Source organism: Streptococcus australis, from assembly GCF_040226615.1.
Taxonomy (GTDB): domain Bacteria; phylum Bacillota; class Bacilli; order Lactobacillales; family Streptococcaceae; genus Streptococcus; species Streptococcus australis_E.
The window spans coordinates 1-57,671 of the sequence record NZ_JBCOAT010000002.1 but is presented as its reverse complement, the minus strand read 5'-3'; the positions used below and the strand labels follow the sequence as shown (position 1 = coordinate 57,671).

At 42.2% G+C, this 57,671-nt stretch carries 56 protein-coding genes and 3 tRNA genes (1 of these 59 running past the window's edge); 46 read left to right on the top strand and 13 right to left on the bottom strand.

Translation table 11 applies throughout. The features are described 5' to 3' along the window. Nucleotides 1-573 carry the 3' portion of a hypothetical protein gene (locus tag ABT997_RS02670; protein ID WP_350018652.1) on the top strand. It extends 84 nt beyond the left edge of the window, so the window shows 573 of its 657 coding nt (coding positions 85-657); its start codon lies off the left edge, out of view; it ends in the stop codon at nucleotides 571-573. Next, a complete protein-coding gene (locus tag ABT997_RS02665) occupies nucleotides 533-1,816 on the top strand; it encodes a nucleotide disphospho-sugar-binding domain-containing protein (RefSeq protein WP_154852776.1) in 1,284 nt (427 codons plus the stop codon). Before ABT997_RS02670 ends, ABT997_RS02665 begins: the two co-directional genes overlap by 41 nt. A gap of 80 nt (nucleotides 1,817-1,896) precedes the next feature. Here the strand turns inward: ABT997_RS02665 and plsY are convergent, their stop codons facing one another. Further along, the gene (gene plsY / locus ABT997_RS02660; RefSeq protein WP_350018651.1) at nucleotides 1,897-2,538 is read right to left on the bottom strand and encodes a glycerol-3-phosphate 1-O-acyltransferase PlsY; all 642 of its coding nucleotides are present in this window, start codon (nucleotides 2,536-2,538) and stop codon (nucleotides 1,897-1,899) included. 188 nt (nucleotides 2,539-2,726) lie between these two features. Between plsY and parE the strand changes: the two genes are divergently transcribed. From parE to ABT997_RS02600, 12 genes are all read left to right on the top strand, one after another. Then, nucleotides 2,727-4,676, top strand: a complete 1,950-nt coding sequence (gene parE, locus ABT997_RS02655; RefSeq protein WP_154852783.1) for a DNA topoisomerase IV subunit B — start codon at nucleotides 2,727-2,729, stop codon at nucleotides 4,674-4,676. Nucleotides 4,677-4,688: 12 nt separating this feature from the next. Then, nucleotides 4,689-5,150 (top strand): hypothetical protein, encoded by a 462-nt coding sequence (locus ABT997_RS02650; protein ID WP_350018650.1) that lies wholly within the window; start codon nucleotides 4,689-4,691, stop codon nucleotides 5,148-5,150. A gap of 24 nt (nucleotides 5,151-5,174) precedes the next feature. Then, complete coding sequence (locus ABT997_RS02645) at nucleotides 5,175-5,675, top strand: hypothetical protein (protein ID WP_154852786.1); 501 nt, start codon at nucleotides 5,175-5,177, stop codon at nucleotides 5,673-5,675. A gap of 1 nt (nucleotide 5,676) precedes the next feature. Beyond that, on the top strand, nucleotides 5,677-6,198 hold the full coding sequence (locus ABT997_RS02640; protein WP_154852789.1) for a hypothetical protein: 522 nt from the start codon (nucleotides 5,677-5,679) through the stop codon (nucleotides 6,196-6,198). Further along, a complete protein-coding gene (locus tag ABT997_RS02635; RefSeq protein WP_154852792.1) occupies nucleotides 6,188-7,006 on the top strand; it encodes an aminoglycoside 6-adenylyltransferase in 819 nt (272 codons plus the stop codon). Before ABT997_RS02640 ends, ABT997_RS02635 begins: the two co-directional genes overlap by 11 nt. A 217-nt stretch (nucleotides 7,007-7,223) precedes the next feature. Next, complete coding sequence (parC, locus tag ABT997_RS02630) at nucleotides 7,224-9,677, top strand: DNA topoisomerase IV subunit A (protein ID WP_154852796.1); 2,454 nt, start codon at nucleotides 7,224-7,226, stop codon at nucleotides 9,675-9,677. Nucleotides 9,678-9,850: 173 nt separating this feature from the next. Then, complete coding sequence (locus ABT997_RS02625; RefSeq protein WP_350018649.1) at nucleotides 9,851-10,876, top strand: branched-chain amino acid aminotransferase; 1,026 nt, start codon at nucleotides 9,851-9,853, stop codon at nucleotides 10,874-10,876. A 305-nt stretch (nucleotides 10,877-11,181) separates the two neighbouring features. Further along, nucleotides 11,182-11,412 carry a DUF2969 domain-containing protein gene (locus tag ABT997_RS02620; RefSeq protein WP_023023146.1) on the top strand — a complete coding sequence of 77 codons (231 nt, stop codon included), beginning with the start codon at nucleotides 11,182-11,184 and terminating at the stop codon, nucleotides 11,410-11,412. 52 nt (nucleotides 11,413-11,464) lie between these two features. Next, a tRNA-Tyr gene (locus ABT997_RS02615) sits at nucleotides 11,465-11,545 on the top strand. Between the two features lie 9 nt (nucleotides 11,546-11,554). Then, a tRNA-Gln gene (locus ABT997_RS02610) sits at nucleotides 11,555-11,626 on the top strand. Nucleotides 11,627-11,793: 167 nt separating this feature from the next. Then, nucleotides 11,794-12,993 carry a 30S ribosomal protein S1 gene (gene rpsA / locus ABT997_RS02605; protein ID WP_006596419.1) on the top strand — a complete coding sequence of 400 codons (1,200 nt, stop codon included), beginning with the start codon at nucleotides 11,794-11,796 and terminating at the stop codon, nucleotides 12,991-12,993. Between the two features lie 76 nt (nucleotides 12,994-13,069). Then, nucleotides 13,070-13,141, top strand: a tRNA-Arg gene (locus ABT997_RS02600). Nucleotides 13,142-13,296: 155 nt separating this feature from the next. Here ABT997_RS02600 and ABT997_RS02595 read toward each other — a convergent pair. Further along, a complete protein-coding gene (locus tag ABT997_RS02595; RefSeq protein WP_061563935.1) occupies nucleotides 13,297-14,283 on the bottom strand; it encodes an L-lactate dehydrogenase in 987 nt (328 codons plus the stop codon). 195 nt (nucleotides 14,284-14,478) lie between these two features. Between ABT997_RS02595 and gyrA the strand changes: the two genes are divergently transcribed. From gyrA to radC, 4 genes are all read left to right on the top strand, one after another. Continuing rightward, complete coding sequence (gene gyrA / locus ABT997_RS02590; RefSeq protein ID WP_154852800.1) at nucleotides 14,479-16,941, top strand: DNA gyrase subunit A; 2,463 nt, start codon at nucleotides 14,479-14,481, stop codon at nucleotides 16,939-16,941. 8 nt (nucleotides 16,942-16,949) lie between these two features. Then, entirely contained in the window at nucleotides 16,950-17,696 is a 747-nt protein-coding gene (locus ABT997_RS02585) for a class A sortase (protein ID WP_154852803.1), read from the top strand. Between the two features lie 477 nt (nucleotides 17,697-18,173). Beyond that, nucleotides 18,174-18,452 (top strand): hypothetical protein, encoded by a 279-nt coding sequence (locus ABT997_RS02580; protein WP_048715928.1) that lies wholly within the window; start codon nucleotides 18,174-18,176, stop codon nucleotides 18,450-18,452. Between the two features lie 60 nt (nucleotides 18,453-18,512). Continuing rightward, complete coding sequence (gene radC / locus ABT997_RS02575; RefSeq protein ID WP_154852806.1) at nucleotides 18,513-19,196, top strand: RadC family protein; 684 nt, start codon at nucleotides 18,513-18,515, stop codon at nucleotides 19,194-19,196. Between the two features lie 188 nt (nucleotides 19,197-19,384). On the opposite strand, the gene ABT997_RS02570 is transcribed toward radC, so the two are convergent. The 6 genes from ABT997_RS02570 to ABT997_RS02545 all read right to left on the bottom strand — a co-directional run bounded on the left by ABT997_RS02570 (nucleotide 19,385) and on the right by ABT997_RS02545 (nucleotide 23,418). After that, entirely contained in the window at nucleotides 19,385-20,029 is a 645-nt protein-coding gene (locus tag ABT997_RS02570) for a redox-sensing transcriptional repressor Rex (RefSeq protein ID WP_350018648.1), read from the bottom strand. 93 nt (nucleotides 20,030-20,122) lie between these two features. Beyond that, entirely contained in the window at nucleotides 20,123-20,359 is a 237-nt protein-coding gene (locus ABT997_RS02565) for a DUF4649 family protein (protein ID WP_129822081.1), read from the bottom strand. Further along, entirely contained in the window at nucleotides 20,359-20,706 is a 348-nt protein-coding gene (locus tag ABT997_RS02560) for a DUF1831 domain-containing protein (RefSeq protein WP_129822080.1), read from the bottom strand. The genes ABT997_RS02565 and ABT997_RS02560 overlap by 1 nt, the downstream gene beginning before the upstream one ends. After that, a complete protein-coding gene (locus ABT997_RS02555) occupies nucleotides 20,696-21,823 on the bottom strand; it encodes a cysteine desulfurase family protein (RefSeq protein ID WP_154852813.1) in 1,128 nt (375 codons plus the stop codon). The genes ABT997_RS02560 and ABT997_RS02555 overlap by 11 nt, the downstream gene beginning before the upstream one ends. A 9-nt stretch (nucleotides 21,824-21,832) precedes the next feature. Continuing rightward, on the bottom strand, nucleotides 21,833-22,789 hold the full coding sequence (locus ABT997_RS02550; protein WP_048715937.1) for a ribose-phosphate diphosphokinase: 957 nt from the start codon (nucleotides 22,787-22,789) through the stop codon (nucleotides 21,833-21,835). A 62-nt stretch (nucleotides 22,790-22,851) separates the two neighbouring features. After that, nucleotides 22,852-23,418, bottom strand: a complete 567-nt coding sequence (locus tag ABT997_RS02545) for a CYTH domain-containing protein (RefSeq protein ID WP_048716258.1) — start codon at nucleotides 23,416-23,418, stop codon at nucleotides 22,852-22,854. Between the two features lie 95 nt (nucleotides 23,419-23,513). Here ABT997_RS02545 and yjbM point away from each other — a divergent pair, with 95 nt between their 5' ends. From yjbM to mutY, 5 genes are all read left to right on the top strand, one after another. Continuing rightward, nucleotides 23,514-24,185: a GTP diphosphokinase gene (gene yjbM, locus ABT997_RS02540; protein ID WP_048690012.1), complete on the top strand. Its 672-nt coding sequence runs from the start codon at nucleotides 23,514-23,516 to the stop codon at nucleotides 24,183-24,185. Continuing rightward, nucleotides 24,169-24,987: an NAD kinase gene (locus tag ABT997_RS02535; protein ID WP_281281320.1), complete on the top strand. Its 819-nt coding sequence runs from the start codon at nucleotides 24,169-24,171 to the stop codon at nucleotides 24,985-24,987. The genes yjbM and ABT997_RS02535 overlap by 17 nt, the downstream gene beginning before the upstream one ends. Beyond that, complete coding sequence (locus ABT997_RS02530) at nucleotides 24,984-25,874, top strand: RluA family pseudouridine synthase (protein ID WP_154852815.1); 891 nt, start codon at nucleotides 24,984-24,986, stop codon at nucleotides 25,872-25,874. The genes ABT997_RS02535 and ABT997_RS02530 overlap by 4 nt, the downstream gene beginning before the upstream one ends. Before the next feature lie 21 nt (nucleotides 25,875-25,895). Further along, nucleotides 25,896-26,870 carry a phosphate acetyltransferase gene (gene pta / locus ABT997_RS02525; protein ID WP_023023173.1) on the top strand — a complete coding sequence of 325 codons (975 nt, stop codon included), beginning with the start codon at nucleotides 25,896-25,898 and terminating at the stop codon, nucleotides 26,868-26,870. A gap of 91 nt (nucleotides 26,871-26,961) precedes the next feature. Next, nucleotides 26,962-28,116, top strand: coding sequence for an A/G-specific adenine glycosylase (gene mutY / locus ABT997_RS02520; protein ID WP_048715943.1), 1,155 nt, complete (start codon nucleotides 26,962-26,964; stop codon nucleotides 28,114-28,116). Nucleotides 28,117-28,143: 27 nt separating this feature from the next. On the opposite strand, the gene ABT997_RS02515 is transcribed toward mutY, so the two are convergent. The 5 genes from ABT997_RS02515 to ABT997_RS02495 form a co-directional block, all read right to left on the bottom strand. Beyond that, nucleotides 28,144-28,491: a DUF6568 family protein gene (locus tag ABT997_RS02515; RefSeq protein ID WP_048715945.1), complete on the bottom strand. Its 348-nt coding sequence runs from the start codon at nucleotides 28,489-28,491 to the stop codon at nucleotides 28,144-28,146. Between the two features lie 109 nt (nucleotides 28,492-28,600). After that, entirely contained in the window at nucleotides 28,601-30,319 is a 1,719-nt protein-coding gene (locus tag ABT997_RS02510; protein WP_048715947.1) for a phospho-sugar mutase, read from the bottom strand. A 236-nt stretch (nucleotides 30,320-30,555) separates the two neighbouring features. After that, nucleotides 30,556-31,116, bottom strand: a complete 561-nt coding sequence (locus ABT997_RS02505) for an ECF transporter S component (RefSeq protein ID WP_129269106.1) — start codon at nucleotides 31,114-31,116, stop codon at nucleotides 30,556-30,558. Further along, nucleotides 31,113-31,652, bottom strand: coding sequence for a phosphopantothenoylcysteine decarboxylase (gene coaC / locus ABT997_RS02500; RefSeq protein ID WP_048715950.1), 540 nt, complete (start codon nucleotides 31,650-31,652; stop codon nucleotides 31,113-31,115). Before coaC ends, ABT997_RS02505 begins: the two co-directional genes overlap by 4 nt. A gap of 5 nt (nucleotides 31,653-31,657) precedes the next feature. Next, complete coding sequence (locus ABT997_RS02495) at nucleotides 31,658-32,344, bottom strand: phosphopantothenate--cysteine ligase (protein ID WP_154852818.1); 687 nt, start codon at nucleotides 32,342-32,344, stop codon at nucleotides 31,658-31,660. 266 nt (nucleotides 32,345-32,610) lie between these two features. Here ABT997_RS02495 and ABT997_RS02490 point away from each other — a divergent pair, with 266 nt between their 5' ends. The 23 genes from ABT997_RS02490 to lplA all read left to right on the top strand — a co-directional run bounded on the left by ABT997_RS02490 (nucleotide 32,611) and on the right by lplA (nucleotide 57,564). Continuing rightward, nucleotides 32,611-34,281 (top strand): formate--tetrahydrofolate ligase, encoded by a 1,671-nt coding sequence (locus ABT997_RS02490; RefSeq protein WP_154852822.1) that lies wholly within the window; start codon nucleotides 32,611-32,613, stop codon nucleotides 34,279-34,281. Nucleotides 34,282-34,360: 79 nt separating this feature from the next. Then, entirely contained in the window at nucleotides 34,361-34,873 is a 513-nt protein-coding gene (locus tag ABT997_RS02485) for a GNAT family N-acetyltransferase (RefSeq protein ID WP_048715955.1), read from the top strand. A gap of 483 nt (nucleotides 34,874-35,356) precedes the next feature. Beyond that, nucleotides 35,357-36,244, top strand: a complete 888-nt coding sequence (locus ABT997_RS02480) for a DUF3137 domain-containing protein (protein WP_229102040.1) — start codon at nucleotides 35,357-35,359, stop codon at nucleotides 36,242-36,244. Nucleotides 36,245-36,246: 2 nt separating this feature from the next. Then, the gene (locus ABT997_RS02475) at nucleotides 36,247-36,801 is read left to right on the top strand and encodes a LemA family protein (RefSeq protein WP_048715957.1); all 555 of its coding nucleotides are present in this window, start codon (nucleotides 36,247-36,249) and stop codon (nucleotides 36,799-36,801) included. A 158-nt stretch (nucleotides 36,802-36,959) separates the two neighbouring features. Next, nucleotides 36,960-38,036: an aspartate-semialdehyde dehydrogenase gene (locus ABT997_RS02470; protein ID WP_154852825.1), complete on the top strand. Its 1,077-nt coding sequence runs from the start codon at nucleotides 36,960-36,962 to the stop codon at nucleotides 38,034-38,036. Between the two features lie 88 nt (nucleotides 38,037-38,124). Then, nucleotides 38,125-39,060, top strand: a complete 936-nt coding sequence (dapA, locus tag ABT997_RS02465) for a 4-hydroxy-tetrahydrodipicolinate synthase (RefSeq protein WP_129269112.1) — start codon at nucleotides 38,125-38,127, stop codon at nucleotides 39,058-39,060. Nucleotides 39,061-39,131: 71 nt separating this feature from the next. Further along, nucleotides 39,132-39,470, top strand: coding sequence for an ATP cone domain-containing protein (locus tag ABT997_RS02460; RefSeq protein WP_006597242.1), 339 nt, complete (start codon nucleotides 39,132-39,134; stop codon nucleotides 39,468-39,470). 124 nt (nucleotides 39,471-39,594) lie between these two features. Then, on the top strand, nucleotides 39,595-40,446 hold the full coding sequence (gene ylqF / locus ABT997_RS02455; protein WP_048715962.1) for a ribosome biogenesis GTPase YlqF: 852 nt from the start codon (nucleotides 39,595-39,597) through the stop codon (nucleotides 40,444-40,446). Further along, entirely contained in the window at nucleotides 40,433-41,203 is a 771-nt protein-coding gene (gene rnhB, locus ABT997_RS02450; protein WP_154852828.1) for a ribonuclease HII, read from the top strand. Before ylqF ends, rnhB begins: the two co-directional genes overlap by 14 nt. A gap of 11 nt (nucleotides 41,204-41,214) precedes the next feature. Further along, nucleotides 41,215-42,141 carry an ROK family protein gene (locus tag ABT997_RS02445; RefSeq protein WP_048715966.1) on the top strand — a complete coding sequence of 309 codons (927 nt, stop codon included), beginning with the start codon at nucleotides 41,215-41,217 and terminating at the stop codon, nucleotides 42,139-42,141. Between the two features lie 76 nt (nucleotides 42,142-42,217). Beyond that, nucleotides 42,218-43,060, top strand: coding sequence for a DNA-processing protein DprA (gene dprA, locus ABT997_RS02440; RefSeq protein ID WP_048715968.1), 843 nt, complete (start codon nucleotides 42,218-42,220; stop codon nucleotides 43,058-43,060). Nucleotides 43,061-43,152: 92 nt separating this feature from the next. Continuing rightward, nucleotides 43,153-45,240 carry a type I DNA topoisomerase gene (gene topA / locus ABT997_RS02435; RefSeq protein WP_154852831.1) on the top strand — a complete coding sequence of 696 codons (2,088 nt, stop codon included), beginning with the start codon at nucleotides 43,153-43,155 and terminating at the stop codon, nucleotides 45,238-45,240. Nucleotides 45,241-45,347: 107 nt separating this feature from the next. Next, a complete protein-coding gene (locus tag ABT997_RS02430; protein ID WP_048715972.1) occupies nucleotides 45,348-46,025 on the top strand; it encodes a SatD family protein in 678 nt (225 codons plus the stop codon). Then, nucleotides 46,009-46,713, top strand: coding sequence for a DUF3307 domain-containing protein (locus ABT997_RS02425; RefSeq protein ID WP_048715974.1), 705 nt, complete (start codon nucleotides 46,009-46,011; stop codon nucleotides 46,711-46,713). The genes ABT997_RS02430 and ABT997_RS02425 overlap by 17 nt, the downstream gene beginning before the upstream one ends. A 160-nt stretch (nucleotides 46,714-46,873) precedes the next feature. Beyond that, nucleotides 46,874-48,208 (top strand): methylenetetrahydrofolate--tRNA-(uracil(54)-C(5))-methyltransferase (FADH(2)-oxidizing) TrmFO, encoded by a 1,335-nt coding sequence (trmFO, locus tag ABT997_RS02420; protein ID WP_048715976.1) that lies wholly within the window; start codon nucleotides 46,874-46,876, stop codon nucleotides 48,206-48,208. Between the two features lie 93 nt (nucleotides 48,209-48,301). Continuing rightward, nucleotides 48,302-49,129, top strand: coding sequence for an alpha/beta hydrolase (locus tag ABT997_RS02415; protein WP_070465931.1), 828 nt, complete (start codon nucleotides 48,302-48,304; stop codon nucleotides 49,127-49,129). Nucleotides 49,130-49,167: 38 nt separating this feature from the next. Further along, the gene (locus tag ABT997_RS02410) at nucleotides 49,168-49,908 is read left to right on the top strand and encodes an esterase family protein (protein ID WP_126404226.1); all 741 of its coding nucleotides are present in this window, start codon (nucleotides 49,168-49,170) and stop codon (nucleotides 49,906-49,908) included. 22 nt (nucleotides 49,909-49,930) lie between these two features. Next, nucleotides 49,931-51,097, top strand: coding sequence for an ATP-grasp domain-containing protein (locus ABT997_RS02405; RefSeq protein WP_350018647.1), 1,167 nt, complete (start codon nucleotides 49,931-49,933; stop codon nucleotides 51,095-51,097). Nucleotides 51,098-51,311: 214 nt separating this feature from the next. After that, entirely contained in the window at nucleotides 51,312-52,280 is a 969-nt protein-coding gene (locus ABT997_RS02400) for a thiamine pyrophosphate-dependent dehydrogenase E1 component subunit alpha (RefSeq protein WP_048789008.1), read from the top strand. A gap of 16 nt (nucleotides 52,281-52,296) precedes the next feature. Further along, nucleotides 52,297-53,289, top strand: a complete 993-nt coding sequence (locus ABT997_RS02395) for an alpha-ketoacid dehydrogenase subunit beta (RefSeq protein ID WP_023026810.1) — start codon at nucleotides 52,297-52,299, stop codon at nucleotides 53,287-53,289. A gap of 438 nt (nucleotides 53,290-53,727) precedes the next feature. Beyond that, nucleotides 53,728-54,771 (top strand): dihydrolipoamide acetyltransferase, encoded by a 1,044-nt coding sequence (locus tag ABT997_RS02390; RefSeq protein ID WP_238656376.1) that lies wholly within the window; start codon nucleotides 53,728-53,730, stop codon nucleotides 54,769-54,771. A gap of 41 nt (nucleotides 54,772-54,812) precedes the next feature. Continuing rightward, nucleotides 54,813-56,516: a dihydrolipoyl dehydrogenase gene (gene lpdA, locus ABT997_RS02385; protein ID WP_350018646.1), complete on the top strand. Its 1,704-nt coding sequence runs from the start codon at nucleotides 54,813-54,815 to the stop codon at nucleotides 56,514-56,516. A gap of 58 nt (nucleotides 56,517-56,574) precedes the next feature. After that, nucleotides 56,575-57,564: a lipoate--protein ligase gene (gene lplA, locus ABT997_RS02380; RefSeq protein ID WP_350018645.1), complete on the top strand. Its 990-nt coding sequence runs from the start codon at nucleotides 56,575-56,577 to the stop codon at nucleotides 57,562-57,564. Nucleotides 57,565-57,671: the final 107 nt, after the last annotated feature.

Sequence of the window (57,671 nt, the reverse complement as noted above, 5' to 3'; positions counted from 1 at the left end):
TTTCTTAGTGGGAGCAGTGATATTACTTGTGCCGGGCTGACAGCTGGACAACTAGACCTCCTCCATGCGATTTGTCCATCCGGCTATACAGTGGTAGCCAGTAATTTTCCCTTCAATCAAGATTTTGAACATATAAAGTCTCCACAAGTATCCCTCTTGTCAGCTTCTGCATCCAATATCATCTACTATTGGCATACGATTTTGAACCTTCGTTTCCAAAAGTTGTTACAGGAGCACTTGTCTCCCTTGTTGGAAGCGCAGGAAGTGGTTCTTGTTTGTAAGAGTTCAGGGGTCAATATGCTGACCCAGTGGCTCAGAAGTTTAGGGAATCAGGTCACCCTTCCAAGATTGCGCGTGATAGCGCTTGGCCCGGTTTCCCATCTTCTCTTAAATCAAAAAGAACTAGAGCTACTGGTCATCAAAGGAAAGAAAGATCCTTATTCACGTATTCTGGATCGCCACTCAGCGGATATTCAAGTGGATACGGATCATTATAGCTATGAGTACAGAGAAGATGTGAAAGGAATCATCTATGACTGGATTAGAAAAAGTGATAAAAATCGATGTGATTAGCGTCCCCTTTAGTGGCCATTTGTTTCCAACCTTGACCCTGGTGAAACCCTTGCTGGAGGATCCGCGTTTTCAGATCCGTGTTATTACAGGTTTTCAGAAAAAGGCATTGGTTGAGCAGATTGGTTTTGACTGCCTTGCCTTGTTTCCTGATCGTCCGACAGTGATGGAAGATATAGCCAATACATCAAAGCAAGCAAATCTATTGATCATGTACCAACAATTAATGGCCAATAGCAGACTGGTCCCTGAAGTTTTCGACGAAATAAATCGAATTTGGGACTCTGAGGGAAGCCCTGACTTGGTTATTGCAGATTTTGTAGCAGCTCCTGCTGGAGTTTTAGCAGATCGTTTGGGCATTCCCTGGATTACGACCATTCCAAGTCCAGTAGCGATTGAAAGTCGCACGACAACACCTGCTTATCTAGGTGGCTGGAAACCGCACCAGGGAACCTTCTACAAGTGGAGAGATGCTCTGGGTAGGCGAGTCATCCGTCTGGCAAAGAAAGTTGGACTTGCGCTGGTTAAGAAGAATCTCGATACCCTAGAGGATTTCAAATTGTACCGTGAAGATGGGACAGAAGCCATCTATTCTCCCTATTCAATCTTAGCTCTGGGCATGAGAGAGTTGGAGTTTCGAGACGATTTTCCATCCCAGCTCAAATGGATTGGTTATCGCTGTTTATCTTTTGATCGGCTTCCTCAAGAGCAGAAGCAGTATTTCACTAGCTCTAAAAAGCGGGTCCTCGTTACCTGTGGGACCCATTTAAAGTGGGAAAAAGAGCGGATGATAGAGTTTGCAAAGCTTTTGAGCCAAGAACATCCTGACTATGTCTTTTACGTAACCTTAGGCGACCCTAATGGTTTGGAGAATCCACCCAAGATGTTGTCGGAGAATCTTTTGATCTTTGATTATCTTCCATATTCAGATGTTTTGGAACAGATGGATTTTGCCATTCATCATGCAGGTGCGGGGATCTTGATGGGTTGTATTGATCATGGGATTCCAAGTCTGATATTGCCCCAGGACTATGACCAGTTTGACAATGCGGTTCGGGCTGAGTTATTCCAAATTGGTTTGGTCTCTCGTAAAAAGACAGAATCCGAAGTCTTGCGCTTATTTAATGAATTGGTTTCTCGAGAAGATTGGTCGCACCTAAAAGCTCTCGCTCAGAAAAGCAAAGCCTACCAGCCGACAAAGATTCTTTATCAAGAAATAGAGAGACTCTTGAAAGTGAAGTTATAGAAGAAGTGGAGGGGAGACTCCTGTTTGCTTTCTTCCAAAGACCTTCTATTATTGAATATAAAAAAACTAGAGATTTGACTCTAGTCTTTTTGTTTTTGATGGGTGATATTTTTTCCCCAAGAGATAATATTTTCATTCTTGTTGAGGATGCGTTTGATATTGTCCTTGTGGCGGACGATAATCAAGGTGGCTAAAGCGAGGACAATAAGGGTGAAAATCAGGTCATAGCTTGGAAAGATCCAGCCAGTCAATGGGAGGATGAGTACTCCTAAACTAGCCAAAATCGCAACCGTTACACTTGAAAAAGAAATCATGCTGGTTAAATAGAGACTAGCAAAGAAATAGATGGCTAAGAGGATGAGGAAAACGGGAGAGAATCCAATGAGAACCCCAGCACTGGTTGCGACTGCCTTGCCTCCTTTAAAGTTGGCAAAAATAGGGAAGGTGTGGCCAAGGACGGCGAGAAGTCCAAAGACCATTGGAGAAATCCCTGTAACCCCAAAAATAGTCGGCAATAAAACAGCCAAGGTTCCTTTGAGGAAATCAACCGCAAAGACAACCAGACCAGCCTTCGTCCCTAGGATTCGGAAGGTATTGGTAGTCCCTGTATTTCCAGAACCGTGTTCACGTAGATTAATGTTAAAGAAGGCTTTTCCTATCCACAAACCAGAAGGGATAGAACCTAATAAGTATGCTAATACGAGTAAAAGAATTGTTTTCATCATAGTTTCATTATATCAAAAATGCTTTGAATGAAAAAGAAAATATCTAGCTGATTTGTCACATCGGATAGTTGGTTTGAATCAATCGCACTTAAATAGCCAAGTTAAAGGGGGAGAAGAAAGAAAAATTTTGCAAAATTTCCTAAAAAACTGTAATATAGAAAAGATGAACAAACAGGAGGTTCCTTGTGTCTAAAAAGGAAATCAACATTAATAATTACAATGACGATGCCATTCAGGTACTAGAAGGGTTGGATGCGGTCCGTAAACGTCCAGGGATGTATATCGGATCGACAGATGGAAATGGACTTCACCATTTGGTCTGGGAAATTGTCGACAATGCGGTCGATGAAGCCTTATCTGGTTTTGGTTCTCAAATTGACGTTACCATCAACAAAGACGGGTCCCTATCTGTAGCAGACCAAGGTCGGGGAATGCCGACCGGGATGCATGCTATGGGCAAACCAACCGTTGAAGTCATCTTTACCGTCCTCCATGCTGGAGGAAAGTTTGGTCAAGGTGGTTATAAGACTTCTGGTGGTCTCCACGGGGTGGGATCTTCGGTCGTGAACGCCCTTTCTAGCTGGTTAGAGGTAGAAATTACTCGTGATGGAGCTGTCTACAAGCAACGTTTTGAAAATGGTGGGAAGCCTGTTACTACTCTTGAGAAGATTGGGTCGGCTTCCAAGTCTAAGACAGGAACCAAGGTCACCTTCATGCCGGATCCAACCATCTTCTCAACAACTGATTTCAAGTTTAATACCATTGCTGAGCGGATCAAAGAATCAGCCTTCTTGCTTAAGGACGTGACACTGACGCTGACAGACCTTCGTAAGGAAGAAGACAACTACGTCGCCTTCCATTACGAGAATGGTGTTCAGGATTTCGTTGAGTACTTGAACGAAGATAAGGAAACCTTGACGCCCGTTCTCTACTTTAATGGGGAATCAGAAGGCTTCCAAGTAGAAGTTGCTCTCCAATACAATGATGGCTACTCTGACAACATCTTGTCCTTCGTTAATAATGTCCGCACCAAGGATGGGGGAACCCACGAGACAGGACTGAAGACAGCCATTACCAAGGCTATGAACGACTATGCAAGAAAGACGGGTCTTCTCAAAGAAAAAGACAAGAACCTAGAGGGATCCGACTATCGCGAAGGTCTTTCCGCCGTTCTTTCGATCTTGGTGCCAGAAGCTCATTTGCAGTTTGAAGGGCAGACTAAGGACAAACTAGGAAGTCCACTTGCTCGACCAGTTGTTGACGGGATTGTCGCGGATAAGTTGACCTTCTTTCTCATGGAGAATGGGGAGTTGGCTTCCAATCTGATCCGCAAGGCTATCAAGGCCCGGGATGCGCGTGAAGCAGCTCGGAAGGCGCGGGATGAGAGTCGAAATGGCAAGAAGAACAAGAAGGACAAGGGGCTCTTATCTGGTAAATTGACGCCAGCTCAGTCCAAGAATCCTGCCAAGAATGAACTCTATCTAGTCGAAGGAGACTCAGCCGGTGGTTCTGCCAAACAAGGACGGGACCGCAAGTTCCAGGCCATTCTTCCACTTCGTGGGAAGGTTCTTAATACTGAGAAGGCCAATATGAGTGATATCCTCAAGAACGAGGAAATCAACACCATGATCTACACCATTGGTGCAGGAGTTGGTGCTGACTTTACGATTGAAGATGCCAATTATGACAAGATTATTATCATGACCGATGCGGATACGGATGGGGCCCACATTCAGACCCTTCTCCTAACTTTCTTCTATCGCTATATGCGTCCCTTGGTCGAAGCAGGACGTGTCTATATCGCCATGCCTCCTCTTTATAAGATGTCGAAAGGTAAAGGGAAGAAAGAAGAAGTGGCTTATGCCTGGACAGACAGTGAATTGGAAGACCTACGGCGAACTTTTGGCCGTGGGGCAACCCTCCAACGTTACAAAGGATTGGGGGAGATGAATGCAGACCAGCTTTGGGAAACCACCATGAACCCTGAAACCCGCACCTTGATCCGTGTCACCATTGATGACTTGGCGCGTGCAGAACGCCGTGTCTCCGTCCTCATGGGCGATAAGGCTGCACCACGCCGTCAATGGATCGAAGATAACGTTAAGTTTACCCTGGAAGAAACGACTGCGTTTTAAGGAGTGTGAGTGGTGATTAAGAATGATTTGGCTTATTTTGGTTATATTGGTTATATTTTCTTAGTCTCTTTACCATCTGTCTTTCTTGCATTTTACATGAATCGCCGAAGAATTAGACTGTTAGGCTTGTATGCGCCGGTAGTCTTTACGCTATGCATGCTAAAGGTACTAGAATCTAATTTTAGTGACCCAGAATATGGTTCTTTAGAGGCGTTTATTCTCATGATTTTATATGGCTTTCCCTTGATAATAGGAGCCTTAGTCTACACACTGATTCGTCTGTGCTTTGTTTATAAGAAAAATCTGCGGAAGGGACTTTTGATTTTCCTAACCTATCTTATAGGTCCTCTTCTGGGCTTGTATGTGGTGATGCTATTTCAGCTCCATCAGTTTATATTCGTAGTCATTATTTTGATGATTCTGGTTTCCTATCTGCCACCTCTTTATCTCTATCATTTTGAGCAAGATCAGTAGGACGCAACTAGAAGGTGAAAAAATATGGATTATTTAATTTCTACATTCAATCATTTTTACCAATTGTATATTGTCTTATTTCTATCCATCTTCATCGCCTTCTGGCTAAATTGGAAAAAGAAAAAATTTTATGGCTTGTATTATCCAATCTGTTTGACAGTCATGACTTATTGTGTGGTTCAGTTTGATTCTTTCGACATTGTTGAGAGAGCGCTTCCCTTCATGCTGGTAGCTTTTGCTGTTCAACTGATGGTCATAGCTCTTGGTGTTCCCTTGGTTGTGATTGCCTTGCTTTATCATGTCATCCGATTTTTTTCCGTTTTTCCTAAATATGGATGGAAAATCATCCTGATCATCCTCTCTTATCTAGCGAGTGCTGTCCTTTTTTATCAGGTTATGGCTAGTATGTCGGAAGAATTCTTGCGGCATAGAAGCGTGATGATCGGGTTAATGTTCCTATCTCTTGCTCTCTCTTATCTGCCGGCTATATATTTGATCATTAGCCAGAATCGTAGGAAGGTATGAAATGAATGATATCTTATTACCTATAGCTTTCTCTACTTTCCCATTCTTACCGGTTCTATTAGTCGCTACCTTTATTTATATTGCTATTAAAAAAAATAGGTCAAAGGTCCGTTTTTTAGGGTATTTTTTCCCTCTTGCAGAGATTTTTACCATGAATGCAATCAGTGATTATCCCTCTAAGAAATTTGAAGGGCATATGTCAATTATCATAGTATTGGTGACGTTTTACTTGCCTTTGTTATATGCATCCCTAGTTTATAGTGGCATACGTCTCTATTCTGTTTATAACCACCAATTATTGAAAGCCTCTCTGATTTTAGGAATCTATCTCCTTGCTAGCATCTTTATGCATTTGATGATTTTTAAAGTTCAAGGTCAATTTATTAAGGTGGTCATCAACATCCATTTTGCGAAACTTATGATTGCGATTCTATCGTTTCTTCCATCTGTTTATCTATATTTTGATAAAAACCAACAATTCCAAGGATCTATAAGTGATGAAGGAGTAGAAGATGAGAACTGAGACAATAATGATGGATCTGATCTTGCAAATAGCTGATACTCTAGAAGTAGAAGCAATTGCTTTATCCGGATCCCGAACGAATCCTTTGGCACCCAAAGATGAGTTTCAAGATTACGATGTGGTCTATATAGTTGAGAATCTGGAGGACTTGATATCTGATTTATCTTGGCTAGACCAGTTCGGCAAACGCATCATTGAGCAAAATGTTATTCTAGGACACCGTCATCTTTATCTTATGCTCTTTGAAGATGGCAATCGCATTGATTTAACCCTCTGCCCCAAGGAGTATATCCAAAAGTGGGTGGACAGCGAAGCAAATTTTGAAGTTATAAAAGACGACAAAGGTTTGTTTGAAGCCTATCAGCCTAATTCCAAGCGCTATTGGACCGCTCCGCCTACTGAAGAGGAATTTGCAGCATCCTGCAATGAATTTTGGTGGGTATCGGCTTATGTCGTAAAGGCCATTCGAAGAAATCAGCTCATCTATGCGACGGATCACCTCTATGGCATTTGCCAGCAAGAACTCCTCAAGGTCTTTGCTTGGCAGGTGACAAGTGATAGGGGAGCAGTTGATATCGGAAAGAACTACAAATACCTCTTTCACTATCTCCCAGCTGAGAAAGAGAAGGAGTTCTCAGCTCTGCTAAATCTATCTAGTATAGAGAAGGTCAGCCAGTCCTTGTTTGCTACCATGAATGTTTTTGATCGAGAAGCTCAAAGCCTGGCCAAAAAGATGGGATTTGCCTACGATCAGGAAGAGGCTGAGAAGATGATAGCTTATGCTGAAGAGAAACTGTCAAATCATTGATTCAATAATCTATTTTAAACACTTTAAAATACAGAAAGGATAGTTTAGTTACTTGTAGTAACTGAATTCCTTTTTCTAAAAAAATCTACTCTACATTCTTTGAAAGGAGTTGAACACGCCCTAAATACTGTGTGAAAAAGATAAATTCTCTTGTGAGCATGGCTCACTGCAAGAATTTCCTATTTTCACTTTGTATTTTACGGGCTTTGTATCCTATATGAGTAATATCCAAAATATGTCCTTGGAGGACATCATGGGAGAGCGCTTTGGTCGCTACTCCAAATACATTATTCAAGAACGGGCTCTTCCTGATATTCGGGATGGCTTGAAACCTGTTCAACGGCGGATTCTTTATTCTATGAATAAGGATGGCAATACCCATGACAAGGGCTACCGCAAGTCTGCCAAGTCTGTCGGAAATATCATGGGGAATTTTCACCCTCACGGGGATTCTTCTATCTATGATGCCATGGTCCGTATGTCTCAAGACTGGAAGAACCGCGAGATCCTAGTCGAAATGCACGGAAACAATGGCTCCATGGACGGTGATCCACCAGCGGCCATGCGTTATACGGAAGCGCGTTTGTCCGAAATCGCTGGTTATCTTTTGCAAGATATCGAAAAGAACACAGTGCCCTTTGCCTGGAACTTTGACGATACAGAAAAAGAGCCAACTGTTTTGCCGGCGGCCTTTCCAAACCTTTTGGTCAATGGAGCTACAGGAATTTCAGCTGGTTACGCGACAGATATTCCGCCACATAATCTCGCTGAAGTCATCGATGCCGTGGTCTACATGATCGACCATCCATCTGCCAAGGTAGACAAGCTCATGGAGTTTCTACCTGGGCCTGACTTCCCGACTGGTGCCATTATCCAAGGGCGTGATGAGATTAAGAAAGCCTATGAAACTGGTAAGGGCCGGGTGGTTGTCCGCTCTAAGACAGAAATCGAGCAACTCAAAGGTGGTAAGCAGCAAATCGTCGTTACCGAAATCCCTTATGAGATCAACAAGGCTGTTTTGGTCAAGAAGATCGACGATGTCCGTGTTAACAACAAGGTGGCCGGTATTGCGGAAGTCCGGGATGAGTCTGACCGAGATGGTCTTCGCATTGCCATTGAGTTGAAGAAAGATGCCAATGCTGATCTAATCTTGAACTACTTGTTCAAGTACACAGACTTGCAGGTCAACTACAACTTCAATATGGTGGCGATTGATAACTACACACCACGTCAGGTTGGGATCGTACCGATTCTCTCTAGCTACATTGCTCACCGTCGGGATATCATTGTCGCTCGCTCACGCTTTGATAAGGAAAAGGCAGAACGACGCCTCCACATCGTAGAGGGCTTGATCCGCGTCATTTCTATCCTCGATGAAGTGATTGCCTTGATCCGAGCTTCCGATAACAAGGCAGATGCTAAGGAAAACCTCAAGGTCAGCTACGATTTCACGGAAGAACAAGCAGAAGCTATTGTCACCTTGCAATTGTACCGCTTGACCAATACGGATATCGTGACCTTGGAAGAAGAGCATGCCAGTCTCAAGGAGCAAATCGCGACTTTAGCAGCTATCATTGGGGATGAACGGACTATGTTTAACCTCATGAAGAAGGAATTGCGTGAAGTCAAGAAGCTCTTTGGTAACCCGCGTCGTAGTGAGTTGCAAGACACTGCTAAAACGATTGAGATCGATACAGCTAGTCTGATCGTTGAAGAGGAAACCTTCGTCAGCGTGACCCGTGCGGGTTACATTAAACGGACCTCTCCTCGTTCCTTCAATGCGTCGACAGTGGAAGAAGTCGGTAAGCGGGACGACGATGAATTGATTTTCGTAGAGCCTGCTAAGACCACCCAGCATCTTTTGCTCTTTACCAACTTGGGAAATGCCATCTATCGACCTGTTCATGAATTGGCAGATACCAAGTGGAAGGACATCGGGGAGCACCTTAGTCAGACCTTGACCAATTTCGAGCAGGAAGAAGAAATTCTTTTTGCGGAGATTGTGGATCAGTTTGAAGGAGTGACCTACTTTGCAGCTACCCAACAAGGCCAAATCAAGCGTTTTGAACGCAAGGAATTGAGCCCATGGCGGACCTATCGTTCTAAATCAACTAAGTACGCTAAACTGAAGGACCAAGAGGACCGTATCGTAGCGGTTGCACCAGTGGTCCTCGAGGACATCATGATCATTACTAAGAATGGTTATGGCCTCCGATTCAATATTGAAGAGGTTCCAGTGGTAGGGGCCAAAGCAGCAGGTGTTAAAGCCATTAACCTCAAAGACGGGGATCAAGTTATGGCCGTCTTTAAGTCAACGACACCAAGCATGTATATCCTGACCCAGCGAGGCAGCCTCAAACGAATGTCACAAGATGATATTCCTGTGACCAGCCGTGCCAAACGTGGCCTACAGGTCCTGCGTGAACTGAAGTCTAAACCACACCGCGTCTTTAAGGCAGGTCCAGTCTTCACTGACCAGGGCGATTTTGATCTCTTTACTAGCCAAGAAGAAGTGGGAGAGCAAGATCAAATTCTTCAGATTACCTCGACAACAGGTCAGGTGACAGAAGTGGATGTTACTCAACTCAGCTTGTCAGAACGAACTAGCAATGGTTCTTTTGTCAATGATCAAATTTCTGATCAAGAAGTCTTTACTGCTAGAATTAAATAAAAACAAAATTAGCCAGTTTATGGCTAATTTTTTTGCTCGATAAATTTTCTGAAAATTGCAAATTTCACTTGAAATTCTCATGAAATGGTGTAAAATAGAGTACATGAATAAAGTCATCCTTTGTGGTGGCTCTTGCTATTTAGCAAGTCTTGAATGGAAGAAGGAAAACTGACATGACAGTATCACTTGATTGGGAAAATCTTGGATTTTCTTATATGAAATTACCTTACCGCTACATCGCCTATTATCGTAATGGTGCCTGGGAAAATGGAGAACTATCCGAAGATGCCACTCTTCATATTTCGGAATCTTCTCCAAGTTTGCACTATGGACAGCAAGCTTTTGAGGGGCTGAAAGCCTACCGGACAAAAGATGGCAGCATTCAATTGTTCCGTCCTGATGAAAATGCCAAACGCCTTCAACGGACTGCAGATCGCTTGCTTATGCCTCAAGTTCCAACGGACATGTTTGTGGAAGCTTGTAAAGCAGTAGTGCGTGCCAATGAAGAATATGTCCCACCATATGGAACAGGTGGAACCCTCTATCTTCGTCCATTGTTGATTGGGGTTGGAGATATCATTGGGGTGAAGCCAGCAGAGGAATACATCTTTACGATCTTTGCTATGCCCGTCGGAAACTACTTCAAGGGTGGCTTGGTTCCAACCAACTTCTTGATCCAAGACGACTATGACCGGGCAGCTCCCCATGGGACAGGTGCAGCGAAAGTCGGTGGAAACTATGCCGCTAGCCTCTTACCTGGTAAATTAGCTAAGTCTCGAAACTTCTCAGACGTGATCTACTTGGATCCTGCAACCCACACCAAGATTGAAGAAGTGGGATCTGCTAACTTCTTTGGGATCACAGCTGATAATGAGTTTGTGACGCCACTTAGCCCATCTATTCTGCCATCCATTACCAAGTATTCCTTGCTCTATCTCGCAGAGCACCGTCTTGGTTTGACACCAATCGAAGGGGATGTCCCAATCGATAACTTAGACCGATTTGTTGAAGCAGGTGCTTGTGGAACTGCCGCAGTTATTTCACCAATCGGAGGAGTTCAGCACGGAGATGACTTCCATGTCTTCTATTCAGAAACGGAAGTAGGGCCGGTTACCCGCAAGCTGTATGATGAATTAACGGGCATCCAGTTTGGTGATATTGAAGCGCCAGAAGGATGGATTTTCAAGGTAACTGAATAAACCAAGTATGAGAGAGGCTGGGACAAAAGTCCTAGCCTCTCAATTGTCTTTGGATTGTCGAGCAAGACGCAGTGGTTGAGTGGGCTCTACTACGCTGATTTCATCAGCTATTACAGCCCTACTCAACTGTGCGGAGGTGAAACGACGAAATCGAATTCTAACGAATGACCGATTTCTGTCCCACTCTCTCTTTTTTTGCCAGAAGCAGATAGCTGCGAAATGAAATAATTTAATCATTAAACATTTTCGGCTTGCAAGCATGTGAAAAATTTTGTAAAATAAAGGGGTTGAAATGAGGTGGAAGAATGAGTAAGAAAGATAAAAAAATTGAAATTCAAATTGCAGATAGTAAAGTGCTTGTAGGTAAAGAAACCTTTGATGGCTACCAATTAACGATTGGAAAAAAGGCTATTGCTGAGATTGCTGATATGGGTGCTCAGTTTGCTCTTGTGAAAAACGGATCCGTAGATAGTCTTTTTAAATCCCTTGAAAAAGCAGTGGAAAGTGCCATCGAAAATTATAATTTGAACAAATAAGGGGTTGCATTTTCATGAAATCAATGGTATAATTGTGTCTGTTGATTTGCTTGGAGAGATAGCGAAGAGGCTAAACGCGGCGGACTGTAAATCCGCTCCTTCGGGTTCGGGGGTTCGAATCCCTCTCTCTCCATTTCACTTTTGGGGTATAGCCAAGCGGTAAGGCAAGGGACTTTGACTCCCTCATGCGTTGGTTCGAATCCAGCTACCCCAGTTCTAGGTAATATCAGATAAGGTGGTAAAATATCTGCTCAGGTATTTTATTTCTTTATATGAAGATGTCGTTGTAGATCATTTTGATTTCGTTGCGAGTGCTTGCTTAGGAAAAATAATTATAAGTATGTCAAGTTTAGAAAACTTGATTGTTGGAGGATTTTTTAGATGAATGAATTTGAAGATTTGCTAAACAGTGTTAGCCAAGTTGAGCCAGGTGATGTTGTTACTGCTGAAGTTTTGACAGTTGACGCTACACAAGCTAACGTTGCAATCTCTGGAACTGGTGTCGAAGGTGTCTTGACTCTTCGCGAATTGACAAACGATCGTGATGCTGACATCAATGACTTGGTTAAACCAGGTGAAACACTTGAATTGCTTGTTCTTCGTCAAGTAGTTGGTAAAGATACTGATACAGTAACTTACCTTGTATCTAAAAAACGTTTGGAAGCTCGCAAAGCATGGGACAAATTGGTCGGACGTGAAGAAGAAGTTGTTACTGTTAAAGGAACTCGCGCTGTTAAAGGCGGACTTTCAGTAGAATTTGAAGGACTTCGTGGATTTATTCCAGCTTCAATGCTTGATACTCGTTTTGTACGTAACACTGAACGTTTCGTAGGTCAAGAATTTGATGCTAAAATCAAAGAAGTTGACGCAAAAGAAAACCGCTTCATCCTTTCTCGTCGTGAAGTTGTTGAAGCTGCATCAGCTGCAGCTCGCGCTGAAGTATTCGGTAAATTGAACGTTGGTGACGTTGTAACTGGTAAAGTTGCTCGTATCACTAGCTTCGGTGCTTTCATCGATCTTGGTGGTGTTGATGGATTGGTTCACTTGACTGAATTGTCACACGAACGCAACGTTTCACCTAAATCAGTTGTAACTGTTGGTGAAGAAATCGAAGTGAAAGTCCTTGACTTGAACGAAGAAGAAGGTCGCGTATCACTTTCATTGAAAGCTACAACACCTGGACCATGGGATGGCGTAGAACAAAAATTGGCTGCTGGTGATGTCATCGAAGGTACTGTTAAACGTTTGACTGACTTCGGTGCATTCGTTGAAGTGTTGCCAGGTATCGATGGACTTGTACACATCTCACAAATTTCACACAAACGTGTTGAAAATCCAAAAGATGTGCTTAAAGTTGGACAAGAAGTAACTGTTAAAGTTCTTGAAGTAAATGCTGCTGATGAACGTGTATCACTTTCTATCAAAGCTCTTGAAGAACGTCCAGCTCAAGAAGAAGGCGAAAAACAAGAAAAACGTCAACAACGTCCACGTCGTCCAAAACAAGAAAAACGTGACTTTGAACTTCCAGAAACTCAAACTGGATTCTCAATGGCTGACTTGTTTGGTGATATTGAATTGTAATCAACTTAAAAAGCTTGCTTAGGCAAGCTTTTTTTACTTGTAAAATGCTCGAATTTTTGATATACTATCATAGTTGCCACCCTTAGTGTAATGGATATCACGTAAGATTCCGGTTCTTGAGATGGGAGTTCGATTCTCTCAGGGTGGATGACGATAGGAGAGCCTTGAGGCTCTCTTTTTTTTGACGGGAAAGATAGCAGTGAGTTTTTAAGAGCAGGATTGGGCTCTCAGGGCTCTCTAGGATTTCATAATAATGAGATCAAGAAAACACCATGTCCTAAGACATGGTGTTTAACGTTTTGTTTAGTTTTTAGAAGCTGCTTGGAATTCTGGGTTCTTCCATGCTTCATCGATAATTGCTTGCAATTCTTTTGCAGATGCTTGCATTTTTTGTGTTTCAGCGTCGTTCAATGGGATGTTTACTGGACGAACGATACCGTGCGCACCAACGATCGCTGGTTGACCGATAAAGACGTTCTCAACTCCGTATTGTCCTTCTTGGAAGACTGAAAGTGGAAGTACAGCATTTTCATCATCAAGGATGGCACGAGTAATACGTGCAAGGGCAACGGCGATACCGTAGTAAGTAGCCCCTTTCTTGTTGATGATTGAGTAAGCAGCATCACGTACAGAGATGAAGAGATCTACAAGGTCAGCTTCATCCAAGTCACGGTTAGCTTGCAACCATTGTTCCAATTTTACACCGGCAACGTTAGCGTGTGACCAAACAGCGAACTCTGAGTCACCGTGTTCACCCATGATGTAGGCGTGAACTGAACGAGCATCAACGCCGATTTTTTCAGCAAGTGCTTGACGGAAACGAGCTGAGTCAAGTGAAGTACCTGAACCGATAACACGTTCTTTAGGGAAACCTGAGAATTTCCAAGTTGAGTAAGTCAAAACGTCAACTGGGTTAGCAGCAACAAGGAAGATACCGTCGAAACCAGAAGCAACAACTTGTTCAACGATTGATTTGTTGATGGCAAGGTTTTTACCAACGAGGTCAAGACGAGTTTCGCCTGGTTTTTGAGGAGCGCCTGCTGTAATAACAACTAAGTCCGCATCCGCACAGTCTTCGTACTTAGCAGCATAGATCTTCTTAGGTGAAGTGAAGGCAAGGGCATGGCTAAGGTCTTCTGCATCACCAACCGCTTTTTCAAATAATTGAGGGATTTCGATGATACCAAGTTCTTGTGCGATTCCTTGAGTAACAAGTGCAAAAGCGTAAGATGAACCTACCGCACCATCACCAACAAGGATAACTTTTTTATGTTGTTTAGTTAAAGTCATTTTCTAAACGTCTCCTTCATTTTTTTTGGGCTTTCCCCATTCGGTTTTTATTCTACCACTTTTGCATTTTTTTGTCACGGAATTACGACCATTTTGCCTATGTAAACGTTTTTATGAATGTGTTAGAAACCAGAAAAATAAGGCAGAATATGTTATAATAGTAGAGTGAATTAATTAAAGAGAGGCATTGTTTTAATGCAGGATAATAATTTAATTGATGTTAATTTAACATCAGAAATGAAGACCAGTTTTATCGATTACGCTATGAGTGTTATCGTGTCTCGGGCTCTTCCTGACGTGCGGGATGGTTTAAAGCCAGTTCATCGTCGGATCCTTTATGGAATGAATGAACTTGGGGTTACTCCAGATAAACCACATAAGAAATCTGCCCGTATTACTGGGGATGTTATGGGTAAATACCATCCACACGGGGACTCCTCAATTTATGAGGCTATGGTTCGGATGGCTCAATGGTGGAGCTATCGTTACATGCTTGTAGATGGGCATGGGAACTTTGGTTCTATGGATGGTGATGGAGCCGCGGCCCAGCGGTATACAGAAGCTCGTATGAGCAAGATTGCTCTTGAAATGCTTCGGGATATCAACAAGAATACAGTTGATTTCACAGATAACTATGACGCCAGTGAACGCGAACCAAACGTTCTTCCAGCTCGCTTCCCTAACTTGTTAGTCAATGGAGCGACAGGGATTGCGGTAGGGATGGCGACAAATATTCCTCCACACAACCTTGGTGAGTCTATTGATGCTGTCAAACTAATGATGGACAATCCTGATGTGACCACACGTGAACTAATGGAGGTGCTTCCTGGACCAGATTTCCCTACCGGAGCCTTGGTCATGGGCAAATCGGGTATTCATAAGGCCTATGAAACAGGAAAAGGCTCGATTGTCTTGCGGTCTCGGACGGAAATTGAAGAGACCAAGACAGGCCGTGAACGCATTGTCGTTACAGAATTTCCTTATATGGTCAACAAGACCAAAGTGCATGAGCATATCGTTCGTTTGGTTCAAGAAAAACGAATCGATGGGATTACAGCAGTTCGGGATGAGTCTAACCGGGAAGGGGTTCGTTTCGTCATCGAAGTCCGTCGCGATGCCTCAGCCAATGTTATCTTAAACAACCTCTTCAAGATGACCCAAATGCAAACCAACTTTGGTTTCAACATGTTGGCTATCCAAAATGGTGTCCCTAAGATTCTCTCTCTTCGTGAGATTTTAGGATCTTATATTGAGCACCAAAAAGAAGTGGTGACTCGTCGGACCATCTTTGATAAAGAGAAGGCGGAAGCTCGTGCCCATATCTTGGAAGGTCTCTTAATCGCTCTTGATCACATCGATGAAGTGATTAAAATCATCCGTAATAGCCAGACAGATGCAGAAGCACAAGCAGAATTGATGAGTAAGTTCAAGCTTTCTGAGCGTCAAAGCCAAGCTATCTTGGATATGCGTCTTCGTCGTTTGACTGGTTTGGAACGTGACAAGATTCAAAGCGAATACGATGATCTCGTTGCCTTGATTGCTGATCTTGCTGATATTTTAGCCAAGCCAGAGCGTGTAGTTGCGATTATCAAGGAAGAATTGGACGAGGTCAAACGGAAGTTTGGAGATCCACGTCGGACAGAATTGATGGTAGGAGAAGTTCTATCACTAGAAGACGAAGATTTGATCGAAGAAAGCAATGTTTTGATCACTCTCTCTAACAAGGGCTACATCAAACGATTGGATCAAGATGAATTTACTGCTCAAAAACGTGGGGGACGTGGTGTTCAAGGTACAGGGGTCAAAGATGATGACTTTGTCCGTGAATTGGTTTCTACCAGCACCCATGATCGTTTGCTCTTCTTTACCAATAAGGGACGGGTTTACCGTCTGAAAGGCTATGAAATCCCTGAATACGGCCGTACAGCTAAGGGACTTCCAATTGTCAACTTGCTCAAGTTAGATGACGGAGAATCCATTCAGACCATTATTAACGTCGCTCAGGATCGTAGTGAAGACGCTTATCTCTTCTTTACAACCCGCTCAGGTTTGGTAAAACGGACCAGTGTAGCTGAGTTTGCCAATATTCGTCAAAATGGCTTGAAAGCTCTTAACCTTAAAGACGAGGATGAGCTGATTAACGTCTTCCTAACCGATGGAAATACGGACGTAATAATCGGGACCAAATTTGGTTATTCTGTTCGCTTCAAAGAGTCTGTTGTACGGAACATGGGTCGCTCGGCAACTGGGGTTCGAGGTGTCAACCTCCGTCCAGGCGACCAAGTGGTCGGTGCAAGTGTGATTACAGATCAAGATGAAGTATTGATCATCACTGAAAAGGGGTACGGTAAACGAACGCGTGCTGATGAGTATCCAACAAAAGGACGTGGTGGTAAAGGGATTAAAACTGCTAATGTGGTTGATAAGAATGGTCCTCTGGCCGGTCTCATGACTGTCAAAGGAGATGAGGATTTGATGATTATCACCAATACAGGTGTCATGATTCGTACCAGCGTCGCCAATATTTCTCAAACTGGACGTTCGACCATGGGTGTGAAAGTGATGCGTCTGGATCAAGATGCCCAAATCGTAACCTTTACAACGGTTCAAGCTGACGATAAAGATGAGTCAGACACTGAAACTGAAAGTGAAGGGTAGGATAAAAAATGGCTTCAAGAAGAAAAAAGAAGAAAACAAGCTTACGCAATCGCTTGATTAATATCTTTGCTACCTTACTAATCCTTTTGTCTATTGCCTTGATCTTTAATGCTCCGATTCGGAACATGATCATGGTGTGGCATACCAATCAGTATCAAGTCAACAAGGTATCAAAAAAGACAATCGATAAGAATAAAGATGCCAAGACTAGCTTTGATTTTAAAGAAGTCAAATCGCTTTCTACAGAATCTGTTATCAATGCCCAGTGGCAGGCGCAGAAGTTGCCTGTTATTGGGGGGATAGCAATCCCTGAGTTGAAGATGAACCTTCCGATTTTTAAAGGCTTAGATAATGTGGGACTCTATTATGGGGCTGGTACCATGAAAGAGGACCAGATTATGGGGGAAAGGAATTACTCCTTGGCTAGTCACCATGTCTTTGGTTTGACAGGGGCAAATGAAATGCTCTTTTCCCCATTAGAACATGCCAAAGCTGGAATGAAAATCTATATCACTGATAAGGAAAAGGTGTATACCTATGTCATCAATTCTGTTGAGACAGTGACACCAGATCGGGTCGATGTCATTGCAGATCGTGAAGGGGTAAATGAAATCACCTTGGTGACCTGTGAGGATGCCGCAGCAACTTATCGTACGATTGTAAAAGGTACTTTGGAAACTTCAGTAGATTACTCAAAAGCACCAAAAGATATACTGGAAGCTTTCACAAAATCTTATAATCAAATGCAATTATAATCAACTTAAAAAGAGAGGTCCTTGACCTCTTTTTTGAATGTAGACAAATTGTTATTTTACATAAAACAGCTGGATGATTTTCAAAAAATGACTTTTATTTTTACTCATTTAAGAAGAAGAAAAACTTTCCGCTGTGAGAAAAGTTCCTGAAACACTGTTAATTCAGGCACTCGGAATTATTGAGAGTAAAACAGTTTGGGGAACTGTTTTAGCCTGAGCCAAGAAATTAAAGAGCGAAGAGACTCAATAATTAGTCATGGAACTTCTACGAAGTTCGCTGACGTCCGTACTCACCTAAGGAAAGTTTTTTAAATTACTTTTTTTTTAATCTGAAAAGGGGTCCTTGCCCCCTTTTTTTCTGTTAATTTTCTGCCGACTTGTAAGAGGATAGTCATAAAATGTTACCTGACTGACATATTTTTGCATGCTTTCTATTTTATAATAGAAGAGTGATAGAAAGAAACTTGGAGGAACCGAATGCGCACAGAAGATATCTATACTTTGTTAAGAAACTTCTATGGCTTACTGGTCAATGATTTCCCCAAAACAGGGCTCATTACCAAGGGGATCTACGAAGTTGAACAGGTCTTCGAAACCATTGAAAACCTTCCTGATGATCAAGAACACTTAATTCGATACGAAATTCGTCAATTTCTTGCGTCATTGGAACAAGTGCAAGAGTGCTATAGAATTAACTTCTCAAATGAAGAAACTCGAATTCTTGAAAACTTAAGAGAAGTAGTTTGTCCAATTTAATTTATACAGAATCGTCCTTTTTCCTCCTCAATTGCGAATTATTAATTGAGGAGGTTTTTTATGTATCATATTGTATTTCAAGAATCAGGTCTCTTACCTAGAGAACGTTTGCTAACAGAAGGACCTGATAAGCTCAGTCATCAAGAATTGCTGTCCATCTTATTACGGACGGGGAACAAAAATAAACCAGTCTACGAGATCGCTCAGGACCTGCTGGGCTCACTAAAGAGTTTAAAAGAACTGGCTAGTATGAGTTTTCAGGAGTTACAGGAAGTTCCAGGAATTGGGAAAGTTAAAGCCATTGAGCTGTTAGCTGCTATTGAACTAGGGAAACGAATACAGACTTCGGAAGTGATTGAAACGGAACAAATCATGAGTAGTCAGAAGCTGGCAAAAATGATGCAACAAAAAATAGGCCATGAGAAACAGGAACATTTATTGGCCCTGTATCTGAATACCCAAAATCAAATTATCCATCAGCAAGTGATCTTTATCGGAACAGTCAATCGTAGCATTGCAGAACCGAGGGAAATCTTGCACTATGCCATCAAGCATATGGCGATATCCATAATCTTGGTTCACAACCACCCGTCCGGTATCATTCATCCTAGCAAGAATGATGATGGTGTCACCCAACAAATGATTGAAGCCTGCAATTGTCTAGGAATTGTTTTTCTGGACCATCTGATTGTCTCAACTGATGATTATTATAGCTATCGGGAAGAAACAGATTTATTGGTATAGAAAAAGAGAGTGGGACAGAAATCGGTAATTCGTTAGAATTCGATTTCGTCGTCCCACCTCCGCACAGTTGAGTAGGGCTGTAAAAGCTGATAAAATCAGCGTAGTAGAGCCCACTCAACCACTGCGTCTTGCTCAATAATCCAAAGACAATTGAGAGGCTAGGACTTTTGTCCCAGCCTCTTTGCTTATCATGAATTCTTGCGCATAAAGTAGAGAAGGGTTTGCAGTTCACTGGTTAGGTCGACATATTGGACTACCACATCTTTTGGAACTGTTAAGTGGACTGGAGAAAAGCTAAGGATTCCCTTGATACCAGCTTCAACTAGTAAATCTGCAACTTCTTGAGATTTTACACTTGGAACGGTTAAAATAGCTGTTTGAATCTCTTTTCCCTCAAGTTTTTCTTTTAGTGAGGAGATGCCGTGAATCGGAATACCATCTTTACTTTTAGTGCCGACTAACTCATGATCATCCGTATCAAATGCCATGACAATTTTCATTTTATTTCGCTCATGGAAGCGATAGTGAAGAAGGGCACTCCCCATATTTCCAATCCCGACGATAGCAACATTGGTGATGGAGTTATCATTCAAGAGATCGGCAAAGAAGTTCATTAACTTTTTGACATCATAACCAAAACCACGTCGTCCAAGCTCTCCAAAGTAGGAGAAGTCTCGACGAACAGTTGCGGAATCAATCCCGATGGCTTCAGCAATCTGTTTTGAATTTGCTCGCTCGATTTTCTCTGCATTAAAGCGTTTAAAAATGCGGTAATACAAGGAGAGTCGTTTGGCAGTAGCACGAGGAATTGGATTAGACTTATCTTGTTTCACAATATCACAACCTTTCAAATCTATTTTATAAAAAGTTTGTGAAAAAAGCAACTATCTTCTACTAAAAAAACACCAAAATGGTGTTTTTCTTTCTTAATTGGAATTTCTTAAACTCTGATCGAACTGAATCAGATAGCGATAAAAGTCACCGATTTTTCCAGTGAAAGGTAAGGTATGCTCCTTGTAGGTAACAGAAACAACCTGATAGGAATCTGGAATGGAAACACAGCCTGAGAAGGCTAATAGACAGTGATCGATGTTGTCGTAGCTAACCTGACGTTCCTTTTGGTATGCATCCAAATAGGTGAGGACTACAGGACCATTGGTCATTAGTTTTCAATCCTTTCAAAGATTTCACGTTCAACTAAACTGTCCATGAGGAAGTAGAATTTTTGTTGGATAATCTTGTTTTCTGGATTTTTAAAAATATTTACCAAACGAAGGCCTGACTTGTCAGTAATGTTAATTTTAAATCCTGTTAAATCCTTATTGATGATAATTTTTAACTTAAAGCCATCTCCGCTATTTGGAATAGCTTCTAACAAACGATTTAATTCGTAGTTTCCAACCTTTGTTTGTGCAAAGGTATTGTCGCGTAGGGTATATTTTTTAATATTTGGATGGATTGCGTATGTGTAATCGCAGTTTGGTAATGAGACAGATGTTTCAAATGCCATGTAATTCTCCTAAAATTTTGTGAATAGTTGTTATATAAGTATCGACTTCAGCAGTCGTATTGAATTCGGATAAACTAATGCGAATAGATTCCTTCAAGCGGGGTGAATCTTCGCCGTAATAAGCTGCAAGGACATGACTTGGCTGAACAGTCCCCGCAGTACAAGCCGAGCCAGTTGAGACTGAAATTCCCGCCATATCTAAACGAAGCAGTAAGATATCATTGCTGATACCAGGGAAGCCGATGTTTAAGACATGAGGAAGTTTGGAGTCTGTGCTATTCAGATAGAAATCTAAATCTTCTAGGCCAGTTAGGATACGATCAGATAAGCGCTGAATATACTGATAATTTGCGTCTAACTGATCAGTTGCTTCTTTGAGGGCTTGAGCCATTCCTGCAATTGAAATCAAGTTCTCTGTACTAGCTCGACGCTTGTCTTCTTGGTCACCTCCGTGTAAGAGATTGAAGAAGTCAGGCTTTTTAGCATAGAGAAAACCAACTCCCTTAGGTCCGTGAAATTTATGGGCCGATGCGGTTAGAAAATCAACTCCTAGCTCTTCAGGGGCTACAGCAAGTTTACCAACGGCTTGAACTGCATCGACATGAAAAGCAGCAGGATGGTCTTTTAAAAGGTCTGAAATGTCCTTGATAGGCAAGAGATCACCCGTTTCGTTGTTGGCATACATGGTAGATACTAAAATTGTATCGGGACGAAGTGCAGCTCGAATATCTTCAGGTCGAATCTTTTGATCGACCGGTTGAATGATGGTTACTTCAAATCCATATTCTTGGACCAAGTACTCAATTGGTTCAAGAACGGCATGGTGCTCAATAGCCGTGGTAATAATATGCTTCCCTTGCTGTCTATGTTTGAGACAGTAGCCCTTTATAACAGTGTTATTGCTTTCGGTCCCGCCAGATGTGAAGATAATCTGTTGACTAGAGGTCTTTAAACAAGTTGCAACGCATTCCCTAGCGTCTCTAAGAATCTTTTTCGCTTGGCGACCGTGGGAGTGGAGACTAGAGGGATTTCCGAAACTGGTTTCCATCGTTTCTGTCATCACCTTGATTACTCCTGGGCTTAGGGGAGTGGTTGCCGCATTGTCAAAATAAATCACGACATCACCTTATTTCTTGTGGTATGCAAAGAGTGGACTAACTGGTTTACGCTCTTGGATACGTACAAGGGCATCTCCAATCAATTCGCTTGCAGTAATGTATTTTACATTTTGGGGTTTTTGCTCTTTGGTTGCTACAGAGTCTGTAACTAAAATTTCTTTAATCGGTGCTTGGTCTAGTAATTCCGCAGCTCCCTTAACGAAAAGTCCGTGACTAGAAACAGCATAAATCTCAGTAGCGCCGTCGCGTTGGACAATTTTTGCAGCCTCAGAGAAGGTTTTTCCTGTATTCAAAATATCATCGATTAGGATTGCTTTTTTACCTTTAACATCCCCGATGATGTAGCCCTCGTCACGGCTGGAATCGTCTTGGGCGTAATCGATGATAGCAATTGGAGCATCTAGATATTCTGCAAGATTGCGGGCGCGTTTCACTCCAGAATTTTTAGGGCTGACAACCACTACATCTGAACCGGTTAAACCTTGTTTGATATAGTGATCAGCAAATAGAGGAATCGTGAACAAGTTGTCTACTGGGATATCGAAGAAGCCTTGTACTTGAACCGCATGAAGATCAAGGGTTACAACACGGTCTACCCCTGCCTTGACAAGCATGTTGGCAACCAATTTTGCTGTAATTGGTTCGCGAGGAGCAGCAGTGCGGTCTTGACGAGCATACCCAAAGTATGGAAGGACCACGTTAACGGTATGGGCACTTGCTCGTTGGCAAGCATCTACCATGATTAACAATTCCATCAAGTGATTGTTAACAGGGTAGCTAGTAGATTGGATGATGTAAATATCATATCCACGCACACTTTCTTCGATATTAATTTGGATTTCACCATCTGAGAATTGACGTGAAGAAAGCTTTCCGAGTGGGATGCCAGCAACTTCTGAAATTTTTTGTGCAATTTCTTGGTTGGAGTTGAGTGCGAAGAGCTTCATATTGTTTTTTTCTGACATGTGTTTGATCCTCATTTAGATATTTTTGTCTAGACTTATTTTAGCAAAAAAATTCAGTAATTTCAGCTATTTAGCAAACTTTGAGCCAATCTTGCTACTTTACTTTTTGCTGGCTTGTATTCAATTTGTTTTTCCTTGAGAAATTCGTGAAAATAAGTTTCATCTGAGGCGTCATCTACCTCCATCTCCAACTCATAGTCCTCGATAGAGTTATAGCGACTACGGTCAAAAGCTAATAATCCTTTAGGGATTCTTTTCTCCCGTCTCTCTGTTTCTAGACTTCCCCAGACATCTAAGGAAGTTAGAGGAATGTCTAAATCAGTGAGAAAGCTGGCAATATCACCTTGAGGGAGTTTCTTCTTGGAGAGAAAGGCTTCTACTTGTTCAAAAGTAAGGGCTTGATTGTATTCAAAATGTCCCGCATCTTGCGGTACTTTAAGGGTTAGCTCAGCTCGATCAGCTAAGGTACGAATTCGCAAGGCCATCCGATGATTCCGGATAGCTTGGTCGGGCGTGTCAATATAGTGATTGGTTTGTCGGATAGGAGGTTGGTCCTTGAAAAAGTCTTCTAGAGAATGGTACTCTTCTTTGGTTAGTAAGGTTTTAAATTCAATTTCTAAATGATTCATAGCTACGTCCTTTTCTTTCGTTTGCAAGCTCTTTATGATATAATAATAGATGTGTTTATTTTATACAAAAAACTTTGAGATGACAAGGTGATTCAATGGCGATTGATTGGGAAAATTTTTTAGATCCCTATATCCAAGCAGTTGGGGAGTTGAAGATTAAACTTCGTGGGATAAGAAAGCAGTATCGCAAACAACAAAAGCATTCCCCAATCGAGTTTGTGACCGGTCGTGTGAAGCCGATTGAGAGTATTCTCGAAAAGATGGAACGCAGAAGTATATCTGAAGAGAACCTGGCTCAAGATATGCAAGATATTGCTGGTCTGAGGATCATGGTTCAATTTGTAGATGACGTAGACGAAGTCCTAGAAGTCTTGCGGAAGCGTCAGGATATGCGCGTGGTTCAAGAACGAGACTATATTCGTCACAAGAAATCAAGTGGGTATCGAAGCTATCATGTAGTGGTAGAGTATCCAGTAGATACCATTAATGGCTATGAAACGATTTTGGCAGAGATTCAGATTCGTACTTTGTCTATGAATTTCTGGGCCACCATTGAACACTCATTAAATTACAAATATAAAGGAGATTTTCCGGACGAGATTAAGAAGCGTCTTGAAGTCACCGCGAATTTGGCTTATCAACTCGATGAGGAAATGGGTGCCATTCGTGATGCCATTCAGGAGGCGCAAGCTCTTTTTGATCCAATGCATCGTAAATTAAACGATGGCGTCGGAAATAGTGATGATACAGATGAGGACTACAGGTAAAAAGGTTTCGATTATTCGGAATCGAAAACGCCAGAGCGAAGAGGTTTTTCAACAACTTCGTTATAAATTAAAAAAGAATAATTTTATCTTAACTGAGAAGCATCCGGATATCGTGATCTCTATCGGTGGGGATGGTATGTTGCTCTCGGCTTTTCATAAGTACGAGAGTCAATTAGATCGGGTTCGTTTTGTTGGAGTGCATACGGGTCATCTTGGATTTTATACGGACTATTTAGATGATGAGATTGACAAGTTGGTAGAAAATCTCAAGTTCGATACAGGTGCCAAGGTATCTTACCCAATCCTTAATGTCAAAGTGACCTTTGATAATGGGGATACGAAGATTATGCGAGCTCTTAACGAAGCGACAATCAAACGCAGCGATCGAACCATGGTGGCTGATTTAACCATCAATGGCGTTCATTTTGAGCGATTCAGAGGGGATGGCATTACGGTTTCGACCCCTACAGGTAGCACAGCTTATAACAAATCTTTGGGAGGAGCTGTTCTTCACCCGACGATCGAAGCGCTTCAGATTGCTGAAATCGCTAGTCTGAATAATCGTGTCTATCGAACTTTGGGGTCATCGATTATTGTTCCCAAAAAAGATAAGATTGAAATCACTCCTAGCCGGCCAGGTTTTCACATTCTCTCTGTTGATAATTCAACCTATTCCTATCGAAATATCGCCCATATCGAGTACCAGATTGATAACCACAAGATCAATTTCGTAGCGAGCCCAAGCCATACCAGTTTCTGGAATCGGGTCAAGGATGCCTTTATCGGAGATATTGACGAATGAGGTTCGAGTTTATTGCAGATGAACATGTCAAGGTTAAAACCTTTCTGAAGAAACATCAGGTTTCAAAAGGCTTATTGGCCAAGATCAAGTTTTCTGGAGGCCAGATTTTAGTCAATGGCGTTGAACAAAATGCCATTTATCTTCTGGATATCGGAGATAAGGTAACGATTGATATTCCCTCTGAGGAAGGTTATGAAGCTTTGGAGGCCATTGATCGTGATTTGGAAATCTTGTACGAAGACGATCATTTCTTGGTTATCAACAAACCAGCAGGAGTGGCATCCATTCCTAGCTCCCTTCATTCCAACACCATTGCGAACTTTGTCAAGGGTTACTATGTTCGCAATCAGTATGAAAATCAGCTCGTTCATATTGTCACCCGTTTAGACAAGGATACCAGTGGGATCATGCTTTTTGCCAAACATGGCTATGCCCATGCTCGCTTGGATAAGCAACTTCAGGCTAAGACGATTCAAAAACGTTACTTTGCATTGGTAAAGGGCAAGGGTAAGTTGGAAAGCAAGGGGGATATCATAGCCCCCATTGCGCGTGATGAAGACTCCATTATTACCCGAAAGGTAGCAAAAGGTGGCAAGTATTCTCATACCAGCTACCAAGTTGTCCAGTCTTTTGGTGATATTCATCTGGTGGATATCCAGTTGCATACAGGCCGGACCCATCAGATTCGCGTTCATTTTTCTCATATTGGTTTTCCACTTTTGGGAGATGATCTCTATGGAGGTTCGTTAGAAGATGGGATTCTTCGACAAGCCTTGCATTGCCATTCCTTGGCTTTTTATCATCCTTTTTTGGAAGAGGAGCTCCGAATTGAAAGCTCTCTGCCAGATGATTTTAGCCGAGTCTTAAAACAGTTATCAAATATTTAATTTTTTTCAAAGGAGAAACTCATGGAAGTTTTTGAAAGCCTCAAAACCAACCTCGTTGGTAAGAATGCTCGTATTGTGTTACCAGAAGGGGAAGAGCCTCGTATTCTGCAAGCAGCAAAACGGATTGTAAAAGAAACAGACGTTACACCTGTCTTGCTTGGTAATCCAGATAAGATTCGTATTTACCTTGAAATTGAAGGAGTTTTGGAAGGATACGAAGTTATCGACCCGCATTCTTACGCAGGCTTTGATGAGATGGTAGCTTCCTTGGTAGAACGTCGGAAGGGTAAAATGACAGAAGAAGAAGCACGTCAAATTTTGCAAGACGATGTCAACTACTTTGGTGTTATGTTGGTACATCTGGGAATCGTTGATGGTATGGTTTCAGGTGCGATTCACTCAACAGCTGCAACTGTTCGTCCAGCCCTTCAAATTATCAAAACTCGTCCAAATGTCAAACGCACTTCAGGTGCCTTCCTCATGGTTCGTGGTTCTGAACGTTACTTGTTTGGAGACTGTGCGATTAACATCAATCCAGATGCTGAAGGTTTGGCTGAAATTGCCATCAACTCTGCTATCACAGCCAAGATGTTTGGCATCGATCCGAAAATCGCCATGTTGAGCTATTCAACCAAAGGTTCTGGTTTCGGTGAAAGTGTTGATAAAGTTGTGGAAGCAACAAAAATCGCTCATGAACTTCGTCCAGACCTTGAAATTGATGGGGAATTGCAATTTGACGCTGCCTTTGTACCAGAAACAGCAGCATTGAAAGCTCCAGGAAGCAAGGTGGCAGGACAAGCTAATGTCTTTATCTTCCCAGGTATTGAGGCTGGTAACATTGGGTACAAGATGGCAGAACGTCTCGGTGGCTTTGCTGCAGTAGGACCAGTTTTGCAAGGGTTGAACAAACCAGTTAACGACCTTTCTCGCGGATGTAATGCAGATGACGTTTACAAATTGACCTTGATCACAGCAGCTCAAGCTGTGGAACAATAAGAATGATTGAAAGGCTTAGGGATTTCCTAGGCCTTTTTATGGTAGAGTCAGAATCTCTAAAGTAGAAGTCATTCTATGGTATACTAGGAATATGATGGATTTAAAAGATTACGGGATTATCATGTGGGAGGAGGAAAAAATTGCCTCTTTCCGAGAAAAGTTATTAGCCTGGTATGATGCCAATAAACGGGATCTCCCCTGGAGACGGACGCAGGATCCTTATAAAATATGGATTTCAGAGATTATGCTCCAGCAGACACGTGTCGATACGGTTATTCCTTATTATGAGCGTTTTTTGGATTGGTTTCCGACCATTGCGGATTTAGCTCAAGCCCCTGAAGAAAAGCTCTTAAAAGCTTGGGAGGGCTTGGGCTATTACTCGAGGGTCCGCAACATGCAGAAAGCTGCCCAGCAAATCATGGAGGACCATGGGGGTGTTTTCCCATCAAGCTATGAGGCTATCTCTAAACTCAAGGGAATTGGACCTTATACAGCTGGTGCCATTGCCAGTATTGCTTTTGGCTTGCCAGAGCCAGCAGTGGATGGCAATGTCATGCGGGTTTTAGCTCGTTTGTTTGAGGTTGACTACGATATCGGAGTTCCGACTAATCGTAAGATTTTTCAAGCCATGATGGAAGTCTTGATCGATCCAGAGCGTCCGGGTGATTTCAATCAGGCTTTGATGGATCTGGGCTCAGATATTGAATCACCAGTCAATCCACGGCCCGAAGAGAGTCCTGTAAAAGAGTTTAGCGCGGCCTATCAGCATGGGACCATGGATCGCTATCCCATCAAGGCTCCAAAGAAGAAACCAGTACCCGTTTATTTAACAGCCTTTATTATAAAGGATAGTCAAGAGCGCTACCTGCTGGAAAAAAATGAGCGAGAGGGACTCTTGTCAGGCTTCTGGCATTTTCCCTTGATTGAAGTGGATAGTCTATCTGAGAACCTGGGCCAATTGTCTCTACTGGATGAGAAGGAACAAGCAGAGAGCAATCTAGAGATTCTCTCCTTTGAACAGGACTATGACTTAGTCATTGATTGGCAAGAGAGAACTTATCCCATGGTCCAGCATGTCTTTTCGCACCGCAAGTGGCAGGTTCAACTTCGGTACGGATTGGTAAAAGAAGGAGAACAAGCAACCAGTGAATCAACTATTTGGTTAAAACCGGAAGAATTTTCGGCCTTTCCTTTTGCCAAACCCCAGCAGAAGATTTGGACGACTTTTACAGAAAATGAAAAATAGCTAGAGAATAATCTCTAGCTATTTTTTTTATAGATGAGCGAATGCTTTGATTTCTTCTTCTGACATGGATGAGTCGCAGCGAACGGTAACTTCACCGGCTTCGACATGTAAAAATCCAGGAACAGTTGGAATGCCATAGGTTGAGCGGAAGACTTGCAAAGCATCCAGTTGACTTGGTTCTTCACTATTAATGAAGTAGATATGAGCTTTAGTTTCGGCTACTACCGTTGCTAATTTAGCAGCGAACTTTCGGCAATATGGGCAAGTCTTGCGTCCAATAAAGAAGGTTGCTGTTTCTTTTTGGTCGATGGCTTCTTGCGCACGCGCAACAGTGGTTACTTCAAGATCTTTAATATCTTCTAAAAATTGTTCCATGAGATTACCTCGCTTTCTTATAAATCTAGTATGCCATAAAGGGCGAAAAAATGCTGTATTTTGATACGAAAAAAAGATGAGATTGGTTGATCTCATCTTTTGTGGTTTCTTATTTTACAAAGGCATTGATTTCAGCTTCGATGTTAGCAATTTTAGCTTGAGAATCTTCGTTGCTTTCACCAACAACGGCAATGTAGAACTTAATTTTTGGTTCTGTACCTGAAGGGCGAACGGCAATCCAAGAACCATCAGCAAGTGTGTATTTCAATACATCACTTGGAGGAGTTGTCAAGGTTGTTACAGTGCCATCAGCAGCAGTAGATGTTTGTGCTTTGAAGTCTTCAGTGATTGAAACTTCTGTTGAGTTAAATTCTTTTGGCCCGTTTTCACGGAATTTCGCCATAATCGCTTTGATTTGCTCAGCACCGTCAACACCAGAAAGTGTAACAGAGATTGTCTTTTCAGCATAGTAGCCGTACTCTTTGTAGATTTCTTCGATACCGTCAGCAAGTGTCAAACCACGAGAGCGGTAGTAAGCAGCAAGCTCAGCAACGACAAGGACAGCTTGAATCGCATCTTTATCACGTACGAATGGTTTAATCAAGTAACCGAAGCTTTCTTCAAATCCCATCATGTAAGTGTGATTGTGTTTTTCTTCGAATTCTTGAATCTTTTCAGCAATGAATTTGAAACCAGTCAAGACGTTAAACATAGTTGCGCCGTAGCTTTCAGCAATCTTCGTTACCAAGTCAGTTGATACGATAGATTTGCAAAGGGCTGCATTTTCTGGAAGAGTGCCAGCATTTTTGTGAGCTTCCAAGATGTACTTAGCCATGATAGCACCGATTTGGTTACCTGAAAGGTTAAGGTAGCTACCGTCTTTTTGAAGGACTTCAACACCGACACGGTCAGCGTCAGGGTCAGTTGCCACAAGAACATCAGCTCCTACTTGGCGACCAAGTTCTTCTGCAAGAGCAAAGGCTGCTTGGCTTTCTGGGTTTGGTGATTTTACAGTTGAGAAGTCAGGGTCTGGAGTTGCTTGAGCTTCAACGACTTGAACAGAGTCAAATCCTGCTTGAGCAAGAGCACGACGAGCCAACATTTCACCAGTACCGTGAAGAGGAGTGTAGACAATCTTCATGTCTTTGCCAAACTCTTCAATCAAGGCTGGGTTGATGTTAACGTCTTTTACTTCTTTGAGGTATTCAGTATCGACAGCTTCACCGATGACTTCAATCAAACCAGATGCTTTTTCAGCTTCAACATCCGCAACTTCTACAGCGAATGGATTGTCGATGGCACGGATGTAGGTTGTCAAAGCGTCCGCGTCGTGTGGAGGCATTTGACCACCATCTTCACCGTAAACCTTGTATCCGTTAAACGGAGCAGGGTTGTGGCTAGCAGTAATCATGATCCCTGCGAAACAGTTTAGGTGACGAACAGCAAATGAAAGTTCTGGAGTTGGACGGAGACTTTCAAAGACATAGGATTTAATACCGTGTTTTGCAAGAACGGCTGCTGATTCAAAGGCAAATTCTGGAGAGAAGTGACGGCTATCGTAGGCGATGGCTACACCACGTTCTTTTTCATTTCCACCTTTAGATTCGATCAAACGCGCCAAACCTTCAGTTGCTTGACGAACAACGTAGATATTAATGCGGTTAGTCCCAGCACCAATCAATCCGCGCATACCAGCAGTACCGAATTCAAGGTTTGTGTAGAAGGCATCTTCCTTCGTTTTTTCATCCATGCTTTCCAAATCACGACGAAGGTAATCTGGTAGGTCCGCGAAATCAGCCCATTTTTGGAAGTTTTCTTGATAAGTCATAGTGCAACTCCTTATTTCTATAAATTAATCGCTTACATTATAGCAAATTTTTTCAGAAAATTCTAGCGATAATTGTAAATCTTTTCAAAAATAAAGGGGGAATTTTGGATAGAAAAAAAGAGGCTGGGACAAAAGTCCTAGCCTCTCAATTGTCTTTGGATTGTCGAGCAAGACGCAGTTTTCGAGTGGGCTCTACTACGCTGATTTCATCAGCTTTTATAGCCCTACTCAACTGTTTATTTTATTTTTTCAAGGGCTGGGACAACGGCACTAGTGATCAGAACCGTTGCAATAACTTCGATAAGTGAGTTTGTAGACACAATCAAGGCTAGAAAATCGTTGATTCCACCTTTGAATTGACTACCAAAAAAGAAGTAAATCCCACTTAAAACAAAAACGGTATTGGTCATGGATCCGACAATGCCGGCTGTTATTAACCCGGTACGATTGCGCATTAATTGATAGATATAGTAAGGTGTTATTCCGATCAAGATACGTGGAACTATTGCAATAAGGAGGGAATAGAAGTTTCCGTTTGGTACAAAGGGACTAAAGAGGTGGCTTGCAGGTGTTAAAACAAGGGTATTCATCGTTAAACTAAATAGTCCCATAAGCAATCCTAAGGTAGCTCCGATTCGTGGCCCGTAAATGATAGACGCGATCACAACAGGAATATGAACCAAGGTTGGCTGAATACCTGATGGTACAAAATGTAAGATGAAGGAAGTTGTAAAATGGATGGTAATCATTACCGCGAAAAATATAGCAATGCGTGAAATGGATGAAGATTTTTTCATGAAAGTGACTCCTGTATAGTAGTTAGAATGGTTTCGATAGAAGCTAAAGCTCCAGACCCTTGATCGCCACAAGCCAGAGTAGCATGGCGAGGTTGAATAATCTGATAGCCGTAGTCTTGTAAAAGTTTTAGATTTCGTTGGGTAGCTGGGTGTTCCAGCATTTTCGTATTCATAGCGGGGGCTAGGATTTTTTTAGTTCCTTGAGGCAAGGCTAGAGCTGTGCTCGTCACCATATTATCCGCTAGCCCTATGGCAAGTTTTGCAATGGTATTGGCACTTGCAGGAGCGACTAGAAAAAGATCAGCCTCTTTCCCCAAGTCAATATGTTGGATTTGTTTTGGATCGTCTTCTGTCATGACCTCTACCAGGACAGCTTGTTTGGAGAGGACCTGAAGTGTTAGAGGGGTAATAAAAGCTGTAGCTGCAGGAGTCATAAGAATCTTTACCTGGTGACCGAGCTTGGTCAATTGACTGGTGAGGTCTGCTGCCTTGTAGGCAGAAATGCTCCCAGTTACAGCCAGTAGTATATTCGCCATAGGTTTTATCCTTTGTTCCTAATGTGATGATAAATTTTTTGAGCAATATCCAATTTCGTTTCGGCTATTTGAGTAGCATCTTTCGTAACTAAGTAAGCTCGATGTTTTCCGTCTTGAATTTCGCTTAAGTCATTGGCAACAATCATTTCTGCCTGATTTTTTTCGAGACTTGCACGAGCAACGGCTAGGAGTTGATCCTGTGCTACACCAACCAGCAGTTTAAAGCCGATCAAGCGAATGTCTGGATTCCATGTTTTTACTAAGGAAATCAACTTAGGATTTTTCTTCAAAAAGAGGATTTGGTAATCTTCTTCCGATGAAATCTTCGGTTCTTGATTGGTTTGCTGGAGAAATTGCTCTAAATTAGTAGCTTCTTTGACGGCTTGAAAACCTGACATATAGACAGGACTGTAGTCAGAGACAGCCATTGCATGGATGAGGACTTGGTGTGTTGGAGTTTCTTTCTCAAGAGCTGTCTGAAGTTCAGCGACATCTTTGATGATCACTTTTGTTAAACGAGGATGTGCTTTCGGTTGAACCGCAGTTGGGGTGGTCACCAAAGTCACAGAAAATCCTGCCTCTAAAAATTGTTCGGAAATGATTTTTCCAAGTCGACCAGTGGAATGGTTAGTAATCGAACGAACTTGATCGATTTTTTCACTCGTTCCACCAGAAGTAATCAAAATATTCATAGGCTTATTTTACAAGAATTTTATATTTTAGTAAAGCCAAGAACACGGGTCTTCTTTTGTTTTTTTGTGGGGGAAAATGGAAGTAATGGGTAGGAATAGGGGACTCATAGTTATTTCGTATAGATAGCTATAAGAAATTGGAATAAAGGGCGAAAAGGTCTATTTTAAAGGCAAAATCCGAACGAACTGGAAAAGTTTGAAATTTAAAATATATATCCTTGTGAAATTTCTGTATAATAGATTTATTATATAGTGAGGAGATTCAGATGAAGACAGATATCGAGATTGCACAAAGTATTGAATTGAAACCAATCACAGATGTGGTAGAGAAATTAGGGATTCAGTTCGATGACTTAGAACTCTATGGAAAGTACAAGGCGAAATTAACCTTTGATAAGATCCAAGCGGTTCAGAAGGAAGAGCCAGGAAAACTTATCTTGGTGACAGCTATTAATCCGACTCCAGCAGGTGAAGGGAAGTCTACCATCACCATTGGTTTGGCAGATGCTTTAAATAAAATCGGGAAACAAACCATGATTGCCATTCGTGAACCTTCCTTAGGTCCAGTAATGGGGATTAAAGGGGGAGCAGCAGGTGGAGGCTATGCCCAAGTTCTTCCTATGGAGGATATCAACCTTCATTTCACGGGTGACATGCATGCCATTACGACAGCCAACAATGCTCTTTCAGCTTTGATCGACAATCATTTGCATCAAGGAAATGAGCTAGGCATCGACCAACGTCGGATTATCTGGAAACGGGTAGTGGACTTGAATGACCGTGCTTTGCGTCATGTTTCTGTCGGTCTCGGCGGCCCTCTCAATGGGATTCCTCGTGAAGATGGGTTTGATATCACTGTTGCTTCTGAGATTATGGCCATCCTTTGCTTGGCGACAGATATTGAAGACTTGAAAGTCCGTTTGGCTAATATTGTGATCGGGTACCGCTATGATCGTAGTCCAGTTTATGTCCGCGATTTAGAAGTGGAAGGGGCGCTTGCTTTAATCCTGAAAGATGCGATCAAGCCAAACTTGGTTCAAACCATCTATGGAACTCCAGCTTTTGTTCATGGGGGACCTTTTGCTAATATTGCCCATGGATGTAATTCGGTTTTAGCTACCTCAACCGCTCTTCGTTTAGCCGATTACATGGTAACAGAAGCAGGTTTTGGGGCGGATTTGGGAGCTGAAAAATTCTTGGATATCAAAACACCAAATCTCCCTGTTAGCCCATCTGCAGTGGTGATTGTCGCAACGATTCGTGCTTTGAAGATGAATGGTGGAGTTGCTAAAGATGCTCTTTCTGAAGAAAATGTAGAAGCTGTTCGTTCAGGTTTTGCTAACTTGGAGCGCCACGTGGAAAATATGCGTAAATTCGGAGTTCCTGTAGTAGTGGCTATTAATGAATTTGTCACAGATACAGAAGCTGAAATTGCAGCTCTGAAAGAACTCTGTGCTTCTATTCAAGTTCCTGTTGAATTGGCGAGCGTTTGGGCTGATGGTGCTGATGGAGGATTGGCCCTAGCAGAAACAGTAGTGGAGACACTTGAAACAAGTCCAGCCAACTACACTCGTCTTTATGATAATGACCTTTCTGTTGAAGAAAAGATCACTAAGATTGCCCAAGAAATTTACCGGGCCGACAATGTTGTCTTTGAGAAGAAAGCCAAAACTCAGATTGCTCAAATCGTGAAAAATGGCTGGGACAAGTTGCCAGTTTGTATGGCTAAGACCCAATATAGTTTCTCAGATGATCCAAGTCTCCTCGGGGCGCCGTCTGGTTTTGACATTACCATTCGCGAATTGGTACCTAAGACTGGTGCAGGCTTCATTGTTGCTTTGACAGGTGAAGTGATGACTATGCCTGGATTACCAAAACGTCCTGCTGCTTTGAACATGGATGTAGCAGAAGATGGGACTGCTTTAGGATTGTTCTAATAAAATATATAGAGGTTGGCGGACAACCTCTATTTTTGTGCTTTTGGGGTATAATAGAGAAATAGAAAGCGAGAAGACCATGCTGAAGATACGACCAGTCACCCTTGAAGATGCTCCTGAACTTGTCAGGATTTATGCTCCCTATGTTGAGAAAACAGCCATCACTTTTGAATACCAGGTTCCGACCATTGAGGAATTTGAAGGGCGTATCGAAAAGATCCTTCAACGTTTTCCCTATTTAGTAGCAGAAGTAGACGGTCAAGTCCTTGCTTATGCCTATGCCTCAAGCTATTATGATCGATCAGCATATGATTGGGCGGTGGAAGTATCCGTCTATGTGGATCAAGATCGTCGTGGGCAAGGTCTGGGTTCTCGATTGTATGAGGCATTAGAGTCGGAGTTGGAGGCGCGTGGTTATTTACGTTTCTTAGCTTGCATTGCCCTGCCAAATCCAGCTAGTATCGCCCTCCATGAGAAACGTGGCTATGTGAAAGTTGCTCATTTTCCTAAAATTGGCTATAAATTTGATCAATGGCATGATATTGTCTGGATGCAAAAGACGATCGAAGGGCCTGTGAAGCCCCTAATGTAAAAATTAGAAGGAGCTTAGCTTTGCTCAATTTCTTTTAAGTTATTTAAAAGGAAGTCTAGAACGAGCCTCTTGACTTTTTTGGGCCGTTCATGGTACACTAAGTTTATGCGATGAGTCGATTGGCTCTTAGGAGCCTTTTGCGCTGAGGAGGTCTACATTTAATTGTAACGCAGGAGCGGACCTTGAACAGTTGTGTGAACCTGCTGTTCTCATCGAAAGATGCCTCGAATCCCTTACCATGTGGTAAGGGATTTTTTTTGTAAAAATTCATAGTAAGCAAATACATAAATTTGTTTGCCTCTTATGACTACCGGTGATATAATGATGTAAATAAATGGATTCATTTGTGTTTGAAAGGAGATGGTTATAGTGTATGATCAAAACAGTCCAAACAACAAGTGGTCACAAGAAACGTTTCAACGTATCAGTGAACTGGAAAAATTAGAACAATATCAGGCTAAGTTGCTCATTATGAAGTAACAAATGAAGAATAATCTTCATTGGAGAAACGCCACTATTCTTGGTGGTATTCTAGCTTTTCTCTCCTTCCAACTTGTTAGATGGCGAGCAGCGATTGTTATCATTCTTCTTGTAGTGGTGTTTTATTATTTACCGGCATACAAAAAACGAAAAGCCTTATTCGGAGATCAGGTTCGATCCAATGAAGAGATTTATATTACAGATTTTCTTTGTCCCATCCTGAAAGAAGTTTTTCCTCAAGCGGAGCTAACTCTGACAGCTGACTACCCAATGAATGTCCTGCAGGTCATTAGTCCGAGATCGACTAAGTTTGATCTCTTTCATCAATTGTCTTTCCATGATGAAAAGAATCTCGTAGTAGCCAATCTCTATGCTTATCATATTGAGACGCGAACAAAGAGAGACTCAAGTGGGGAAACTCATACGGTCAGAGAAGAAGTTGAAGATTTTGCTGGTCAGATTTTTTCTTTAAAAGCTCCTATCTCATTTCCAGGGCACTTGAGAGTTGTTCCAACCAAGAAATCTTTGTTTTTAAAAAGAGAACTAAAAGGTGCCTATCCGGGTGCTGGACCTAATGAAGTTCAAATTGAAACAGAAGATATCCGAAACAATGAAAATTACAATATCTATTGTACAGATGAACTGGCTGCTCGAAAATTCTTAAAACCCAAGATCCTAGAATGGTTTGATCAGCAAATTTCTCAAAATGCTATGTGTGTGTATTTAGTACAAGATACACTCTATATTTCCTTATATACTAACCGCTACCTTTTCCCAACACCGAATAGAAAAGATGCAATCGAAAGTCTTTCGATTGCTGCAGAGTATCAAAAACTCTGTAGGGAGATTGATCTCATTGATGAATTAACCAATATATTTAAAGGAGAATAACTATGTTAGGATTATTTATTGCCATCGTCGTTTTTGCTCTTGTCATTGTTATGTGGTTTATCGGTGAAAGCAATCGCTTGAATCGTTATCAGGTCATGATTGAAGAAGCAAAGAGAACGGTTGATATAATTCTTGTCAAACGCTACGATACCATTTCTGAAATGTTGAAGGCAGCTAAGGCCTACGCCAAACATGAAGAGAAAGTCTTTACCGAATTAGTAGCCCTTCGTCAAGGTGCCTCTATCCAAGAATCCAACCAAGTTATTGCCAATCAAAATGATGTCTTGGCACAAATCCGAGCAGTAGGTGAGAATTATCCAGATCTCTTATCTTCTAACCAATTCTTGGCCTTGCAAAAAGAAATTGCAGACGAAAATGAAGATTTGGCAGCTTCTAAACGTATTGTTAATAGTAATATTAGCCAAATCAACCAAGCAATAGTAACCTTCCCAACTTCACTAGTGGCGGGTATCAAAGGGATGCAACAGGTGCCATTTTTATTGGAAGATACTCAAGGCAAGAAGAATTTGAATGATTTGGATTATGAAATCCATTAATTTTCAATAAAAGCTATTCGATATCTAGAAACTATCCCGGTCTTAGATCGGGATTATTTTGTTTTTATAAGTGTAAAATACACTTTTCATTTGTAGGGAAAAATAGTATAATAGATAAAATTCACAAATTTTTAGAAAATTCCGAAAGAGGTTTTATTATGGGATATACAGTTGCTGTTGTCGGTGCTACAGGTGCCGTTGGTGCACAAATGATCAAAATGCTGGAAGAATCAAGTCTTCCAATTGATAAGATTCGCTACCTTGCATCTGCGCGTTCAGCAGGGAAGGTCTTGCAATTCAAAGGGCAAGACGTGACCATTGAAGAAACAACTGAAGAGGCTTTTGCAGGAGTAGATATCGCTCTCTTCTCAGCTGGAGGATCAACTTCAGCTAAATATGCACCATATGCTGTTAAAGCTGGTGCGGTCGTAGTAGATAACACTTCTTACTTCCGTCAAAACCCAGATGTGCCATTGGTTGTACCTGAAGTAAACGCCCATGCTCTTGATGCTCATAACGGAATCATCGCCTGTCCTAACTGTTCAACGATTCAAATGATGGTAGCTCTTGAACCAGTTCGTCAAAAATGGGGCTTGGACCGAATCATCGTGTCTACTTACCAAGCTGTTTCAGGTGCAGGTATGGGAGCCATTCTGGAAACCCAACGTGAATTGCGTGAAGTATTGAATGATGGAGTGGATCCACGTGATTTGCATGCGGAAATCTTACCTTCAGGTGGCGATAAGAAACATTACCCAATTGCCTTTAACGCCCTTCCTCAAATCGACGTCTTCACTGATAATGACTACACATATGAAGAAATGAAGATGACGAACGAAACTAAGAAAATCATGGAAAATGATAGCATTGCCGTATCAGCAACCTGTGTACGTATTCCAGTCTTGTCAGCTCACTCAGAGTCTGTTTACATTGAAACCAAAGAAGTAGCTCCGATTGATGAAGTAAAAGCAGCAATTGCAGCCTTCCCAGGAGCAGTTCTGGAAGATGATGTTGCTCATCAAGTATACCCACAAGCTATCAATGCGGTTGGTTCTCGCGATACCTTTGTTGGTCGTATCCGTAAAGATTTGGATGCTGAAAAGGGAATCCATATGTGGGTGGTTTCTGATAACCTTCTTAAAGGAGCTGCTTGGAACTCAGTTCAAATTGCAGAAACCCTTCATGAACGTGGACTCGTGCGCCCAACAGCTGAGTTGAAGTTTGAGTTGAAATGATTCATTAACTAAATAAATTGTATAGGGGACAGCTATCAACTTTTGGTGCTGTCCCTCTTCCCTATGGTTGTCTCAAGAAGGAGTATGTATGTCTTATCAAGATTTAAAAAATTGTAGAATGATCACTGCCTTTATCACTCCCTTCCATGAAGATGGTTCGATTAATTTTGAGGCTATTCCTCCGCTTATTGAACATCTTTTGGCTCATCACACAGATGGGATTCTTTTAGCTGGTACCACAGCTGAAAGTCCAACTCTAACGCACGATGAAGAATTAGAACTTTTTGCGGCGGTACAAAAGGTGGTGAATGGACGGGTTCCTTTGATTGCGGGTGTCGGGACCAATGAAACCCGAGATTCCATTGAGTTTGTAAAGGAAGTGGACCAATTTGGTGGTTTTGCTGCCGGATTAGCGATTGTCCCATACTACAACAAACCTTCTCAAGAAGGTATGTACCAGCATTTTAAGGCTATTGCAGACGCTTCTAACTTGCCAATCATAATCTATAACATTCCTGGGCGCGTGGTTGTCGAAATGACACCCGAAACCATGCTTCGTTTGGCAGAACATCCAAATATCATCGGGGTAAAAGAGTGTACAACCCTTGCCAATATGGCTTACCTAATCGAGCACAAGCCAGAGGAGTTCCTCATTTATACGGGAGAGGATGGAGATGCTTTCCATGCTATGAACCTAGGGGCAGATGGTGTTATTTCAGTAGCTTCCCATACCAATGGGGATGAAATGCACGAAATGTTCCAAGCCATTGAGAATAATGATATTAAAAAAGCGGCGGCCATTCAGCGCCAATTTATCCCGAAAGTCAATGCTCTCTTCTCTTATCCAAGTCCAGCTCCAGTTAAAGCAGTCTTGAACTATATGGGCTTTGAAGCAGGGCCAACTCGTTTGCCATTAGTGCCAGCTCCTGCTGAGGAAGCGAAGCGCATTATCAAGGTTGTAGTGGATGGGGATTACCACGCGACCAAAGAAATCATTACGGGAGTTCTTCGTCCGGATTATTGACGTTTTAGATTCTTGACAAATCCCCTATTTATTTAGATAATAGAAGTATATTGATGATCAAGGAGAATAAGATGGAAGTCATTAAACGTAGTGGTGAAGTTGTAGAATTTGATCCAGATAAAATCTATCAAGCTGTTTTGAAGGCAGCACAAACAGTCTATGTCTTGACCGATGATCTTCGCCAAAACTTGGCGCAAGTGACTAAAAAAGTTGTGATGGATTTGGAAGAAGCGAAAGTGGAACGTGCCACAATCAGCATGATCCAATCAATGGTTGAGCACCGTTTACTTGGTGCTGGTTATATTACCATTGCTGAACACTATATTTCTTATCGTTTGCAACGCGATTTGGAACGAAGTGGCTATGGAGACCACATCGCTGTTCACTTGCACTTTGAGCAAATTCGCTAAAATAAGAAACGAAGTTACGGGTGTAGCTTCGTTTTTTTAAGAAAAAATGGGGAGCAGTTTTAAAAGAAAATACTGTATTTCATGGTATAATAGATAAGATTGAATGTTGAAAGGATTTCATTTCATGGCGATTATTCAATGGTTTCCTGGACATATGTCCAAAGCTAGAAGACAAGTACAAGAAAATATTAAATTTGTGGATTTCGTGACAATTTTGGTGGACGCTCGTTTGCCTCTATCAAGTCAAAATCCTATGTTAACAAAAATTGTTGGTGATAAGCCTAAGCTGATGATTCTGAACAAGGTAGACTTGGCAGATCCTGTCGCTACAAAAGAATGGCAGGAGTATTTTGAGTCACAAGGGATCAAAACTTTGGCTATTAACTCTAAAGAGCAATCTACGGTTAAAAAGGTTACAGATGCTGCTAAGTCTTTGATGGCCGATAAAATTGCCCGTCAGAAGGAACGAGGGATTCAAATTGAAACCCTTCGGACCATGATTATCGGGATTCCCAATGCTGGTAAATCAACGCTGATGAACCGCTTAGCAGGGAAAAAGATTGCTGTTGTTGGAAATAAACCAGGGGTGACCAAGGGGCAACAGTGGTTGAAAACCAATAAGGACCTCGAAATCTTGGATACCCCAGGGATTCTTTGGCCAAAATTTGAAGATGAAGAAGTGGCCTTGAAGCTCGCCTTAACAGGAGCAATTAAGGACCAGTTGCTTCCAATGGATGAAGTGACCATTTTTGGCCTCAACTATTTTAAAGAGCACTACCCTAAAGAGTTACAAGAACGCTATAAGCAAATGAAATTAGATCAGGAAGCGCCTGAAATCATTATGGAGATGACTCAACGCTTAGGTTTCCGAGATGATTATGATCGCTTCTACAGTTTGTTTGTCAAGGATGTACGTGATGGTCGTTTGGGTCGCTATACCCTTGATCGTGTAGGTGAAGTAGATGCCAACGATTAAAGAAATCAAAGAGTGTTTGTCAACGATTGATAGGCTAGATCATCCCTTATTTGAAGAGTTGATCCTTGATGGTCGAGCGGGCGTTCAAGCGGCTATCAGCAAACGAAAACGCGAACTCCAAAAACAAGTAGACGAAGATTTGCGTTTGGAAAAAATGCTAGCCTATGAGAAAGAACTTTATGCTCAAGGGATTCATCTTATTGCAGGTGTTGATGAAGTAGGGCGAGGCCCTTTGGCTGGCCCTGTCGTCGCAGCAGCCGTCATTCTGCCTGAAAATTGTAAGATTCCAGGTTTAAACGATAGTAAGAGAATTCCAAAATCGAAGCACCGTGCTATTTACCAAGCGGTTTTAGATCAGGCTCTCTCTGTCGGGATTGGGATAAAAGATAATCGGGTCATTGATCAGGTTAATATTTATGAAGCAACCAAATTAGCCATGCTTGAGGCTATTCAAGAATTGGACCCTCAACCTCAACACCTCTTGATTGATGCTATGAAATTGGACCTCCCTATTTCTCAGACATCCATCATCAAAGGAGATGCTAATTCTCTGTCTATCGCAGCTGCTTCTATTGTGGCGAAGGTGACACGAGATCAGATGATGGCAGCCTATGACCAAAAGTATCCAGGTTATGATTTTGCTCAGAATGCGGGGTATGGGACAAGCAATCATCTTGAGGGCTTGGAAAGACATGGGGTCACGCCTATCCATCGTCGAAGCTTCGAACCCATTAAGTCCATGACGGATCTTGACTAGGAGGGAAGGAAATGCTATTAGCCTTTGATATTGGAGGAACCTTTATTAAATATGCCTTAGTGGATGAAGCCTATCAGGTGAATGATTCCTCTAAAGTTCCGACACCAGCTACTATTGAGGAATTCTGGGAAGCTCTTGAGCGCGTGATTTGCTTGTTCCAGAATCGAATCACTGGGATCGCCATCTCTTGTCCGGGTGAAATCAATAGTCGACTGGGATTTGTCTTTAAAGGTGGCCTCGTTCCTTATTTAAGGAATATTCCTTTAGCTTCTCGTTTAAATAAGACTTTTCAAGTCCCTGTGACCGTCCTCAACGATGGGGATGCTGCAGGCTTGGCAGAAGCACGAATTGGAAACCTCCAGGATTGTGATTGTGGCGCAACCTTTGTGTTAGGAACTGGGGTAGGCTTAGCCTTGACTTCCAACGGTTCCTTAATTTCCACCTGGAATCTCAAGGATTATCTTCGTTGGCCAAGCTTAGGGGAGAAGCAAGTGACTCCTGAACAAAAGCAATATCAGACCGAGATTTTGCGACATGGGATTTCCAGTTTGGTTCAAAATTTAGGCTCTGCAGTCAATTTTGTGGCTAATGCTAGTCGACTCCTAGAATTGCCTGAAGAAGATGGAGTTCAAGTTTTTGAAGTCCTTGAAGCTGGTTATCATGAGGAATTGCAAGACTTATTTGCTTCTTATTGTCGAGAAATTGCGATCCTAATCTATAACCTTCAGTCTTTGGTTCGGCTTGAAAAAGTGACGATTGGTGGGGGAATTAGTAGTCAACCCCTTCTTTTAGAAGAGATTAACCATCAGTATAAAAGCCTGATGGAGGAAAGTGGGGAGCAACGATTTTCTTTAGTAGAGATTCAAGCAGCTCGTTACCACAACTCAAGTAATCTTTTGGGGGCAGTTTGTCATTTTAACATCTTAGAAAATCATTAAAAAGTTCTATTTTTAGAGCTTTTTTTGTTTTCTTTTACGAATATTATAAATAGATAGTAGAAAAAGAGGTTTACGAATGAAGAAATATGAACTTTATAAATTAAAGGTTGCTGGCCTGTCAAATCTACAGGTTTTTAACATTGTCAATTACTGGGAAATGAATGGGGAGTGGCCCTCTTTAGAATTAATGGCAAAAATTGCAGGTTGTCGTAATCAAACACTATTTATGGAACGGTATATCCGGATTGATGACAAGGTCTTGAGAGAAGAGTTTAAGGAGTTTGATTCGATTTCCATTATGGATCCGGAATATCCTGAAGAGCTTCTCTGGATGCATAACCCACCTGTTTTGTTGTTTTACTCAGGCAATATTGATCTTCTTAAACAGCCAAAGATTGCGGTCGTAGGAAGTCGATCCTGTAGTCGTAACGGGATTCAATCCGTCGAGAAAATCATTAACGAGTTAAATAATGAATTGATTGTGGTGAGCGGATTAGCCAAGGGAATTGATGCTGCAGCCCATTATGCCGCTATTCGAAATGGAGGAAAGACAATTGGAGTGATTGGTACTGGCTTAGATGTCTTCTATCCTAGATCCAATAAACAATTGCAGAAGTACATGAGTGGGAGTCATTTAGTGTTAACAGAATACGGTCCTGGACAAGGCCCTCAAAAACATCATTTTCCAGAACGCAATCGGATTATTGCTGGGCTTTCTAGAGCAGTGATTGTGGCGGAAGCGCGGATGCGATCTGGAAGTCTGATCACCTGCGAGCGTGCTATGGAAGAAGGGCGAGATGTCTTTGCTATTCCTGGTTCGATCTTGGATGGACGTTCAGATGGCTGTCACCACCTCATTCAAGAAGGTGCAAAGCTGGTCACCAGTGGAAAAGATGTCCTAGATGAGTTTGAATTTTAAAATGAGTTTTCCTATAGGAGAACTTCACGGTTGACATCCCGAAAAAAATAGTTTACACTCTATGAGGTTTATTACAAAATAGAGGTAAAAAAGTGGCTACTAAAACAAAAAAGAAAACCACAACAACTAAAAAGAATTTAGTCATCGTGGAGTCTCCTGCGAAAGCGAAGACGATTGAAAAGTATCTTGGTAGAAATTATAAGGTCATGGCCAGCGTGGGTCATATTCGTGACTTGAAAAAATCTACCATGTCTATTGATTTTGAGAACAATTACGAACCAGAGTACATCAATATTCGCGGAAAAGGTCCTTTGATTAATGATTTGAAAAAAGAGGCTAAAAAAGCCAAACAAGTCTTTCTCGCAAGTGACCCGGACCGTGAAGGAGAAGCTATTTCTTGGCATTTGGCGCATATTCTTCAGTTGGATAAGGAAGATAAGAACCGCGTTGTTTTCAACGAAATTACCAAGGATGCGGTAAAAAATGCCTTTCAAGAACCCCGTAAGATTGATATGGATCTGGTAGATGCTCAACAAGCGCGCCGTGTCTTGGACCGGATTGTTGGGTACTCCATCTCACCAATTCTATGGAAAAAGGTGAAGAAGGGACTTTCGGCTGGTCGGGTGCAATCCGTTGCGCTTAAGTTAATTATTGACCGGGAAGAAGAAATCAATGCCTTCCAACCAGAAGAATATTGGACAATTGATGGAACCTTTAAAAAGGGGACCAAGCAATTCCAAGCCAATTTCTATGGAATGAATGGCAAGAAGATGAAACTTCAAAACCAGGAGGATGTGAAAGCTGTACTTTCGCACCTCGATGGGAAAGAGTATATCGTTGAAAAGGTTGAGAAGAAAGAGCGCAAACGTAATGCACCGCTTCCTTACACAACTTCTTCCATGCAGATGGACGCAGCCAATAAGATTAACTTCCGTACACGTAAGACCATGATGGTGGCCCAGCAATTGTACGAAGGAATCAATATTGGATCTGGTGTTCAAGGTTTGATCACTTATATGCGTACGGATTCGACTCGGATTAGTCCAGTCGCTCAAAATGAAGCAGCTAGCTTTATCATTGATCGATTTGGAGACAAGTATTCTAAGCATGGTAGTCGGATTAAGAATGCTTCTGGTGCTCAAGATGCCCACGAAGCCATTCGTCCTTCTAGTGTCTACAATACGCCTGAGAAAATTGCCAAGTACCTAGACAAGGACCAGCTTAAGCTCTACACCTTGATCTGGAATCGTTTTGTGGCTAGTCAGATGACGGCAGCTGTTTTTGATACTATGAATGTTCGTTTGGGGCAAAATGGGGTTCAATATACAGCAAATGGTAGTCAGGTGAAGTTTGACGGCTATTTGGCGATCTACAATGATTCGGACAAAAATAAGATGCTACCGGACATGGAAGAAGGGGATACCGTCACTCAGGTTAACAGCAAACCTGAACAGCACTTTACCCAACCACCAGCTCGATACTCTGAAGCGACTTTGATTAAGACTTTAGAAGAAAATGGAGTTGGTCGTCCTTCAACCTATGCACCGACCATTGAGACCATTCAAAAACGCTATTACGTGAAGCTTGTAGCCAAACGCTTCGAGCCAACCGAATTAGGAGAAATCGTCAATAAACTGATCGTTGAATTCTTCCCAGATATCGTCAATGTAACCTTTACCGCAGAGATGGAAGGGAAGCTGGATGATGTCGAACTCGGAAAAGAACAGTGGCAAAAGGTCATTGATTCCTTCTACCAACCCTTTAAAAAAGAAGTAGCCAAGGCTGAAGAGGAAATGGAGAAAATCCAAATCAAGGATGAGGCTGCTGGATTTGACTGTGAGGTTTGTGGAAGTCCGATGGTCATCAAGTTGGGTAGATTTGGTAAGTTCTATGCTTGTAGTAATTTCCCAGATTGTCGCCATACCCAAGCCATCGTTAAGGAAATTGGGGTGGAATGTCCAGACTGTCACCAAGGCCAAATCATCGAGCGTAAAACCAAACGGAACCGTCTCTTCTATGGATGCAATCGCTATCCAGACTGTGAATTCACCTCTTGGGACAAGCCAATTGGCCGTGACTGTCCAAAATGTGGTCACTACCTAGTTGAGAAAAAAGTTCGTGGTGGCGGTAAGCAAGTCGTATGTAGCAACGGCGACTACGAAGAAGAAAAAGTAAAATAAGATTTTAGAATCATGCGATGTCTATTATAACGGCAATTTTAATAAATGTCTGTTATAATAGACATTTTTGTTTTTTTTCGTTATAATAGACACAAGGAGGTGGGCTTATGTATCTTGCTTTGATTGCAGATGTCATTGATTCCAAAATGGTTCAAGAGCGTTTTGACCTGCAAAAACAGTTAGAAAAAACGCTTCAAACAATGAATGAACTATTTGGAGAATTCATAGCATCCAATTTTACCTTGACCCTTGGTGATGAGTTTCAGGGGCTCTTAAAGGTGGATGCTCCGGTTTTTCAAATCATCGATACCCTGCGTTCTGAACTAACCCCGACTCAACTTCGTTTCGGGATTGGTCTCGGGGAGATTGTAACAGATATTGATCCCTTACAAAGTATCGGTGCGGATGGGCCAGCCTATTGGAATGCACGCGCCGCCATCAATCTGGTTCATCAGAAAAATGACTACGGCAATACCCAGATTTATTTTTCATGCGGGAAGGAAAAGCAAGACTTCTTTGTGAATGCCCTCATCGCTTCCGGGGAAGCCATTCGTTCGGGTTGGCGTGGAAGTCAGGAAGAAATCCTGCTAGATCTTCTTAAGAGGTGTGTATATAGTGAGAATTTTAGTCAGCAGGATTTGGCCCAATCGCTGGAGATAAACCCAAGTGCTCTCTCTAAACGGCTGAAAAGTAGCAGTATCCGGGTTTACTTACGGGGGCGAGCAGCAGCACTAGCTAGTATTCAAAGTTTAGCGAAAGGAGAGGCTTATGACAGGATTATCTAGTATCGTAACAAATCCATACTTGCTTCTCTTGTTGAGTTGTCATTTGTTGTCTGATTATTATTTTCAAAGTCAAAAGATGGCGGACCACAAGGATCAGGATAAGAAGGTGCTCGGGCTTCATATTCTGTATGTAGCTCTGCCTCTATTCGTCGTTTCCCTCTGTCATCTGGATTTGTGGTGGATTTGCTTGATCATTTTGCTGACTCATGCAGGGATTGATTACGGAAAACCTTGGGTGCAGAAGCAATTGAATGTAACAGCCGCATGGACTTTTGCATTGGATCAAGTCTTGCATGTCGGTATCATTAGTTTCCTAGTCCTTTGGGGAGCTAAAAATGGCACGACTTATTTACCTATTGACAGTTTAAAGCTAATCTTTTATGTCCTCCTAGTGGGAAAACCGACCAATATCGTCTTTAAAATTCTTTTTGCTAAGTACCAGCCGACGATGGAGGAGAAAATGGATACCATCACTGGGGCTGGTTCCATGATTGGCTTCTTAGAGCGGTTGATTATCGGTGCCTGTCTCGTCTACGGCCAATTTGCTTCTATCGGTCTGGTCTTTACGGCCAAATCCATCGCCCGCTACAATAAAATTTCGGAGAATCCAGCCTTCGCAGAGTATTATTTAATCGGGTCCTTATTCAGTATCCTATCAGCCCTCTTTGCTGCTTGGTTGTGTCTATAAGAAAACAAATAACAGACTTAGGTCTAAGACAGGAAGGAAAACCCTCCCTGTCTTTTTACTTGGCTTTCTGGTATAATGGACCAAGTAGAAAATTAGAAAGATTTGTGGGTGTCTAACAGTCTAGTGGGGTGGTTTGGATACCCAAAGAGGTATTAGTGTCATGTCTCAATCTTATATCAATGTCATCGGTGCAGGCCTTGCTGGCTCGGAAGCAGCTTATCAGATTGCCCAACAGGGTATTCCGGTCAAGCTTTACGAAATGCGGGGAGTCAAATCTACTCCACAACACAAAACAGACAACTTTGCTGAGTTAGTCTGTTCCAACTCTCTCCGAGGGGATTCTCTAACCAATGCTGTCGGGCTCCTCAAAGAAGAAATGCGTCGTCTGGGGTCTGTCATCCTTGAAGCGGCTGAAGCGACTCGTGTACCAGCTGGTGGAGCACTGGCAGTGGACCGGGAAGGCTTTGCTAGTCGAGTAACGGAAAAGGTATCCCAACACCCACTCATTGAAGTGATTCGCGATGAAATTACAGAATTGCCGACAGACGCGATCACAGTCGTCGCAACGGGCCCTCTAACCAGCGATGCCTTGGCGGAAAAGATCCACGAGCTCAATGGTGGCGATGGCTTCTATTTCTATGATGCAGCAGCTCCAATCATCGATGTCAATACCGTCGATATGAACAAGGTTTACCTCAAGTCTCGTTATGACAAAGGAGAAGCGGCTTATCTCAACTGTCCCATGACCAAACAAGAGTTTATGGACTTCCATGAGGCTTTGGTGAATGCGGAAGAAGCCCCGCTCAACTCTTTTGAAAAAGAAAAGTATTTCGAAGGTTGTATGCCAATTGAAGTCATGGCCAAACGAGGCATCAAAACCATGCTCTATGGTCCTATGAAACCAGTTGGTCTCGAGTATCCAGATGACTACAAAGGACCTCGTGACGGGGAGTTTAAGACCCCTTATGCGGTAGTCCAATTGCGCCAAGACAATGCAGCTGCTAGCCTCTACAATATCGTTGGCTTCCAAACTCACCTTAAATGGGGCGAGCAAAAGCGGGTCTTTCAAATGATTCCTGGTTTGGAAAATGCGGAGTTTGTGAGATATGGCGTCATGCACCGCAATTCTTACATGGACTCTCCAAATCTCCTTGAACAAACCTACCGTTCTAAGAAGCAAGCCAACCTCTTCTTTGCGGGTCAAATGACAGGAGTAGAGGGCTATGTCGAGTCAGCGGCTTCAGGTTTGGTGGCTGGGATCAATGCGGCACGTCTTTTTAAAGGAGAAGAAGCAGCGATTTTCCCAGAAACAACAGCGATCGGAAGTTTGGCTCACTATATTACCCATGCCGACAGCAAGCATTTCCAACCCATGAATGTCAACTTCGGAATTATTAAGGAGCTGGAAGGCCCACGCATTCGGGATAAAAAGGAACGGTATGAGAAAATTGCCGAACGTTCTTTACAAGATCTGGCTACATTTATTGGAAAATAAAGTCAATCAATGAAAAAGTTTGGAGAAATCCAGACTTTTTCTTCTAAAAATGGTATAATGAATAAAATTTAGAATATAGAGAGTTTTCTGACAATGAACAAATCCTATTTTTATTTAGATATGAAGACACACGAGTTGAAAGTGCCTTATACCGGAAAACTCCGTCGTGTGCGAGTCTTATTACCTAAGAATTATGAAACAGATACTGATCGACGCTATCCTGTTGTCTATTTTCATGATGGCCAGAATGTTCTCTATAGCAAGGAAGCTTTTGCAGGTCATTCCTGGAAGGTGATTCCAGCCATTAAGCGGAATCCTGATATTAGCCGCATGATTGTCGTTGCTATCGATAATGATGGTTTCCAACGCATGAATGAATACTCTGCCTGGAAATACAAGGAATCTAATATTCCTGGAATGCAATTTGGTGGCAAGGGCGTTGAGTACGGAGAGTTCGTTATGGAAGTGGTCAAACCTTTCATTGACCAAGAATACCGGACTCTTGCTGACAGAGAACATACAGCCATGATTGGTTCTTCCTTGGGTGGAAATATTACCCAATTTTTGGGATTAGAGTACCAAGATCAAATTGGTTGTTTAGGTGTCTTTTCATCCGCTAACTGGCTGCATCAAGATGCCTTCAATCATTATATCGAGCGTAAAAAATTATATGCAGATCAACGCATTTACATCTATGTGGGGACTGAAGAGGCTGATGATACCGATAAAACCCTAATGGCAGGGAATATCAAGCAAGCCTATATTGACTCATCTCTTCGTTACTATCATGATGTCATTCAACAAGGAGTAGCTTTAGAAAATATCGCCATTCGGATTCAGTCTGGGGCTATCCACCATGAAGAAGCCTGGGCAGAGCATTTACCGGAATGTCTTCGTTTCTTAGCAGAGAAGTGGGACTAGAAGCTTTTAAAGTTTTATAATAAAGAAAGAGGGAACCTATGAATATTGAACATCTAAGCCACTGGAGTGGCCAACTTAACCGCGAAATGTATCTAAACCGTTATGGACATGCAGGGATTCCTGTAGTGGTCTTCGCTTCATCAGGTGGAAGCCATAATGAGTACTATGACTTTGGTATGATTGATGCCTGTGCTCAGTTTATCGAAGAAGGACGGGTTCAATTTTTCACCCTTTCAAGTGTCGATAGTGAAAGCTGGCTTTGTAATTGGAAAAACCCTCACGACCGTGCAGAAATGCATCGTGCCTATGAACGCTACGTGATTGAAGAAGCCATTCCTTTCATTAAGCACAAAACGGGTTGGTTTGACCCAATGATGACAACCGGTTGCTCTATGGGAGCCTACCATGCCCTTAATTTCTTCTTGCAACATCCAGATGTTTTCAACAAAGTTGTAGCTTTGAGTGGTATCTATGATGCTCGTTTCTTTGTTGGTGAGTTTGGTGGGGATGAAGCGATTTACCAAAATTCTCCATCTGATTACATTTGGCACCAAAATGATGGCTGGTTTATCGACCGTTACCGTCAGGCGGAAATTGTTGTTTGTACCGGTCTTGGAGCTTGGGAACAAGATGGTCTACCATCTTTCTACAAACTGAAAGAAGCCTTTGACCACAAAAATATCCCTGCTTGGTTTGCTGAATGGGGACACGATGTAGCCCATGATTGGGACTGGTGGCGCAAGCAAATGCCCTATTTCCTAGGACAAATGTATCTATAAGTCAAAAAGGGAGGAGACCTCTATGAATTATCTTGTTATTTCACCTTATTATCCACAAAATTTCCAACAATTCACCATTGAACTAGCTAACAAAGGAATCACTGTCTTGGGGATTGGTCAAGAGCCTTACGAACAGTTAGATGAGCCTTTGCGCAATAGTTTGACAGAGTATTTCCGTGTAGAAAATATGGAAGACTTAGATGAAGTGAGGCGTGCAGCAGCCTTTCTGTTCTATAAACACGGCCCAATCGATCGCATCGAGTCTCACAATGAATACTGGTTGGAATTGGATGCGGCACTTCGTGAGCAATTTAATGTCTTTGGTGCCAAACCTAAAGATTTGAAGAAAACCAAGTTTAAATCAGAAATGAAAAAACTCTTCAAGAAAGCAGGAGTTCCTGTCGTTCCTGGTGCTGTGGTAAAAGCAGAAAAAGATATCGACAAGGCTGTGAAGAAAATTAGGTTGCCATTGATTGCCAAGCCTGATAATGGAGTAGGTGCAGCAGCGACCTTTAAACTTGAAACACCAGAAGATGTCGATCATTTTAAAGCAGAATGGGATGGACATACGGAGTATTTCTTTGAGAAATTCGTCACTTCTAGCGAGATTTGTACCTTCGATGGTCTGGTCGATCGCGATGGTAACATTGTCTTCTCAACTACTTTTGACTATGCCTATACGCCACTTGATTTAATGCTCTACAAAATGGACAATTCATATTATGTCCTCAAAGAGATGGATCCAAAATTGCGTCAGTATGGGGAAGCGATTGTTAAAGCCTTTGGCATGAAGGAACGTTTCTTCCACATTGAGTTCTTCCGTGATGGGGATGACTATATTGCAATCGAGTACAATAATCGTCCAGCAGGTGGCTTTACGATCGATGTCTACAATTATGCTCATTCCATCGACTTGTACCTAGGTTATGCAGCTATTGTAGCCGGAGAACCTTTCCCAACTTCTGAATTTGAGCCTCTTTATTGCTTGGCGACTTCTCGCCGTGCCAATGCAGCCTATGTCCTTTCAGAGGAAGAAGTTTTGGCCAAATACCAAGACCAGTTCCGCGTGAAGAAGGATATGCCTGCAGCCTTTGCAGAGCTTCAAGGGGACTATCTCTACATGTTAACAACTCCAAGCCGTAAGGAGTTGGAACAAATGATTCGTGACTTTGGTCAACGCCATCAATAAGATGATTCCGATAGGGCTTTCCTATCGGTTTTTTTGATGTGACCGGCTTATCATGTGAAAGTTTGTGAATCTTTTATATAACAGTTTGTAAAATCATTTCTATCAGTATGTTAGGCGATTTAGTTTGTGAAGGGAAATGATCAAATTCTTTGACAGTGCTTACATTTTTGGCTAGAATGAAAGAGAATGAATAAATGCTAAGAAAGGCGAAATAATGGCAACATTAGACAAAAGTCTCTTATTGGAAATGTTCCGTAAAATGGAAGAAATCCGTCGCATGGACTTAAAAATTGCACAGTTAGTAAAAAAAGGGAAAGTGCCAGGAATGACGCACTTTTCTGTTGGGGAAGAAGCAGCCAACGTTGGGGCTATGCTAGCCTTGAACGAGGATGACCTGCTAACTTCTAACCACCGTGGTCACGGTCAAGCCATCGCGAAAGGTATCGACCTGAATGGCATGATGGCTGAGATCCTTGGTAAGTATACGGGTACTTGTAAAGGGAAGGGAGGCTCTATGCATATCGCTGACCTGGATGCTGGTAACCTCGGTGCCAACGGTATCGTCGGTGGTGGTATGGGGATTGCCGTAGGTGCAGCCCTTACTCAACAAATGCATAAGACTGGCAAGATTGTTGTCTGCTTCTTTGGTGATGGGGCAACCAACGAGGGTGTCTTCCATGAAGCGGTCAATATGGCTTCGATCTGGAATCTTCCAGTTATTTTCTACTGTATCAATAATGGTTATGGAATCTCTGCTGACATTAAGAAAATGACCAATGTCAAGCATATCCACGAACGTAGTGCTGCTTACGGTATTCCAGGAATGTTTATTCCTGATGGTAACAACGTCATTGATGTCTATGAAGGATTCCAAAAAGCTGTTGAACACGTCCGCTCCGGTAAAGGTCCTGTCTTGATCGAAAGTGTCACCTATCGTTGGCTTGGTCACTCTTCATCTGACCCTGGTAAATACCGGACTCGTGAAGAAGTCGAAGAGTGGAAGAAGAAAGATCCAATTGAAAATCTTCGCAAGTATCTCCTTGAAAATGAAATTGCGAGCGCAGAAGAATTGGATCAGATTCAAGAAGAAGTGAAAGAAGCCGTTGAAGCTTCAGTGAAATTTGCGGAAGAAAGCCCATTCCCTCCACTCGAATCAGCTTTCGAAGATATTTACGCAGACTAAGGGGGAGTAGAGAATTATGGAAACAAAATTAATGTCTTTCCGCGATACCATTATCCTTGCTATGTCTGAGGAAATGCGTCGCGACGAAAATGTATTGTTGATGGGGGAAGATGTCGGAGTTTTTGGTGGAGACTTCGGAACTTCCGTAGGGATGCTTGAGGAATTCGGTCCAGAACGTGTCCGTGACTGTCCGATTTCTGAGGCCGCGATTTCAGGTGCAGCAGCAGGTGCAGCCATGACTGGACTTCGCCCAATCGTTGATATGACCTTCATGGATTTCTCTGTGATTGCCATGGATGCTATCGTCAACCAAGCTGCGAAGACGCGCTACATGTTTGGTGGAAAAGGGCAAGTACCGATGACCGTTCGCTGTGCTGCCGGTAACGGAGTTGGTTCTGCAGCTCAACACTCCCAATCTTTGGAATCATGGTTCACCCATATTCCTGGTTTGAAAGTTGTTGCTCCAGGAACTCCAGCGGATATGAAAGGACTTCTCAAGTCTTCTATCCGTGATAACAACCCAGTTATCATTCTTGAATACAAATCAGAATTCAACCAAAAAGGGGAAGTGCCTGTTGATCCCGACTATACCATCCCACTTGGTGTCGGAGAAATCAAACGTGAGGGTACTGATGTCACTGTCGTAACCTACGGAAAAATGCTTCGTCGTGTCATGCAAGCAGCTGAAGAATTGGCTGAAGAAGGCATTTCAGTAGAAGTAGTAGACCCACGTACCTTGGTTCCGCTTGATAAAGAGATTATTATTAATTCTGTCAAGAAAACAGGAAAAGTTGTCCTTGTCAATGACGCCCACAAGACAAGTGGTTATATTGGTGAAATCTCAGCTATCATTTCTGAATCAGAAGCATTTGATTACTTGGATGCACCCATCCGTCGTTGTGCGGGGGAAGATGTGCCAATGCCTTACGCACAAAACCTTGAAAATGCAATGATTCCAACAGTTGAAAGCATCAAAGATGCCATTCGTAAAACGTATAACAAAGAATAATACATAATATAAATTATGTAATATGTACATCAGACGAAGAAACTTTGTATCTTTCGATGCAGAGTTCTCTGCGTCCTTAGTATCTTAGATTAGAGCACGGGCTAAAAGCTCGGAAAAAAGATAAATCTCCTTGACTTCATCGAAGTCTGTGTTGATTTCCTATTTTTCGGTCGCTTTTAAACGCCCTTTGCATCATAAAATTGAACTCGGGCTAAAGTCTGTGTGAAAAAGATAAACTTTCCTAGAAACTAAAGTTTCTTCATCAAGATTCCTATTTTCACTTTGACTTTTAACGCCCTTAGTATCTTATAATTGAATCCGGACGGAGGCCTGTGAAAAAAAGATAGATTTCCTTGTGTTCATCGAACACATCGTCAATCTCCTATTTTTTCTTTGTCCTCTTCGTCCTTGATATCTTAGTATAGAATAGGAGAGGTCATGGCTGATGATAAGCTAAGAGCGACTCCTGCGGCTAGAAAATTAGCGGATGATCTTGGGATCAACCTCTATGATGTTTCTGGTTCAGGCGCAAACGGTCGTGTCCACAAAGAAGACGTGGAAACATATAAAGACACAAATGTGGTTCGCATTTCACCACTTGCAAAACGAATTGCTTTAGAACACAATATTGCTTGGCAAGAGATCCAAGGAACTGGTCATCGTGGTAAGATCATGAAGAAGGACGTCCTTGCTTTTCTTCCTGAAAATATTGAGAATGAGACCATTAAGTCACCTGCTCAAATTGAGAAGGTGGAGGAAGCTCCTGATAATGTAACACCTTATGGGGAAATCGAGCGGATTCCGATGACACCAATGCGTAAGGTGATTGCTCAACGGATGGTGGAATCTTACTTGACTGCACCTACCTTTACATTGAACTATGACGTCGATATGTCTCAAATGTTGGCGCTTCGTAAGAAGGTTTTGGATCCAATCATGGAAGCAACTGGCAAGAAAGTCACTGTAACAGATTTGCTTTCACTTGCGGTTGTTAAGACCTTGATGAAACATCCATACATCAATGCGTCATTGACGGAGGATGGCAAAACCATCATCACTCACAACTATGTCAACTTGGCTATGGCGGTTGGGATGGACAATGGGCTGATGACACCGGTTGTCTATAACGCAGAAAAGATGACTTTATCAGAGTTGGTGGTAGCCTTCAAGGACGTTATTGGACGTACCTTGGACGGTAAATTAGCGCCAAGCGAATTACAAAATTCAACCTTTACCATCAGTAACTTGGGGATGTTTGGCGTTCAATCATTTGGACCGATTATCAACCAACCAAACTCTGCTATCCTGGGGGTTAGCGCAACGATTGAAAAACCAGTTGTAGTTAATGGTGAAATCGTCATTCGTCCAATCATGAGCTTGGGCTTGACCATTGACCACCGCGTTGTCGATGGTATGGCTGGTGCCAAATTCATGAAAGACTTGAAAGCCTTGATTGAAGACCCGATTTCAATGTTGGTCTAATCAACGAGAGAGAATAGAAACAAGAAAAAGAGGGAAATAAAATGGCCTTAGAAGTAATTATGCCAAAAGCCGGCGTAGATATGACCGAAGGACAAATCGTTCAGTGGAATAAAAAAGTCGGTGAATTTGTAAAAGAAGGAGAAATTCTCCTTGAAATCATGACAGATAAAGTCAGCATGGAATTGGAAGCGGAAGAAGATGGCTACTTGATTGCTATCTTAAAAGGGGACGGCGAGACAGTCCCTGTTACAGAAGTTATCGGTTACCTTGGTGAAGAAGGGGAGAACATCCCAACAGCTGGAGCAGCTACTCCAGAAGCAAGTCCAGCGCCAGCCTCAGCAAGTGCTTCAAATGATGATAAGAGCGATGATGCTTATGATATCGTAGTGATCGGTGGTGGTCCTGCTGGTTATGTATCTGCTATTAAGGCTGCTCAATTGGGTGGTAAGGTTGCTCTTGTTGAGAAATCTGAACTTGGTGGAACATGTTTGAACCGCGGATGTATCCCAACTAAGACTTACCTACACAACGCTGAAATCATTGAAAATATCGGTCATGCGGCAAACCGTGGGATTATCATTGATAATCCTAGTTTCACAGTGGATATGGACAAGGTTCTTGAAACTAAGAACAAGGTCGTAAATACTTTGGTTGGTGGGGTTGCAGGACTTCTTCGTAGCTATGGAGTTGATGTTCATAAGGGGATTGGTACCATTACGAAAGATAAGAATGTCTTGGTAAACGGTACTGAATTACTTGAAACTAAGAAGATTATCCTCGCTGGTGGTTCAAAAGTCAGCAAGATTAACGTTCCTGGTATGGAATCATCACTTGTGATGACTAGTGACGATATCCTTGAAATGAACGAAGTACCAGAAAGCCTTGTCATCATTGGTGGTGGGGTTGTCGGTATCGAACTTGGTCAAGCCTTCATGACCTTTGGTTCTAAAGTTACGGTTATCGAAATGATGGACCGGATTGTGCCAGCCATGGATGCGGAAGTATCTAAGAACCTTCGCTTGATCCTTGAACGCAAGGGAATGACCATCTTGACAGATACTAAACTGCAAGAAATCATCGAAGAAGATGGCAAACTCCGTATCAAGGTTGAAGGCAAAGACGATATCATCGCAAACAAAGCTCTTCTTTCAATCGGTCGTGTTCCAGATCTTGAAGGAATCGGAGAAGTTGAGTTTGAATTAGACCGTGGTCGTATCAAGGTCAATGAATACATGGAAACATCTGTTCCAGGTATCTATGCACCAGGTGATATCAACGGTACGAAGATGTTGGCCCACGCTGCCTTCCGTATGGGTGAAGTAGCTGCTGAAAATGCCCTTAAAGGAAATCACGCTGTTGCCAAATTGAACTTAACTCCTGCAGCTATCTACACACTTCCAGAAGTTGCGGCTGTTGGTTTGACAGAAGAACAAGCTCGTGAGAAATATGATGTGCAAATCGGTAAATTTAATTTTGCCGCAAACGGACGTGCCATTGCATCAGATGCGGCTCAAGGATTTGTTAAAGTCATTGCTGACAAGAAATATGGTGAAGTTCTTGGGGTTCACATCATTGGTCCAGCAGCTGCTGAATTGATCAACGAAGCTTCTACCATCATTGAGATGGAAATCACTGTAGAAGAAATGCTTAAGACCATTCATGGTCACCCAACCTTCTCAGAAGTGATGTACGAAGCTTTTGCGGATGTACTTGGCTTGGCAGTTCACTCACCTAAGAAAAAATAAAAATAGATAGACTAGACTGGAATTATTTTCCAGTCTCTATCGTATTAGGAGGTATCTTATGAAATACATTGTCAATCATTCAAACGACACTGCTTTTAATATTGCTTTAGAGGAATATGCTTTTAAACACCTTTTGGACGAGGATCAAATCTTCCTTCTTTGGATTAACAAACCATCTATCATTGTAGGTCGTCACCAAAATACCATCGAGGAAATTAACCGTGACTATGTTCGTGAAAATGGAATTGAAGTAGTCCGTCGAATCAGTGGTGGTGGCGCTGTTTACCATGATTTAAACAACCTAAACTATACAATCATTTCAAAAGAAGATGAAAACAAGGCCTTTGACTTCAAGAGCTTCTCTACTCCAGTTATCAATACTTTAGCTGAACTTGGTGTTAAAGCTGAATTTACAGGCCGTAACGACTTAGAGATTGACGGTAAGAAATTCTGTGGCAATGCCCAAGCCTATATCAATGGACGGATTATGCACCATGGTTGCCTTCTTTTTGATGTTGATTTGTCTGTCCTTGCCAATGCTCTTAAGGTATCTAAGGACAAATTTGAGTCTAAAGGGGTTAAATCCGTTCGTGCTCGTGTGACCAATATCATCGACGAGTTGCCAGAAAAAATTACCGTTGAAGAGTTCCGTGACCTGCTTTTGGACTACATGAAGAAAGAATATCCTGAGATGACAGAATATGTCTTCTCAGATGAAGAATTGGCGGAGATTAACCGTATCAAGGACACCAAGTTCGGTACCTGGGATTGGAACTATGGAAAGTCTCCTGAATACAATGTCCGTCGTGGCACTAAATTCCCTAGCGGTAAGGTTGAAATCTTCGCGAATGTTATTGAATCCAAAATCCAAGACATCAAGATTTATGGAGACTTCTTTGGTATCGAAGACGTTGCAGCAGTAGAAGATGTCCTTCGTGGTGTCAAATACGAACGCGAAGACGTTCTTAAATCCCTACAAACCATAAACCTAGGTCGTTACTTCGCAGGAATCACTGCAGAAGAAATTGCCGAGGCTGTGGTGGAATAAAGTAAAAGATATCCATTTAACATGGATATCTCAGAACGTAGACAAACGTCATTTTTGGCGTTTGTCTTTTTGTTGTATTTTTAAAATTATTTGCTTTATCATCTGTT

Bases quoted from the DNA above. Each gene is read 5' to 3' on its own strand.
- lpdA (WP_350018646.1), top strand. From the start codon at position 54,813: ATGGCCTTAGAAGTAATTATGCCAAAAGCCGGCGTAGATATGACCGAA.
- ABT997_RS02545 (WP_048716258.1), bottom strand. From the start codon at position 23,418: ATGAATCATTTAGAAATTGAATTTAAAACCTTACTAACCAAAGAAGAG.
- ABT997_RS02560 (WP_129822080.1), bottom strand. From the start codon at position 20,706: ATGGCATTTGAAACATCTGTCTCATTACCAAACTGCGATTACACATAC.
- coaC (WP_048715950.1), bottom strand. From the start codon at position 31,652: ATGGCGAATATACTACTGGCTGTAACTGGGAGCATTTCTGCCTACAAG.
- ABT997_RS02585 (WP_154852803.1), top strand. From the start codon at position 16,950: ATGGCTTCAAGAAGAAAAAAGAAGAAAACAAGCTTACGCAATCGCTTG.
- ABT997_RS02640 (WP_154852789.1), top strand. From the start codon at position 5,677: ATGAATGATATCTTATTACCTATAGCTTTCTCTACTTTCCCATTCTTA.
- mutY (WP_048715943.1), top strand. From the start codon at position 26,962: ATGATGGATTTAAAAGATTACGGGATTATCATGTGGGAGGAGGAAAAA.
- gyrA (WP_154852800.1), top strand. From the start codon at position 14,479: ATGCAGGATAATAATTTAATTGATGTTAATTTAACATCAGAAATGAAG.
- ABT997_RS02505 (WP_129269106.1), bottom strand. From the start codon at position 31,116: ATGAAAAAATCTTCATCCATTTCACGCATTGCTATATTTTTCGCGGTA.
- rpsA (WP_006596419.1), top strand. From the start codon at position 11,794: ATGAATGAATTTGAAGATTTGCTAAACAGTGTTAGCCAAGTTGAGCCA.
- ABT997_RS02535 (WP_281281320.1), top strand. From the start codon at position 24,169: ATGAGGACTACAGGTAAAAAGGTTTCGATTATTCGGAATCGAAAACGC.
- ABT997_RS02595 (WP_061563935.1), bottom strand. From the start codon at position 14,283: ATGACTTTAACTAAACAACATAAAAAAGTTATCCTTGTTGGTGATGGT.
- ABT997_RS02580 (WP_048715928.1), top strand. From the start codon at position 18,174: ATGCGCACAGAAGATATCTATACTTTGTTAAGAAACTTCTATGGCTTA.
- ABT997_RS02490 (WP_154852822.1), top strand. From the start codon at position 32,611: ATGAAGACAGATATCGAGATTGCACAAAGTATTGAATTGAAACCAATC.
- ABT997_RS02495 (WP_154852818.1), bottom strand. From the start codon at position 32,344: ATGAATATTTTGATTACTTCTGGTGGAACGAGTGAAAAAATCGATCAA.
- ABT997_RS02445 (WP_048715966.1), top strand. From the start codon at position 41,215: ATGCTATTAGCCTTTGATATTGGAGGAACCTTTATTAAATATGCCTTA.
- ABT997_RS02620 (WP_023023146.1), top strand. From the start codon at position 11,182: ATGAGTAAGAAAGATAAAAAAATTGAAATTCAAATTGCAGATAGTAAA.
- plsY (WP_350018651.1), bottom strand. From the start codon at position 2,538: ATGAAAACAATTCTTTTACTCGTATTAGCATACTTATTAGGTTCTATC.
- pta (WP_023023173.1), top strand. From the start codon at position 25,896: ATGGAAGTTTTTGAAAGCCTCAAAACCAACCTCGTTGGTAAGAATGCT.
- ABT997_RS02415 (WP_070465931.1), top strand. From the start codon at position 48,302: ATGAACAAATCCTATTTTTATTTAGATATGAAGACACACGAGTTGAAA.
- ABT997_RS02625 (WP_350018649.1), top strand. From the start codon at position 9,851: ATGACAGTATCACTTGATTGGGAAAATCTTGGATTTTCTTATATGAAA.
- lplA (WP_350018645.1), top strand. From the start codon at position 56,575: ATGAAATACATTGTCAATCATTCAAACGACACTGCTTTTAATATTGCT.
- parC (WP_154852796.1), top strand. From the start codon at position 7,224: ATGAGTAATATCCAAAATATGTCCTTGGAGGACATCATGGGAGAGCGC.
- ABT997_RS02550 (WP_048715937.1), bottom strand. From the start codon at position 22,789: ATGTCAGAAAAAAACAATATGAAGCTCTTCGCACTCAACTCCAACCAA.
- ABT997_RS02460 (WP_006597242.1), top strand. From the start codon at position 39,132: ATGGAAGTCATTAAACGTAGTGGTGAAGTTGTAGAATTTGATCCAGAT.
- dapA (WP_129269112.1), top strand. From the start codon at position 38,125: ATGTCTTATCAAGATTTAAAAAATTGTAGAATGATCACTGCCTTTATC.
- ABT997_RS02635 (WP_154852792.1), top strand. From the start codon at position 6,188: ATGAGAACTGAGACAATAATGATGGATCTGATCTTGCAAATAGCTGAT.
- radC (WP_154852806.1), top strand. From the start codon at position 18,513: ATGTATCATATTGTATTTCAAGAATCAGGTCTCTTACCTAGAGAACGT.
- ABT997_RS02515 (WP_048715945.1), bottom strand. From the start codon at position 28,491: ATGGAACAATTTTTAGAAGATATTAAAGATCTTGAAGTAACCACTGTT.
- ABT997_RS02400 (WP_048789008.1), top strand. From the start codon at position 51,312: ATGGCAACATTAGACAAAAGTCTCTTATTGGAAATGTTCCGTAAAATG.
- trmFO (WP_048715976.1), top strand. From the start codon at position 46,874: ATGTCTCAATCTTATATCAATGTCATCGGTGCAGGCCTTGCTGGCTCG.
- yjbM (WP_048690012.1), top strand. From the start codon at position 23,514: ATGGCGATTGATTGGGAAAATTTTTTAGATCCCTATATCCAAGCAGTT.
- ABT997_RS02565 (WP_129822081.1), bottom strand. From the start codon at position 20,359: ATGACCAATGGTCCTGTAGTCCTCACCTATTTGGATGCATACCAAAAG.
- ABT997_RS02645 (WP_154852786.1), top strand. From the start codon at position 5,175: ATGGATTATTTAATTTCTACATTCAATCATTTTTACCAATTGTATATT.
- dprA (WP_048715968.1), top strand. From the start codon at position 42,218: ATGAAGAAATATGAACTTTATAAATTAAAGGTTGCTGGCCTGTCAAAT.
- ABT997_RS02430 (WP_048715972.1), top strand. From the start codon at position 45,348: ATGTATCTTGCTTTGATTGCAGATGTCATTGATTCCAAAATGGTTCAA.
- ABT997_RS02470 (WP_154852825.1), top strand. From the start codon at position 36,960: ATGGGATATACAGTTGCTGTTGTCGGTGCTACAGGTGCCGTTGGTGCA.
- ABT997_RS02530 (WP_154852815.1), top strand. From the start codon at position 24,984: ATGAGGTTCGAGTTTATTGCAGATGAACATGTCAAGGTTAAAACCTTT.
- ABT997_RS02425 (WP_048715974.1), top strand. From the start codon at position 46,009: ATGACAGGATTATCTAGTATCGTAACAAATCCATACTTGCTTCTCTTG.
- ylqF (WP_048715962.1), top strand. From the start codon at position 39,595: ATGGCGATTATTCAATGGTTTCCTGGACATATGTCCAAAGCTAGAAGA.
- ABT997_RS02405 (WP_350018647.1), top strand. From the start codon at position 49,931: ATGAATTATCTTGTTATTTCACCTTATTATCCACAAAATTTCCAACAA.
- ABT997_RS02475 (WP_048715957.1), top strand. From the start codon at position 36,247: ATGTTAGGATTATTTATTGCCATCGTCGTTTTTGCTCTTGTCATTGTT.
- rnhB (WP_154852828.1), top strand. From the start codon at position 40,433: ATGCCAACGATTAAAGAAATCAAAGAGTGTTTGTCAACGATTGATAGG.
- ABT997_RS02395 (WP_023026810.1), top strand. From the start codon at position 52,297: ATGGAAACAAAATTAATGTCTTTCCGCGATACCATTATCCTTGCTATG.
- ABT997_RS02665 (WP_154852776.1), top strand. From the start codon at position 533: ATGACTGGATTAGAAAAAGTGATAAAAATCGATGTGATTAGCGTCCCC.
- ABT997_RS02390 (WP_238656376.1), top strand. From the start codon at position 53,728: ATGGCTGATGATAAGCTAAGAGCGACTCCTGCGGCTAGAAAATTAGCG.
- ABT997_RS02480 (WP_229102040.1), top strand. From the start codon at position 35,357: ATGAAGAATAATCTTCATTGGAGAAACGCCACTATTCTTGGTGGTATT.
- ABT997_RS02510 (WP_048715947.1), bottom strand. From the start codon at position 30,319: ATGACTTATCAAGAAAACTTCCAAAAATGGGCTGATTTCGCGGACCTA.
- ABT997_RS02410 (WP_126404226.1), top strand. From the start codon at position 49,168: ATGAATATTGAACATCTAAGCCACTGGAGTGGCCAACTTAACCGCGAA.
- ABT997_RS02485 (WP_048715955.1), top strand. From the start codon at position 34,361: ATGCTGAAGATACGACCAGTCACCCTTGAAGATGCTCCTGAACTTGTC.